Source organism: Brenneria izbisi (genome assembly GCF_025840185.1).
GTDB classification, from domain to species: Bacteria; Pseudomonadota; Gammaproteobacteria; order Enterobacterales; family Enterobacteriaceae; genus Brenneria; species Brenneria izbisi.
Window position 1 is genome coordinate 1 of record NZ_JAMPJU010000011.1, and the last position, 57,671, is coordinate 57,671.

The 57,671-nt window shown below is 51.3% G+C and carries 49 protein-coding genes and 1 other annotated feature; of the genes, 21 read left to right on the plus strand and 28 right to left on the minus strand.

The features are described 5' to 3' along the window. Positions 1 to 524: 524 nt before the first annotated feature. From kdsB to NC856_RS13600, 10 genes are all read right to left on the minus strand, one after another. The gene (gene kdsB / locus NC856_RS13555; RefSeq protein ID WP_264090960.1) at positions 525 to 1,277 is read right to left on the minus strand and encodes a 3-deoxy-manno-octulosonate cytidylyltransferase; all 753 of its coding nucleotides are present in this window, start codon (positions 1,275 to 1,277) and stop codon (positions 525 to 527) included. Beyond that, positions 1,274 to 1,456, minus strand: coding sequence for a Trm112 family protein (locus NC856_RS13560; protein WP_113867013.1), 183 nt, complete (start codon positions 1,454 to 1,456; stop codon positions 1,274 to 1,276). The genes kdsB and NC856_RS13560 overlap by 4 nt, the downstream gene beginning before the upstream one ends. A gap of 94 nt (positions 1,457 to 1,550) precedes the next feature. Further along, positions 1,551 to 2,555, minus strand: a complete 1,005-nt coding sequence (gene lpxK / locus NC856_RS13565) for a tetraacyldisaccharide 4'-kinase (RefSeq protein ID WP_264090961.1) — start codon at positions 2,553 to 2,555, stop codon at positions 1,551 to 1,553. Then, on the minus strand, positions 2,552 to 4,300 hold the full coding sequence (gene msbA / locus NC856_RS13570) for a lipid A ABC transporter ATP-binding protein/permease MsbA (RefSeq protein WP_264091073.1): 1,749 nt from the start codon (positions 4,298 to 4,300) through the stop codon (positions 2,552 to 2,554). Before msbA ends, lpxK begins: the two co-directional genes overlap by 4 nt. Positions 4,301 to 4,337: 37 nt before the next feature. Beyond that, positions 4,338 to 6,617, minus strand: coding sequence for a ComEC family protein (locus NC856_RS13575; protein WP_264090962.1), 2,280 nt, complete (start codon positions 6,615 to 6,617; stop codon positions 4,338 to 4,340). A gap of 357 nt (positions 6,618 to 6,974) precedes the next feature. Further along, positions 6,975 to 7,292: a PTS system regulator TmaR gene (gene tmaR / locus NC856_RS13580; protein ID WP_264090963.1), complete on the minus strand. Its 318-nt coding sequence runs from the start codon at positions 7,290 to 7,292 to the stop codon at positions 6,975 to 6,977. Between the two features lie 126 nt (positions 7,293 to 7,418). Further along, positions 7,419 to 8,177, minus strand: coding sequence for an iron ABC transporter ATP-binding protein (locus NC856_RS13585; protein WP_264090964.1), 759 nt, complete (start codon positions 8,175 to 8,177; stop codon positions 7,419 to 7,421). Next, on the minus strand, positions 8,174 to 9,100 hold the full coding sequence (locus NC856_RS13590; RefSeq protein WP_264091074.1) for an iron chelate uptake ABC transporter family permease subunit: 927 nt from the start codon (positions 9,098 to 9,100) through the stop codon (positions 8,174 to 8,176). The genes NC856_RS13585 and NC856_RS13590 overlap by 4 nt, the downstream gene beginning before the upstream one ends. 70 nt (positions 9,101 to 9,170) lie before the next feature. Continuing rightward, entirely contained in the window at positions 9,171 to 10,130 is a 960-nt protein-coding gene (locus NC856_RS13595; RefSeq protein ID WP_264090965.1) for an ABC transporter permease, read from the minus strand. Positions 10,131 to 10,150: 20 nt separating this feature from the next. After that, entirely contained in the window at positions 10,151 to 11,092 is a 942-nt protein-coding gene (locus tag NC856_RS13600) for a siderophore ABC transporter substrate-binding protein (protein ID WP_264090966.1), read from the minus strand. 240 nt (positions 11,093 to 11,332) lie between these two features. Here NC856_RS13600 and sbcB point away from each other — a divergent pair, with 240 nt between their 5' ends. Beyond that, positions 11,333 to 12,760 carry an exodeoxyribonuclease I gene (sbcB, locus tag NC856_RS13605; RefSeq protein WP_264090967.1) on the plus strand — a complete coding sequence of 476 codons (1,428 nt, stop codon included), beginning with the start codon at positions 11,333 to 11,335 and terminating at the stop codon, positions 12,758 to 12,760. 100 nt (positions 12,761 to 12,860) lie between these two features. Here sbcB and NC856_RS13610 read toward each other — a convergent pair whose 3' ends face one another. Together NC856_RS13610 and NC856_RS13615 are read right to left on the minus strand one after the other, a co-directional pair. Next, a complete protein-coding gene (locus tag NC856_RS13610) occupies positions 12,861 to 13,616 on the minus strand; it encodes a flagellar brake protein (protein ID WP_264091076.1) in 756 nt (251 codons plus the stop codon). Positions 13,617 to 13,760: 144 nt separating this feature from the next. Then, positions 13,761 to 14,588, minus strand: coding sequence for an SDR family oxidoreductase (locus tag NC856_RS13615; RefSeq protein WP_264091077.1), 828 nt, complete (start codon positions 14,586 to 14,588; stop codon positions 13,761 to 13,763). Positions 14,589 to 14,748: 160 nt separating this feature from the next. Here NC856_RS13615 and hisL point away from each other — a divergent pair, with 160 nt between their 5' ends. From hisL to hisIE, 9 genes are all read left to right on the plus strand, one after another. Beyond that, complete coding sequence (gene hisL, locus NC856_RS13620; protein WP_106389040.1) at positions 14,749 to 14,796, plus strand: his operon leader peptide; 48 nt, start codon at positions 14,749 to 14,751, stop codon at positions 14,794 to 14,796. Then, positions 14,772 to 14,892, plus strand: a sequence feature (His leader region). (Overlaps the previous gene by 25 nt.) Positions 14,893 to 14,947: 55 nt before the next feature. Further along, the gene (hisG, locus tag NC856_RS13625; RefSeq protein ID WP_264090968.1) at positions 14,948 to 15,847 is read left to right on the plus strand and encodes an ATP phosphoribosyltransferase; all 900 of its coding nucleotides are present in this window, start codon (positions 14,948 to 14,950) and stop codon (positions 15,845 to 15,847) included. Between the two features lie 5 nt (positions 15,848 to 15,852). Continuing rightward, positions 15,853 to 17,190 carry a histidinol dehydrogenase gene (hisD, locus tag NC856_RS13630; protein WP_404802333.1) on the plus strand — a complete coding sequence of 446 codons (1,338 nt, stop codon included), beginning with the start codon at positions 15,853 to 15,855 and terminating at the stop codon, positions 17,188 to 17,190. After that, the gene (hisC, locus tag NC856_RS13635) at positions 17,187 to 18,257 is read left to right on the plus strand and encodes a histidinol-phosphate transaminase (protein ID WP_264090970.1); all 1,071 of its coding nucleotides are present in this window, start codon (positions 17,187 to 17,189) and stop codon (positions 18,255 to 18,257) included. The genes hisD and hisC overlap by 4 nt, the downstream gene beginning before the upstream one ends. 15 nt (positions 18,258 to 18,272) lie before the next feature. Beyond that, positions 18,273 to 19,340 (plus strand): bifunctional histidinol-phosphatase/imidazoleglycerol-phosphate dehydratase HisB, encoded by a 1,068-nt coding sequence (hisB, locus tag NC856_RS13640; protein WP_264090971.1) that lies wholly within the window; start codon positions 18,273 to 18,275, stop codon positions 19,338 to 19,340. Continuing rightward, entirely contained in the window at positions 19,340 to 19,930 is a 591-nt protein-coding gene (hisH, locus tag NC856_RS13645; protein ID WP_264090972.1) for an imidazole glycerol phosphate synthase subunit HisH, read from the plus strand. The genes hisB and hisH overlap by 1 nt, the downstream gene beginning before the upstream one ends. Positions 19,931 to 19,936: 6 nt before the next feature. Continuing rightward, on the plus strand, positions 19,937 to 20,674 hold the full coding sequence (hisA, locus tag NC856_RS13650) for a 1-(5-phosphoribosyl)-5-[(5-phosphoribosylamino)methylideneamino]imidazole-4-carboxamide isomerase (RefSeq protein WP_264090973.1): 738 nt from the start codon (positions 19,937 to 19,939) through the stop codon (positions 20,672 to 20,674). Then, complete coding sequence (gene hisF, locus NC856_RS13655; RefSeq protein ID WP_264090974.1) at positions 20,656 to 21,432, plus strand: imidazole glycerol phosphate synthase subunit HisF; 777 nt, start codon at positions 20,656 to 20,658, stop codon at positions 21,430 to 21,432. Before hisA ends, hisF begins: the two co-directional genes overlap by 19 nt. Positions 21,433 to 21,443: 11 nt before the next feature. Further along, positions 21,444 to 22,061, plus strand: a complete 618-nt coding sequence (gene hisIE, locus NC856_RS13660; protein ID WP_264090975.1) for a bifunctional phosphoribosyl-AMP cyclohydrolase/phosphoribosyl-ATP diphosphatase HisIE — start codon at positions 21,444 to 21,446, stop codon at positions 22,059 to 22,061. 65 nt (positions 22,062 to 22,126) lie between these two features. On the opposite strand, the gene ihfB is transcribed toward hisIE, so the two are convergent. The 5 genes from ihfB to serC form a co-directional block, all read right to left on the minus strand. Continuing rightward, positions 22,127 to 22,444: an integration host factor subunit beta gene (gene ihfB / locus NC856_RS13665; protein WP_264090976.1), complete on the minus strand. Its 318-nt coding sequence runs from the start codon at positions 22,442 to 22,444 to the stop codon at positions 22,127 to 22,129. A 55-nt stretch (positions 22,445 to 22,499) separates the two neighbouring features. Then, positions 22,500 to 24,176, minus strand: coding sequence for a 30S ribosomal protein S1 (gene rpsA / locus NC856_RS13670; RefSeq protein ID WP_264090977.1), 1,677 nt, complete (start codon positions 24,174 to 24,176; stop codon positions 22,500 to 22,502). Positions 24,177 to 24,295: 119 nt separating this feature from the next. After that, on the minus strand, positions 24,296 to 24,973 hold the full coding sequence (gene cmk / locus NC856_RS13675; RefSeq protein ID WP_264090978.1) for a (d)CMP kinase: 678 nt from the start codon (positions 24,971 to 24,973) through the stop codon (positions 24,296 to 24,298). A gap of 166 nt (positions 24,974 to 25,139) precedes the next feature. Beyond that, positions 25,140 to 26,429, minus strand: coding sequence for a 3-phosphoshikimate 1-carboxyvinyltransferase (gene aroA, locus NC856_RS13680; RefSeq protein WP_264090979.1), 1,290 nt, complete (start codon positions 26,427 to 26,429; stop codon positions 25,140 to 25,142). A gap of 97 nt (positions 26,430 to 26,526) precedes the next feature. Beyond that, a complete protein-coding gene (gene serC, locus NC856_RS13685; RefSeq protein WP_264090980.1) occupies positions 26,527 to 27,612 on the minus strand; it encodes a 3-phosphoserine/phosphohydroxythreonine transaminase in 1,086 nt (361 codons plus the stop codon). A gap of 291 nt (positions 27,613 to 27,903) precedes the next feature. Here serC and ycaO point away from each other — a divergent pair, with 291 nt between their 5' ends. From ycaO to pflA, 4 genes are all read left to right on the plus strand, one after another. Next, positions 27,904 to 29,667, plus strand: coding sequence for a 30S ribosomal protein S12 methylthiotransferase accessory factor YcaO (gene ycaO, locus NC856_RS13690; protein ID WP_264090981.1), 1,764 nt, complete (start codon positions 27,904 to 27,906; stop codon positions 29,665 to 29,667). Positions 29,668 to 30,128: 461 nt separating this feature from the next. Then, positions 30,129 to 30,986 carry a formate transporter FocA gene (gene focA, locus NC856_RS13695; RefSeq protein ID WP_264090982.1) on the plus strand — a complete coding sequence of 286 codons (858 nt, stop codon included), beginning with the start codon at positions 30,129 to 30,131 and terminating at the stop codon, positions 30,984 to 30,986. 57 nt (positions 30,987 to 31,043) lie between these two features. Then, on the plus strand, positions 31,044 to 33,326 hold the full coding sequence (pflB, locus tag NC856_RS13700; protein WP_264090983.1) for a formate C-acetyltransferase: 2,283 nt from the start codon (positions 31,044 to 31,046) through the stop codon (positions 33,324 to 33,326). Between the two features lie 263 nt (positions 33,327 to 33,589). Continuing rightward, a complete protein-coding gene (pflA, locus tag NC856_RS13705; protein WP_264090984.1) occupies positions 33,590 to 34,330 on the plus strand; it encodes a pyruvate formate lyase 1-activating protein in 741 nt (246 codons plus the stop codon). Positions 34,331 to 34,422: 92 nt separating this feature from the next. Here the strand turns inward: pflA and NC856_RS13710 are convergent, their stop codons facing one another. The 3 genes from NC856_RS13710 to NC856_RS13720 are packed head-to-tail and all read right to left on the minus strand — an operon-like array spanning position 34,423 to position 38,479. Then, a complete protein-coding gene (locus tag NC856_RS13710) occupies positions 34,423 to 35,991 on the minus strand; it encodes a hydantoinase/oxoprolinase family protein (protein ID WP_264090985.1) in 1,569 nt (522 codons plus the stop codon). A 28-nt stretch (positions 35,992 to 36,019) separates the two neighbouring features. After that, positions 36,020 to 37,129: a DUF917 domain-containing protein gene (locus NC856_RS13715; protein ID WP_264090986.1), complete on the minus strand. Its 1,110-nt coding sequence runs from the start codon at positions 37,127 to 37,129 to the stop codon at positions 36,020 to 36,022. 45 nt (positions 37,130 to 37,174) lie between these two features. Then, the gene (locus NC856_RS13720) at positions 37,175 to 38,479 is read right to left on the minus strand and encodes a cytosine permease (protein WP_264090987.1); all 1,305 of its coding nucleotides are present in this window, start codon (positions 38,477 to 38,479) and stop codon (positions 37,175 to 37,177) included. 272 nt (positions 38,480 to 38,751) lie between these two features. On the opposite strand from NC856_RS13720, the gene NC856_RS13725 reads away from it, so the two are divergent. Further along, positions 38,752 to 39,672 carry a LysR family transcriptional regulator gene (locus NC856_RS13725; RefSeq protein WP_264090988.1) on the plus strand — a complete coding sequence of 307 codons (921 nt, stop codon included), beginning with the start codon at positions 38,752 to 38,754 and terminating at the stop codon, positions 39,670 to 39,672. A 4-nt stretch (positions 39,673 to 39,676) separates the two neighbouring features. On the opposite strand, the gene NC856_RS13730 is transcribed toward NC856_RS13725, so the two are convergent. The 6 genes from NC856_RS13730 to lrp form a co-directional block, all read right to left on the minus strand. Then, entirely contained in the window at positions 39,677 to 40,828 is a 1,152-nt protein-coding gene (locus NC856_RS13730; protein WP_264090989.1) for an MFS transporter, read from the minus strand. A 318-nt stretch (positions 40,829 to 41,146) separates the two neighbouring features. Then, entirely contained in the window at positions 41,147 to 42,442 is a 1,296-nt protein-coding gene (serS, locus tag NC856_RS13735) for a serine--tRNA ligase (RefSeq protein WP_264090990.1), read from the minus strand. Positions 42,443 to 42,548: 106 nt separating this feature from the next. Beyond that, complete coding sequence (locus NC856_RS13740) at positions 42,549 to 43,892, minus strand: replication-associated recombination protein A (protein ID WP_264090991.1); 1,344 nt, start codon at positions 43,890 to 43,892, stop codon at positions 42,549 to 42,551. 7 nt (positions 43,893 to 43,899) lie between these two features. Continuing rightward, complete coding sequence (gene lolA, locus NC856_RS13745) at positions 43,900 to 44,511, minus strand: outer membrane lipoprotein chaperone LolA (protein ID WP_264090992.1); 612 nt, start codon at positions 44,509 to 44,511, stop codon at positions 43,900 to 43,902. A 174-nt stretch (positions 44,512 to 44,685) separates the two neighbouring features. Further along, a complete protein-coding gene (locus tag NC856_RS13750) occupies positions 44,686 to 47,886 on the minus strand; it encodes a DNA translocase FtsK 4TM domain-containing protein (protein ID WP_264090993.1) in 3,201 nt (1,066 codons plus the stop codon). A gap of 116 nt (positions 47,887 to 48,002) precedes the next feature. Continuing rightward, positions 48,003 to 48,497 (minus strand): leucine-responsive transcriptional regulator Lrp, encoded by a 495-nt coding sequence (gene lrp, locus NC856_RS13755; protein ID WP_113868243.1) that lies wholly within the window; start codon positions 48,495 to 48,497, stop codon positions 48,003 to 48,005. A gap of 175 nt (positions 48,498 to 48,672) precedes the next feature. Between lrp and NC856_RS13760 the strand changes: the two genes are divergently transcribed. From NC856_RS13760 to infA, 6 genes are all read left to right on the plus strand, one after another. Next, positions 48,673 to 48,939 (plus strand): hypothetical protein, encoded by a 267-nt coding sequence (locus tag NC856_RS13760; protein ID WP_264090994.1) that lies wholly within the window; start codon positions 48,673 to 48,675, stop codon positions 48,937 to 48,939. An 85-nt stretch (positions 48,940 to 49,024) separates the two neighbouring features. Next, positions 49,025 to 49,987, plus strand: coding sequence for a thioredoxin-disulfide reductase (gene trxB, locus NC856_RS13765; protein WP_264090995.1), 963 nt, complete (start codon positions 49,025 to 49,027; stop codon positions 49,985 to 49,987). Positions 49,988 to 50,227: 240 nt separating this feature from the next. Then, positions 50,228 to 51,994 (plus strand): heme ABC transporter permease/ATP-binding protein CydD, encoded by a 1,767-nt coding sequence (cydD, locus tag NC856_RS13770; protein WP_264090996.1) that lies wholly within the window; start codon positions 50,228 to 50,230, stop codon positions 51,992 to 51,994. A 1-nt stretch (position 51,995) separates the two neighbouring features. Beyond that, positions 51,996 to 53,762 carry a heme ABC transporter ATP-binding protein/permease CydC gene (gene cydC, locus NC856_RS13775; RefSeq protein ID WP_264090997.1) on the plus strand — a complete coding sequence of 589 codons (1,767 nt, stop codon included), beginning with the start codon at positions 51,996 to 51,998 and terminating at the stop codon, positions 53,760 to 53,762. A gap of 4 nt (positions 53,763 to 53,766) precedes the next feature. Continuing rightward, a complete protein-coding gene (gene aat, locus NC856_RS13780; protein WP_264090998.1) occupies positions 53,767 to 54,471 on the plus strand; it encodes a leucyl/phenylalanyl-tRNA--protein transferase in 705 nt (234 codons plus the stop codon). Positions 54,472 to 54,587: 116 nt separating this feature from the next. Next, the gene (gene infA, locus NC856_RS13785) at positions 54,588 to 54,806 is read left to right on the plus strand and encodes a translation initiation factor IF-1 (RefSeq protein WP_002211347.1); all 219 of its coding nucleotides are present in this window, start codon (positions 54,588 to 54,590) and stop codon (positions 54,804 to 54,806) included. Between the two features lie 221 nt (positions 54,807 to 55,027). On the opposite strand, the gene clpA is transcribed toward infA, so the two are convergent. Then, positions 55,028 to 57,304 carry an ATP-dependent Clp protease ATP-binding subunit ClpA gene (gene clpA / locus NC856_RS13790; protein WP_264090999.1) on the minus strand — a complete coding sequence of 759 codons (2,277 nt, stop codon included), beginning with the start codon at positions 57,302 to 57,304 and terminating at the stop codon, positions 55,028 to 55,030. Between the two features lie 29 nt (positions 57,305 to 57,333). Beyond that, entirely contained in the window at positions 57,334 to 57,654 is a 321-nt protein-coding gene (clpS, locus tag NC856_RS13795; RefSeq protein WP_264091000.1) for an ATP-dependent Clp protease adapter ClpS, read from the minus strand. Positions 57,655 to 57,671 lie beyond the last annotated feature (17 nt).

Consider the following 57,671-nt stretch of genomic DNA (forward strand, 5'->3'; position numbering starts at 1 on the left):
TATGAATGCTGCATCGCCGTTCCCCGGCAATCAACACGGACTGGCTAAAATGGAGCGGTAATATGCGAAGCTATTTAGACTCGCGCCAGCGCGTCTGTTGTCACACCGATTAAAAGCGAACACAGAAATAATTTTACCAGATAATGTTTAGTATTCATAAAATGACCATCCTTAGTAAAAACAATTACAATACACTGTCCATATCTAATAATTGGCAGAATACATACCAAACGTCATGCCCCTGGAAATTAAACGTTTACGATATGGATCCGCAATTTCAGATTATCACGCGTCTATTAAAAGAAAACATTTCACCCATTAATAATAAAAATTTATTGATATCCGATTATTTTCCATATGAACTTAATCAGCAGAAACACCGATTAAATGGGATAATAAATTATACAATCTGGTGAAAAATAAAAATTAGATAATTATATTCAGCGTGCAAATAAAATGGGGATCTTCAAATGATGATAATCCCCGTTTGTAATTAAATATTCATGTAATCGATATTTTCTGGCTCAACGATTCGCCATCACCAGCCGTACACGCGCTAAATCTTCTGGCGTATCCACCCCGACACTGGGGATTGCTTTTGCCACCGCGACGTGAATTTTTTCGCCGTACCATAGCACACGCAGTTGCTCCAACAGTTCAATTTGCTCTAACTGGCTGGGCGCCCAACTGACATAGCGTCGTACGAAACCCGCACGATACGCGTAAATACCAATATGTCGTAAAAAATGATCGCCGATGCTCTCTCTGGATTGAGCAAACCGCTCACGCTCCCAGGGTATGGTCGCGCGTGAGAAATACAACGCATATCCTTCGGCATCCGTAACCACTTTTACCGCATTAGGATTAAACGCTTCCTCACTGGTTTCTATCGGCACCGCCAGCGTCGCCATACCAGCGCGACAAGAAGCCAGATTTTCCGCAACCTGATGGATAATGACCGGCGGGATCATCGGTTCATCACCCTGCACGTTCACGATAATTTCGTCATCGGCAAAGCCATAGCGCTCGATGACCTCCGCCAGACGCTCTGTGCCAGAGTTATGCTCCGGGCGAGTCAAACAGACTTCTCCGCCCGCCTGCTGAACCGCGGCCTGAACATCAGGATGATCGGTGGCGACAATAACCCGCCGAGCGCCCGATTCCAGCGCTCGCGCCATCACATGGAGCACCATCGGTTTGCCATTAATATCCGCCAGCGGTTTACCCGGCAAGCGGCTTGATGCAAAGCGCGCCGGAATTATGACGGTGAAACTCATTGTGTTATCTCATCGGCACCCAGAGCACGCGCTTCACTCTCCAGCAAAACAGGGATGTCATCGCGAACCGGATAAGCCAGACCATCAACCTTGCATATCAGTTCCAGCTTCTCTTTATTGAAGTACAAGCGTCCGTTACAAACCGGACAGGCAACAATCTCAAGTAAACGGTGATCCATGCTTCCTCCATCATAGAAGCTAACAGGGTTATAACCAGACCGCCGGTACATTTACCCGGCAACCCGTCTCTACAATTACTACGGTCGTGGTGGTTTATCCCCGCCGACGCGGGGAACACTTATTCAATACCGTTCCCAGCAAGCGGAGCAATTGCGTTGCGTGCGGTTCTGACAACGTGGCGTCAACCGGGAGATACCACCAATTAGCACGGGCGAATGTCCTGCACTTGACGGCATCTTTCTCCGTCATTAACAACGGCTGTCGGTCATCAGCGGTCAACGCCTGAAGCTGCTCCGGCAGATAATTTTGATGATCGGCAAAGGCGATTTCACGCGCAATATTGACGCCGGACTGACGCAACGTGGCGAAAAAACGCGGCGGATGTCCAATTCCCGCCATCGCCACGGCATTTTGCAACTGTGCAACGTCGCATTTTTCGCCGGACAGCAGATTGGTTGCCATACCGATAGTCAACGTCATGCCGATTTCTCCCTCACGAGGAATACCGCCGTTCACGATAATCGCATCCACCGATGTTAAGCGACTTTCCCGCTCCCGCATAGGGCCTGCCGGGAGCCACCAGCCATTGCCGAAACGTCGAATGCCGTCCACCACCACTAACTCGATATCACGTTCCAATGCATAATGTTGTAGCCCGTCGTCAGTGATTACCATATCCAGAGGATAATGCGCCAATAACGCTTGCACCGCCAGACGACGTTCCGGCGCCACGGCGACCGGCGCCCCGGTACGTTGATAAATCAGTACCGGTTCATCACCGGCTTGCGAGGTCGTCACACCCTCATCAATCAGCAAGGGATAATGATCCGCTTTGCCGCCATAACCACGGGACACCACACCAACCCGATAGCCTTTTTTCTGTAGCTGCTCGACCAGCCAGATCACCACCGGGGTTTTCCCGCTACCGCCAGCGGTCAGATTGCCCACCACCACCACCGGTAGCGGCGCGCGCCAGCTTTTACGCCAGCCCCAGCGATAACTTTGGCGGATAAGGAATGTCACGCCTCCGTATAACAGTGAGAGAGGAAGCAATAGCCAATAAATCGGCGAGCGGCCCGACCAGATACGTTCAATCATTCGCCAAACTGCATTTTATGTAGCTGAGCATAAGCGCCATTATTGGCCAGTAACGCGACATGCTCGCCGCGTTCAATAATACGTCCATCCTCAACAACCAAAATTTCATCAGCATTTTCAATGGTGGAAAGACGGTGCGCGATAACCAGCGCGGTACGATCTCTTTGCAACTCGTCCAACGCCGCCTGAATAGCCCGCTCGGATTCCGTATCCAATGCGGATGTCGCTTCATCCAACACCAGAATCGGACAATCCCGCAGCAACGCGCGCGCAATCGCGATACGCTGGCGCTGACCACCGGAAAGCAGCACGCCGTTCTCGCCAATCATGGTATCCAGTCCATGCTCCATCTTGCCGATGAAGTCCATCGCATGGGCCATGGTCGCCGCCCGCTCGATTTCCTCACGGCTGTAGCGATCATTACAGGCATAGGCAATATTATTGGCGATAGTGTCATTAAATAAATGCACATTCTGCGAAACCAATGCCACCTGATTACGCAGCGACGGCAACGTATATTCACGTAGATCGTGGCCATCCAGCAGAATTTCGCCTGACTGGATGTCATAAAAACGCGTGATCAGATTGGCGATCGTCGATTTACCGGAACCGGATCGCCCAACCAGCGCCACCGTTTTTCCCGGTGGAATATGCAGGCTGATATTATCCAACGCCAGGTTCTCTCTTCCCGGATAGGAAAAACTGACATTGCGGAATTCGAGATCGCCTTTCGCCCGGTCAATCTCCAGTTTGCCGTTATCTTTTTCCTGCTCCATATCCAGAATGGCAAACAATGTCTGACATGCCGCCATCCCGCGCTGAAACTGCGCATTAACGTTGGTCAGTGACTTCAACGGGCGCATCAGCGCAATCATGGAAGAAAACACGACGGTGATCGTCCCTGCCGTCAGCGTTTCCATAACGCTGGGGAAACTGGCGGCATACAAAACGAAGGCCAGCGCCAGCGACGCGATCAATTGAATAATCGGGTCAGAGATCGAGGAAGCCGAAACCAGCTTCATTCCCTGTTGCCGCATACGGTTGCTGACCTTATCAAATCGTTTGGCTTCTACGGCCTGACCGCCAAAAATCAGCACTTCTTTATGACCTTTCAACATCTGTTCGGCGCTGGTGGTCACATTTCCCATCGTATCCTGCATGCTTTTACTGATATTACGAAAGCGTTTGGAGACGACGCGAATGGCAATCGATACTATCGGCGCAATAACAATCAGAATAATGGAAAGCTGCCAACTGTAATAAAACATCAGAATGAACAGGCCGAGGATAGAAGCCCCTTCCCTGACGACCGTAATCAGCGCGTTGGAAGAGGACGCCGCCACCTGTTCCGAATCATAGGTGATACGGGATAAAAGCGTTCCTGTCGATTGCTGGTCGAAAAAAGAAACGGGCATGCCCATCATGTGGGAAAACAGGCGACGACGCATGTTCATCACCACCTGACCGGAAACCCAGGCCACGCAGTAACTGGAAACAAAACCGGAAACGCCGCGCATCAACATCAGGCCAATTACCGCTAACGGCATCCACACCAGTATTGAGCGATCGGCTTTACCAAAGCCTTCATCCAGCAAGGGCTTGAGCAGAGACAGCATCAACGTATCGCCAGCCGCATTAATAATCAGCGCGATCGCGGCCACAATTAGCCCCGCTTTAAAAGGAGAGATCATCGGCCATAGGCGACGAAATGTCTGCCAGGTGGAGAGATCTTTATCATTCAGCATGCAATAAACCTGAGCCAGAAAGAAATAGCCGCCTATTTTACTCATTATAACGCTTTACGCCAAACCACTGATGATACCAACGGGGCGATATTTGTTGCCTGAAGCGCAATATCCGCCATGAATCGCTGTAAAAACGCGCACTCAGTTGTCCCGATGCGGCGGTATCCAGCCATTCATAACCCTGTTGCCGATATCGCTCGACAATTTTTATCGATGGCAGTCGCCACGGGTTGTAGCGTGCGGTGGAAGCCGCGATGTATCGTGCATTAACCGCCCGAATAAAGGGGGGCGAGGAAGAGGTCTTGCTGCCATGATGAGGAATTTGTAACAAATCCGCCGCTAACGCGCCTCTTTGCCATTTAATCAATTGCTTTTCCGCTTCAGACTCAATATCGCCGGTCAGCAAAACCCGATATTTGCCATCATCAATGCGTATCACGCATGAATCATTATTTTCCGTTCCGGCCACCCGCGTGGCCGGCCATAACACCGTGAAGGTTAATCCCTGCCACTTCCATACGTCCCCTTGCAAACAGGACGAACGCCCCGGCTGATTAAAGGAACGGTAAACCGTGGCGGAGGGATAGGCCTGACGCACTTTATCCAGCCCCCCCGCGTGATCCATATGGCTATGACTCAGAATAATTCTTTCCAGGCTCAGTCCACGCCAGCGCAAATAAGGCAATATTTCTCTCGTTGCCATATCCCCTCCTGGCCACCGGCCTCCGGTATCATACAACACTGCTTTTCCATTACGCTCGATGACAATGGCCAGCCCATGCCCCACATCCAGCATATCGACGCGCCAGTTAGGTGGATCATTTTTCATGCGGGACATCACAAGCAGCACGATCAACGCGCCCAACGTGCCGGGATAACTTTTCCACCATGCAAAACGCCAGATAACCACCATCATCCAACCCGCCAGGCTGCCAATCAGCAAGGAGCCATCAAGATTTACCCAGCCGCTCTGCAAATAAGAAAGCGGTATGAACACCGCGTTCAATGACCCGTCTCCCAGCCGCCACAGCCAGTCACTCAAGGCAGGGAACAACATCAACGGTAGGGCTAGTAAAATAAGCGGCGTGGTAATAAACGAAACCACCGGCACCGCCCATAGATTGGCAGGCAGAGACATCAGGCTAAATCCATGAAACAAGGCCAGTTGCAACGGCATCAGCAGCAGGATAATGCCGGTTTGCAGATGTATCCAGCGTAACCAGAACCAGCGCAATCGCGTCTGGCAGCGGAGAGGCAGCGGCGCCCATTGAAACCAGAAAATAAGCGCGGCCACAGCCAGACAGGAGAGCCAGAAACTGTCGGACAACACGCTGAGGGGATCGCATAGCAAAATCATTGCCACACACCATAACCAGACTTGCCAAGGCGAACAGAGTACCCCGCTGATTTTCAACGCCATCCAGATGGAAAGCGCCATTGCCGCTCTGACCGCAGGCGGATTGCCGCCCGCCAGCCAGACATAGCCCCAGGCGATCAGCACGCTGGTCAGCAGTGGCAACCGATAACCGATCCAGTGGACAGGGAAACCATATTGTATCGCCCGCGCCACCGCCCAACCGAATCCAGCGGCCAACGCAATATGCAGGCCGGAAATCGCCATCAGATGCATGGTTCCGGTTTGCTGTAACCGAGTCTTGATTTCGGGATCGACGGTTTTCATTTCACCGAAAGCCAACGCCAGCAAAATAGCACGCCACGGCAATGTCGCCGTTTGCCGCTCCGCCTGCGAGATCACACGCTGGCGCATGTCGCATTCAGCCCCCATGATCCGCGCTGAGAGAATTTTCCCCGCCAACGGCTGGCGTTTCGCTATCGCCCAGCGTTGGCGATCGAACCCGCCTTCATTCAGTCGGCTATGGACAGGACGCAACTGCGCAGTGACCGCCCACCGTTGACCGCCGCACCAGTTGCGCATATCGTTCGCCAGCGTGACCTGTGCATAAAGCGGAGGAAACACCCAGTGTTGATTCACCTTCTCCAACCTGACAATCACCCGATTTTCATCAAACCCGGCAAAGCTGACGCTGCTAATGGTGACCACGGCATCTACGGTTCCTTGCGCCAGTTGCTCGACTTGCTTTAGCAATGTCTGGGCCGTTAGGCCCGCCCAACAGAAACTGAAAAGCGCTACGGCTATGACGGCGGACCAGCACGCCTTGTTTTTTAACCAGGCGATGCAAGACAGACTTAATCCCGCCCATAATAGCCCGCTTACCGGTAATGCCGGCAGGATCAGCAACGGTAAAACGCCGAGAATAACGGCCATACTCAGGATACTCACCGATACGCACTTCATTTGCCCCCCACATCCCGGTTTGGGTTCCGACGGTTCTGCGATGCAGATAATTTTCAAAACTTCTGACTTCAAAACTTCTGATTTCAAAACATCCCATTTCAAAATCTGGCGCGGCAAAAACAGTGTGTTACAACCTTCACGCTGCGCCTAGTTCATCAGCGGATTATTGGAATCCACTACGCAACCATTGTTGGTCGTTACAGTCAGTTGCAGGCAGCGTGCAAAACGTTATGCACTTTTATGCGGCAATCAGGAGGGATGACGATGGTGGGTTTTGTGATACCCGCAAAAAGGGACCGCTTACGCGATCCCTTTGGCTAAAGTAGTCCTGCCGGCAGACAGAACAAAGAGGAAAGATTATTTTACTTCGCCCATGGCTTTCAGTTTCTTGGACAAGTCACGGCGTTCTTTCGACAAATCCGCATTTTTGATGATGTAATCATCAACACGATCTTCATAATCACTACGCATATTGGCGATTATGCCTTGTACGTCCTCAATGGTCATACCCGGTTTCAGATACTCACTCAGGTTATCAAGCAGTAAAACGCGCTTCTGGTTGTCACGGATTTTCTTTTCGTTATCAGCAATTTCACGTTGCAGTTTATTTTTGCGACGGAACATACGCACAAATTCCAGCACATCCTGGAAACACGGCTTAGTATCCTTATCCATTTCTTTACCCTTACTTAAGTCATACACAGATTCTTTATGCGTCCACCATACAGGTTAACCCCGTAATCTTTCAAGTTACAGGAGGATTGCTGTCGATGATCGGCGATTTGTTCCGCAACCGATTAATCATCGATAATACACAGCAATGCGCTGATTATGAACCTGCTCAATCACCACTTCAGTATCAAAAATATCCGCCAGGATCTCGGACATCATGATTTCTTCCGGTTTGCCGCTGTAGATAATCTGGCCTTGTCGCATGGCGATGATGTAATCAGAGTAAGCGGAAGCAAAATTGATATCATGAATAACCAGAACAATGGTTTTACCCAGTTCATCCGCAGCACGACGAATTTGTTTCATCATTGCCACTGCATGCTTCATATCCAGATTGTTCAGCGGTTCGTCCAACAGGACATATTCAGTATCCTGACACAACACCATTGCGACATAAGCCCGCTGACGCTGACCGCCGGAAAGCTCATCCAAAAAACGGTCTTTCAATTCGGTCAGGTTAAGAAACGCCAACGCCGCGGCGATGCGTTTATGGTCATCCGCATTCAGACGCCCTTTGGTATAAGGATAGCGCCCAAACCCGACCAGTTCCTCAACCGTTAACCGACTGGCAAACTGGTTTTCCTGTCGCAACACGGACAGACAGGTCGCCAGTTTATCGCTCGGCGTGGTCGATACATCCATGCCATTGATGCTGACCCGCCCCTGATCGGCTTCCAACAAGCGGCTGACGATAGATAACAAGGTTGATTTCCCTGCACCATTCGGGCCAATAATCGACGTGACGCCACCTCGCGGAATGGTCGCGGTGACGTTTTTCAATACCGCCGCATTGTTGTATGTTTTGGTTACATTATCGATTTCAATCACACGGAAACCTTTTTCAGTAACAATAAGATAAACAGAGATCCCCCGATAAACTCAATGACGACGGACAACGCGCCGGCCATATTGAGCAGATGTTCCAGAACCAGTTGTCCCCCCACCAGCGCAATCACGCCCAACAGAAAAGCGCCCGGCAGCAAAAGGCGATGCTGGCTGGATCCCACCACCAGATACGCCAGATTAGCGACCATAAAACCGAGGAAGGTCAGCGGCCCCACCAACGCGGTTGATATCGCCACCAGGATGGACACCAGCAGCAGGATGATCGTTATGCTGCGTTTATAGTCCATCCCCAGATTGACGGCCGTATTACGCCCCAGGGCCAATACATCAAAACGAAAACGCATACGCCAAATAACCAGAGCGACCAGCACGGCGATCATTGCGGACAACGCAATCAATTCAGGCGCCGCACGGGTAAAGGTGGCGAACATCCGTCCCTGCACAACGGCGAACTCGCTGGGAGTCAGTAAGCGTTGCATCAGATTCGACATACTGCGAAACAGCGTACCGCAGATGATCCCGACCAGCAGCACCAGATGCAGATTGTTACGACTACCGGTAAATAACCAGCGATATAGGATCGCGGCAAACAGAATCAGCAGCACAGCTTCGAAAACAAACTTGCCCGTTATTCCCAGCCCAGGAATGCCTCCGCTGCCGAATATAAAAACCAAAGCCGTTTGAATGAGGATAAACAGCGCTTCAAATCCCATGATCGAGGGAGTCAATACGCGGTTGTTAGTGACGGTTTGAAACAGGACTGTCGAGGCGCTGGCGGCAAATGCGACCAGCAACATGGTGGACAGTATCAATCCGCGGTGCGTCATAATGTATCGTAGGTTGCTGCCGAGGTTGATGGTCATAAATATCACGATCAACGCCAGTGAAATCCCGGCCAGCCACATCAGCCGCTGGCGGGGAGACAGACCGGCTCGCGCCGCGCCGACAACCGTCGGCAACGAGGTATTAGGTTCATTAACCGACATGGCGTTTTTGACTTAACAATAAAAGAAGGAAGACAGCAGCGCCGATAACGCCAAGGATCACGCTCACAGGAATTTCAAATGGATAACGAATTACCCGACTGATGATGTCACAGAACAACACCAGACCACCACCTAGCAGACACACCCAGGGAATGGTTTTACGCACATTGTCGCCGAACAACATGCTAATCAGATTAGGCACGATAAGGCCGAGGAAAGGCAGATTGCCGACCACCACCACCACCACGCCACTGATAACCGCGATAATGGATAATCCCATCAACATCACCTGCCGGTAGTTGAGCCCGACGTTGACAGAAAATTCTCGTCCCATGCCCGCCACGGTAAAACGATCGGCAACCCAGCAGGCAAGCAGCGTCAGCAGGCCGACCAACCAGAGCAGTTCATAACGTCCTTGCAGCACACCGGAGAAATCCCCGGCCTCCCAACTGCCCAATGCCTGCAACAGATCAAAATGCATGGCGCCAAAGGTCGTGATCGCGCTAATCACCGCCCCCAGCATAATGCCCACCAACGGCACAACCAGTGCCGATTTAAGCACTACCCGTCGCAGCAACATCATGAACAGCAAGGTGCCGGCCAGGGCAAACAGGCTGGCGACGGTCATTTTAAGCAAGATAGACGCACCCGGCGCCAGCACCATGACAGCCAGCAATCCCAGTCCGGCGGACTGCGTTGTTCCCGCCAGGGAGGGCTCAACAAAGCGGTTCTGGGTCAGTAATTGCATAATCAGACCGGCCACGCTCATGGCGCTACCGGCCAGAAGCAAGGCCAGAGTACGTGGCACACGGCTGATAAAGAAAATATCGCGCATTGCCGGGTCGGACCAGAGCGCCTGGAAGTTCATCCGCCCCACGCCGATGAACAGGCTGATGATAACCATACCGACCAGCAAACAGATGCCAAGCGAAAAATAGAGAGATTTCATTATCCTGCCGCGACCTGCCGTTATTTTTTATCCAGTGCGTCGTTCACATCACGTATCAGCGCCTGATAACTTTGCAAACCACCGGCAATATAAAGTGAAGAGGAATCAAGGTAGATAACGCGGTTGTTCTGCCAGGCGGCCGTTTTATGGATCAGCGGATTATCCAGTACCTGTAATGCCGACTCGCTGCCGGTACGACCAATCGCGCTGTCGCGATCCAGTACGAATAACCACTCAGGATTGACGCTCAGCAGGAACTCCGACGTCACCACATTGCCGTGACGTCCGGCCTCAGGAAACTCGGTTGCGGGTTTAAATCCCAACTCATCGAAAACAAAGCCGAAACGGGATTTCGGGCCATAGGCGGACATTTTTCCGCCTGTCACCATCAGCACCAGCGCACTGCCTGCGTTAGCGGCTTTTTCACGAGTCTGGCCGATATTCTGCTTGAAGTCCGCCAATTGTTTTTTGGCTTCCTCTTCTTTGCCAAAAATGGTTCCCAATTGTTCGATACGCTGGGAAAAGCTGGTCATAAACTGACTTTCATCAACATCCATGGAAATGGTCGGCGCGATAGCGCTCAATTTATCGTAAGCATCGCGGGTACGTCCGCCAGCGATAATCAGATCAGGCTTGGCGCTGCTGATTGCCTCGTAATTCGGTTCGAATAACGTACCGACGTCAAAGTAATCATCACTGCTATATTTGGCAAGAAATGGAGGTAAACGCGTACCGCTCTTCGGTACGCCAGCAATATTCACGTTCAGCGCATCCAACGTATCCAGAACAGCCGGATCGAAAACAATAACTTTCTCAGGCTGTTGCGGCACCTGCGTCGTTCCCTGAGCATGCTCAATAGCGATCGTTTGCGTCCCTTCACCGGGTGCGGAAGTCTGATCGCACCCAGCCAGCGCCAATATCGACGCTAATAATGTTGTTTTCACCGCAATCGCTACGTTCACGCGCTCACTCCTCTGCTGTTGCTGCGTTTTGCCTGAGACGGTCTCAAGCAATAAAGAATTTCATTATCATTCGCATTAAGAGGGAAAAGTGTAACCGAATGTGAGTGCGTATGACTAGCAATTAAAAAAGAGGGAAAGTGTGCTACATCAGGAAAGTGCGCTTGAGCGCGTTATTCAGTGTTATCCTTAGTGCCTGTTATCCGTTTCCGCCTGAGAGCGATCATTTAATCACACGTAAATATGGCCGATAAAACGCAACCCACATTTTTCATTCATGACTATGAGACGTTCGGCAAACATCCGGCGCGCGATCGTCCCGCGCAATTTGCCGGCGTCCGTACTGATATGGATTTCAATATCATCGATGAACCCCTGGTTATTTATTGCAAACCGACCGATGACTACCTGCCAGACCCCGAAGCGGTGATGATTACCGGGATAACGCCCCAGTTGGCCATTTCCAAAGGCATGAATGAAGCCGAGTTTGCGCGCCATATTCACGATGCTTTCAGTGTGCCTGGCACCTGTATCATGGGATACAACAATATCCGGTTTGATGATGAAGTCAGCCGCAATATATTTTATCGCAATTTCTATGATCCCTATGCCTACAGTTGGCAAAACGGCAATTCTCGCTGGGATTTATTGGATGCGTTGCGCGCCTGCTATGCGCTGCGTCCAGAAGGCATTGTCTGGCCTAAAAATGATGAAGGGTTGCCCAGCTTCAAACTGGAGCATCTGACCGCCGCCAACGGCGTCGCGCATGAACATGCCCACGACGCGATGTCCGATGTCTACGCCACTATCGCCATGGCAAAACGGCTAAAACAAGCGCAACCCAAACTGTTTGATTATCTGTTCCAGTTACGCAATAAGAACAAAGTCAGCCAGCTTATCGATATACCGCAAATGAAGCCGCTGGTGCATGTTTCCGGTATGTTCGGCGCGGTAAGAGGCAACACCAGTTGGGTGGCGCCGCTCGCCTGGCACCCGGACAACCGTAACGCGGTGATTATGTGCGATCTGGCTGGTGATATGACGCCGCTGCTTACGCTGGATGCCGATGCATTGCGTGAACGCCTGTATACGCCTCGCGATCGGTTAACGCCCGACCAAAGCCCGGTGCCGCTCAAACTGGTGCATATCAATAAATGCCCGGTGCTAGCACCGGCCAGCGCCCTGCGACCAGACGATGCGGCGCGGCTGGGCATTGATCGCCAGCGCAGTCTGGACAACCTGGCGTTGCTGCGTCAGAACTCGCAGGTCAGAGAAAAAGCCGTCGAACTGTTTGCTCAATCCTCGCCGTTCCCTGCGGTCAGCGACGTTGACCTCAGGTTATACGATGGGTTTTTCGGCGATGCCGATCGTATGTCCATGAAGATTATTCTGGAAACGGCGCCGCAGAATCTCCCGGCATTGGATCTCAAGTTTGTCGATGATCGTCTGGAACCGCTATTGTTTCGCTATCGGGCGCGCAATTTTCCCCAAACGCTGGATGATGGTGAACAACAGCGCTGGTTACAGCATCGGCGATCCGTGTTTACTGCTGAATGTTTACAGGAATACATTGCGCAACTGGAGGCGCTTTATCAACGTTATGAAGGTGATAATACCAAAACAGCCTTGATCAAGACCCTCTTTACCTATGCGCAGACATTGACCAGCTAACTCCCCGCCATAAAAAAGCGGAGAATGATGCTCCGCTTTTTTATTTCTGCACAATGATTTTGCTGTTGAGAGTCTATGCCGTAAAGGTCGCGGCTAAAAATCACATTTCCTGAAACTTTCTTTTTTTCTCATTCTGCAATCTTTCGAGCTCAAAAATGACCTGCTGCAAATCACGCTCTTGTGCGGCGGACAAGGCAGGAAATTTAAAGCTGAGACGCTGAGTCAGTTTGATTTCGCCTTTGTTATCGACAACTTTCACCGCCGACTGGCTGATAAACTGTAAATCAACACAGAAGAAACCATATTCGTCGAGATCCATTTCAACCTGCTCGATAATATCGCCCGGCGTCAACAACTCCGATGTATCCCGGTCGGTATATAAACTTAGTCCACCCAGAGACAGATCTTTGATCGTGAATTGAAAATTGCTTTCATCCGGCAATTCCCCGCGACATGTCAACGGCGGCCACAATGGGGTATTGATGCGAAAATAGGTTCTGCGTTGAATCAGATAAAGTTGCTCAGGAATGGATGCCGTAAACGCCGGTAATCCCTGAAAATCGATAGTGCGACCAATTTCCGCCTGAAACTCGACCTTGGCACCGGCGGGTTCGGCGACAAACGACAACAAACCGGCATACAATGCCCGACTGTTCTCATGCTCTACCCCGCCCAGGTCAAAAACGAAAATATCGCTATCGACCATGACATCAAGAATTTTACTGATGAACTGACCATGATCATGATGAACCATTACGGTCGTTTCATTCTTCTTCAACTCACGCAGCGTTGCACAGATAGCCAGTTTATTGCGTTTAACAAACTGCTCTTTTAGGTTTTCATCCACCGTTCTCATCCCCACCATCAATGGTTTTATTGCCGCATATTTTATGAAGCACATGATACAAATCGGTTTAAACGCTATCGACACATCTTGCTTGCAACTTTAGAAGAATTAAGCGGAAATGCATTAAAGGGTCGAATAGTCAGTGCTGTCTGATTAATTCAGCGGCATCGTCATCGGATCGGGATATTGATATTCAAACCCAAGTTCATGACAAATACGCTGTCCGTCCACCAGGCGTCCCGGCGTATCATCGCTTTCCGTTACAAACTGCGGCGGCGCCAGATTAAGTTTGCGAGCCTGATCGGGATAATAATCCTGTCTGGCGGGGTGTTCCGGCGCACAAAGGTTATACAGATGTCCGCCGTGCGGCCGTTTCAGCAGCAGTTGAATAGCCGACATCACATCTTCCTGATGCACCAGATTCACACCATGAGCGCCATCGCGTAATGCCGTTTTCCCCGCCAGAAAACGCCCCGGATGCCGCTCACCACCAACCAATCCCGCCAAACGCAGAATATCAACGGTAGTATCCGGCAGATGCTGCAACCATTGCTCAAGCGATACCAACACTTTCCCCGCGCTGGTGACCGGGTTTAATGGTGAGTTTTCTTTCACCATTCCCTCGCTGCCGCCATAAACGGATGTTGAACTGGTGAAAATAATACGCGGAACATGGAAAACGCGCGCGGTATTGACCAGTTGCTGCACCGCCTGCGCATAACCTTCTCCGCTTTGCGCCGTGCGGCTGACGGGCAGCGTGATAATGAGCACGTCCGCCTGCAATAAGGCGTTGAGTTCATCGGTATTGCATTGCAATTCGGGGGTAAGTTTGAGCAGATAACATTCGATACCGCTCATCCGAGCCGCTTCCACGCCATCAATCGTCGTTTTACTACCGACAACCTGATAGCCCTGCCCATTCAGCGCCAACGCCAGCGGCATTCCCAACCACCCCAATCCGATAATCGCCACTTTTTTCATTGTCCGCTCCACCTCGACCTTCATCTCGCCATCCTGCGCGGTAACAACCTCAATCCCACGCTTCACGCCGCATTCAATAAAAAAGAGTTGCGCGCAGGCCGGTACATGGTTTAGGTTATTCGGCAGGTAGTTTTACTTCAGTATAACCAAGAGACATTTTATGACACGCGTTCTGTTTAATCACCATCATCACCATCATCCTGACTAGTCTTTCAGGCGGTTGGTGCTGGAAGACATTCAGATCTTCCAGTGGCGCAGAACGCAAAGAAAGCCCTCGGAAGATCACTTCCGAGGGCTTTTTTATTACTGGCCCATATATTTGAAAATAGTACTTAATTTGACAGGTTAATGAGGTTTCCATGCTGGATAAAACACGTTTACGGATAGCAATGCAAAAGTCAGGTCGTTTAAGTGATGATTCACGCGAACTGTTGGCTCGTTGTGGTATTAAAATCAATTTACATCAACAACGTCTTATCGCTTTTGCTGAAAATATGCCGATCGATATTCTGCGCGTCCGCGATGATGATATTCCCGGTCTGGTTATGGATGGTGTAGTCGATTTGGGAATTATCGGCGAAAACGTCCTGGAAGAAGAACTACTCAACCGCCGCGCTCAGGGCGAAGATCCGCGCTACTTTACTCTGCGACGTCTGGATTTCGGCGCTTGCCGTTTGTCTCTGGCGATGGCGCTGGACGAAGAGTACACCGGACCGCAATGTCTGCAAAACAAACGCATCGCCACGTCGTACCCTCACCTGCTCAAACAATATCTCGATCGTCAATCCGTCAATTTCAAATCCTGCCTGTTGAATGGTTCGGTTGAAGTGGCGCCACGCGCCGGATTAGCGGATGCCATTTGCGATCTGGTTTCCACGGGCGCCACACTGGAAGCCAATGGCCTGCGCGAAGTCGAGGTTATCTATCGTTCCAAAGCCTGCCTGATCCAGCGTGATGGCGAAATGCCCGCCGATAAACAGGAATTGATCGATAAATTGCTGACGCGGATGCAGGGCGTTATTCAGGCGCGTGAATCAAAATATATTATGTTGCACGCGCCCAGCGAACGTCTGGAAGAAGTCATTGCATTATTGCCGGGCGCCGAACGCCCAACCTTGCTGCCGCTGGCTGGCGATCAAAGCCGCGTCGCCATGCATATGGTCAGCAGCGAAACCCTGTTCTGGGAAACCATGGAAAAACTCAAATCGCTTGGCGCCAGTTCCATTCTGGTATTGCCAATTGAAAAAATGATGGAGTGATGTCGATGCCTAACAACACGACCAATGTCAGCACCACCGGCAACTTCAATACGATCATTGACTGGCAGCGCTGCTCGGCTGAAGAACAACGTCAACTGCTGACGCGTCCGGCTATCTCCGCGTCAGACCGCATTACCGCTATCGTTAACGACATTCTCGCCAAGGTGAAAAGCCAGGGCGACCGCGCACTACGCGACTATAGCGCGCAATTCGATAAGGTTCAGATTGACGCCATTCGCGTCTCCGCGGCGGAGATCGACGCCGCGTCAGCACGCCTGAACGAAGAGGTGAAACAGGCGATGGCGGTGGCCGTGCGCAATATCGAAACCTTTCATAATGCGCAAAAACTGCCAGTGGTCGATATTGAAACGCAGCCCGGCGTGCGTTGCCAGCAACTTACTCGTCCGATAGCGACCGTGGGGTTATATATTCCGGGGGGCTCCGCGCCTCTGCCATCAACGGTGCTCATGCTGGGGACGCCGGCGCGTATCGCCGGTTGCCAACGCGTGGTTCTGTGTTCGCCGCCGCCGATCGCCGATGAGATCCTGTATGCCGCGCGATTATGCGGAATTCAGGAAGTGTTCCAGCTTGGCGGCGCGCAAGCGATTGCAGCCATGGCTTTCGGCACCGAAAGCGTACCCAAAGTGGACAAAATATTTGGTCCGGGGAACGCGTATGTCACGGAAGCCAAACGTCAGGTAAGCCAACAACTTGATGGCGCGGCGATTGATATGCCGGCTGGTCCGTCTGAAGTGCTGGTGATCGCCGATAGCGGCGCGACGCCAGCGTTTGTGGCGTCCGATTTGCTCTCTCAGGCGGAACATGGGCCAGACTCACAGGTTATTTTGCTGACACCGGATACAGCCATGGCCAAAGCCGTGACCGAAGCAGTTGAACAGCAGCTTACCTCGCTTTCCCGCGCCGACATCGCTCGTCAGGCGTTGACCGGCAGCCGGGTGATTGTGACTCGTGATCTGGCGCAATGTATTGATATCAGCAACCAATATGGCCCGGAACACCTGATCATCCAGACGCGTGATGCGGAATCGCTGGTTGAGCGCATTACCAGCGCCGGTTCGGTGTTTCTCGGCGACTGGTCGCCGGAATCCGCGGGCGACTATGCCTCAGGCACCAACCATGTATTGCCCACCTATGGTTACACCTCGACCTATTCCAGCCTGGGGCTGGCGGATTTCCAGAAGCGCATGACCGTGCAACAACTTACCCCGCAGGGTCTGCTGCAACTGGCGCCGACCATTGAGACACTGGCGCAGGCTGAACAACTTACCGCCCACAAAAACGCCGTTACTCTCCGTGTCGCCACCCTAAAGGAGCAAGCATGAGCATTGAAGAATTGGCGCGCGCCAATGTCCGCGCCCTGACGCCTTACCAGTCGGCGCGACGTCTGGGCGGTAATGGCGATGTCTGGCTGAATGCCAACGAATACCCGCAGGCCCCGGAATTTCAACTGACCTTGCAGACGTTGAACCGCTACCCTGAATGTCAGCCGGCAAGCGTGATAAAGCGTTATGCGGAATATGCTGGCGTACAACCAGAGCAGGTGTTGGTCAGCCGCGGCGCCGACGAAGGCATCGAACTGTTGATCCGCGCGTTCTGCGAACCCGGCAAAGATGCCATTATGTTCTGCCCCCCGACTTACGGCATGTACGCCGTCAGTGCGGAAACCTTTGGCGTTGAGCGCCGCACCATCGAGAGCAAACCTGACTGGCAGTTGGATCTGGACGCCATTGCCGCGCAACTGGACGGCGTAAAAGTCATCTATGTGTGCAGTCCGAACAACCCGACCGGCAATCTGGTTCCGCAGGACGATCTGCGTCGACTTCTCTCGCTGGCGCAAGGCAAGGCGCTGGTGGTCATCGATGAGGCTTACATCGAGTTCAGCCCGCAAGCTACCACCGCTGGCTGGCTGGAAGACTATCCGCATCTGGTTATTTTGCGAACTCTATCGAAGGCCTTTTCTCTCGCGGGCCTGCGCTGCGGTTTTACGCTGGCTAACGCCGAGGTCATTCAATTACTGCTGAAGGTTATCGCCCCTTATCCGCTCTCCACACCGGTCGCCGATATCGCCGCACAAGCATTAAGCCAGGAGGGGATCGCCAAAATGAAAGCGCGGGTGGCGGAAATCAAGGAAAACCGGGCGTGGCTTAGCCAGGCGCTGACAGGCATTGCTTGTGTGGAAAATGTCTATCCCAGCGAGAGCAATTATCTGCTGGTTCGTTTTTCCGCCTCGTCCTTTATCTTCAAAACGCTGTGGGATCAAGGGATTATCCTGCGAGATCAAAATAGGCAACCCGGACTTTCCGGTTGCTTGCGTATCACTATCGGCAACCGTTATGAATGTGAGCGAGTGATCAGCGCGTTACAATCATTACCGGGCGTCAACGCTTAATCTTAAGGAGCCAATGTGGGCCAGAAATATCTCTTTATCGACCGTGACGGAACCTTGATTGCAGAACCGCCTGAGGATTTTCAGGTTGACCGACTGGATAAATTGGCGTTGGAGCCGGATGTCATTCCATCGCTGCTGGCGTTGCAGAAAGCAGGCTATAAGCTGGTGATGATCACCAATCAGGATGGACTAGGAACCGCGAGTTTCCCGCAGGAAACGTTCGATCCGCCGCACAATCTCATGATGCAGATCCTGGCGTCTCAAGGGATTCGCTTCGGCGAGATCCTGATTTGCCCCCACCTGCCAGCGGACAATTGCGCCTGCCGTAAACCCAAAACCGCGTTGGTGACGGCCTATCTGCAAGATGGCGTGCTGGATCGGGCGCATAGCTATGTCATTGGGGATCGCGAAACCGACCTGCAACTGGCGCAAAACATGGGCATCAGCGGATTACGTTATCAACGTGAAACGCTTAACTGGGCGGAAATCGCCCGCCAACTGACCAAACGTAATCGTCATGCGCATGTCAATCGCGTGACGCGTGAAACCGCTATTGACGTTAATGTCTGGCTGGATCAGGAAGGCAATAGCAAAATCAATACCGGTGTCGGCTTCTTCGACCACATGCTGGATCAAATCGCCACCCACGGCGGTTTCCGTATGCAAATCGAAGTCAAAGGCGATCTGTATATTGATGATCACCACACAGTGGAAGATACCGGACTGGCGCTGGGTGAAGCGCTGAACAAGGCGCTGGGCGACAAACGCGGGATTGGCCGTTTTGGTTTCGTACTGCCGATGGATGAATGCCTGGCGCGCTGTGCGCTGGATATCTCCGGGCGTCCGCATCTGGAATATAAAGCCGAGTTCAGCTACCAGCGCGTGGGAGATTTGAGCACGGAAATGGTGGAACACTTCTTCCGCTCGCTGTCTTACGCCATGGCCTGTACCCTGCACCTGAAAACCAAAGGCCGTAACGATCATCACCGGGTGGAAAGTCTGTTCAAAGTGTTTGGCCGTGCGCTGCGCCAGGCCATTCGGGTCGAAGGCGATACGTTGCCGAGTTCTAAAGGGGTGCTGTAATGAAGGTCGTCATTCTGGATACCGGTTGTGCCAACCTCTCTTCCGTAACCTATGCCGTACAACGACTTGGCTACGATCCGGTGGTCAGCCTCAAAGCCGAGATCGTGCTACAGGCGGATAAACTGTTTCTCCCTGGCGTCGGCACCGCGCAGGCGGCGATGGATCAGTTGCGGGAACGTAATCTGATCGATCTTATCAAAACCTGTACTCAACCGGTGCTCGGTATTTGTCTGGGAATGCAATTGCTCGGTTCGTCCAGCGATGAAAGCGGTGGGATTGAGACGCTGGGCATTGTTGACGAACCGGTAAAACGTATGCTCGATCATGGGCTGCCGCTGCCCCATACGGGCTGGAATCAGGTGACGCCGCAGGCGGGCCACCGTTTATTCCGCGATATTGATGACGGCGCCTATTTCTATTTCGTGCATGGCTACGCCATGCCGGTGTGCGCCAATACTATCGCGCAGACCAACTACGGCGAAACATTCACCGCCGCCGTGGAAAAGGATAATTTCTTTGGCGTCCAGTTCCACCCTGAGCGTTCCGGTGCCGCTGGCGCGCAGTTGCTGAAAAACTTTCTGGAGATGTAGATCGTCATGATTATTCCCGCATTGGATCTGATTGACGGACAGGTTGTCCGTTTACATCAGGGCGATTATGGTCAGCAGCGTCAGTATGGCAGCGATCCGTTGCCGCGCTTGCAGGATTATCAGCAGCAAGGCGCGCAGGTTTTACATCTGGTTGATTTAACCGGCGCCAAAGATCCCGCCACGCGCCAGATCCCGCTGCTCAAAAAACTGTTGTCAGGCGTTAGTGTCCCGGTGCAAGTGGGCGGCGGTATTCGCACTGAACAAGACGTTGAAGCACTGCTGGAAGCCGGCGCCCGCCGGGTGGTGATTGGCTCCACCGCCGTTAAAGAACCGGCTCGCGTACAGCAGTGGTTCACTCGCTATGGCGCTGAAGCATTGGTTCTCGCCTTAGATGTGCGTATTGATGCCAACGGCGTTAAACAGGTGGCAATCAGCGGATGGCAGGAAAATTCAAATGCGACGCTTGAGCAAATCGTTGAACAGTATCTGCCTTTCGGATTGAAGCATGTGCTGTGTACCGATATTTCACGCGACGGCACCCTGAGCGGTTCGAATGTCGATCTCTATCGTGAAATCAGCCAGCGCTACCCGCAAGTGGCTTTCCAGGCTTCAGGCGGCATCGGCAACCTGACGGATATCGCCAATCTGCGCGATAGCGGCGTACAAGGGGTGATTGTCGGGCGAGCGCTGTTGGAAGGTAAATTTAACGTAGCGGAGGCTATTACATGCTGGCAAAACGGATAATTCCTTGTCTGGACGTGCGTGACGGCCAGGTTGTCAAAGGCGTACAATTTCGCCACCACGAAATCATCGGCGATATTGTGCCACTGGCGCAGCGCTATGCTCAGGAAGGCGCGGATGAACTGGTGTTTTACGATATCACCGCTTCCTCTGATGGTCGTGTTGTCGATAAAAGCTGGGTTTCCCGCGTGGCGGAAGTGATCGATATTCCTTTCTGTGTCGCAGGCGGCATTAAAAGCGTTGAAGAGGCGGGACAAATTCTTTCTTTCGGCGCAGATAAAATCTCCATCAATTCACCCGCACTGGCTGATCCTGCGTTAATTACCCGACTGGCCGATCGTTACGGCGTACAATGTATCGTGGTTGGGATTGATACCTGGCACGACACGGCAACGGGCCGTTATCACGTCAATCAATACACCGGCGACGAAACGCGCACTAAAGTCACGACCTGGGAAACGCTGGACTGGGTTGAAGAAGTACAAAAACGCGGCGCGGGCGAGATTGTCCTGAATATGATGAATCAGGACGGCGTGCGCAATGGCTACGATTTGCGCCAACTGAATTTAGTCCGCGACATTTGTCATGTTCCGCTCATCGCTTCTGGCGGCGCGGGTACGATGGAACATTTTCTGGACGCGTTCCAGACCGCGCATGTTGATGGCGCGCTGGCCGCCTCCGTGTTTCACAAGCAGATCATTAATATTGCTGAACTGAAACAATATCTTAAGCAACAAGGCGTGGAGATACGGGTGTGTTAAGTGCAGAACCTATGTTAAATGAGCAACAAAGAAGCCAACTCGATTGGGGAAAAACGGATGGCATGTTGCCTGTCGTTGTACAGCATGCAGTTTCCGGTGAAGTCTTGATGCTGGGCTACATGAATCAGGACGCGCTGAAAGCGACTGAAGAAAGCGGCAAAGTGACATTTTTTTCACGCACCAAACAACGGCTATGGACCAAAGGCGAATCTTCCGGCAATTTTCTGAACGTGGTTTCCATCACGCCCGATTGCGATAACGATACCTTGCTGGTTCTGGCGAATCCCATCGGGCCGACCTGTCATCTGGGCAGCAGTAGCTGTTTTTCACCTGCCGCCAGCGACTGGACATTCCTCTATCACTTAGAGCAGTTACTTGCCGAGCGCAAGCATGCGGACCCAACCAGTTCTTACACCGCCCATTTATATGCCAGCGGCACCAAACGCATTGCGCAGAAAGTAGGCGAGGAAGGTCTGGAAACCGCGCTGGCCGCGGCCGTGCATGATCGCGACGAGTTAACCAATGAAGCCGCCGACCTGATGTACCATCTGTTGGTGTTGTTGCAGGATCAAAACCTGGACCTGGCAACCATCATCAACTGTCTGAAAGCGCGTCATAGCAATAAGTAATCCTGCCGCACACAAACAACAAAGGCACCCGAAGGTGCCTTTTTACGTAACGCGGCGATGCGGTATTAACCGTATATATTGGCGCGATCGCGCAGTTCCTTGCCAGGCTTGAAGTGAGGGACGTATTTACCTTCCAACTCAACTTTTTCACCCGTCTTGGGATTACGACCAACACGCGGAGCACGGTAGTGAAGTGAAAAACTGCCGAACCCACGGATCTCAATCCGATCACCTTCAGCCAATGTCGTGGCCATCTGTTCGAGCATCTCTTTAACTGCATCCTCAACCACTTTGGCTGGGATATGAGATTGCTGTCCAGCAAGTCTTTCAATAAGTTCAGACTTGGTCATAGTTCCTCCAAGTACATGGTTATAAATAACCATAATAACTTACTACCGTTCCAAGAATGAGCAACCGAAGTTGCTCATTCCACCGTTATTACTCGCCTTTTGCTGCTTTGAACGCTTCTGCCATCGCGTTAGAGAAATTGCCTTCTTCCTGCTTGGTATTGTTCACCGTCGCAATGGCATCTTTCTCGTCGGCTTCGTCTTTAGCACGAACAGACAGGCTGACAACACGGTTTTTACGATCCACACCGGTGTATTTCGCTTCAACGCTATCGCCAACGTTCAGCACCAGCGTCGCGTCTTCAACGCGGTCGCGTGAAGCTTCAGAAGCACGCAGATAACCTTCAACGCCATCCGCTAATTCAACTGTAGCACCTTTGGCGTCAACCGCAGTAACTTTACCAGTAACAATAGCACCTTTCTTGTTGACAGACAGGTAGTTATTGAACGGGTCTTCAGCCAGTTGTTTCACGCCCAGAGAGATACGTTCGCGTTCCGCATCAACCTGCAACACGACAGCGGCGATTTCGTCGCCTTTCTTGTATTCGCGAACAGCTTCTTCGCCAGCCACGTTCCAGGAGATGTCGGACAGGTGAACCAGACCGTCGATACCGCCATCCAGACCGATGAAGATACCGAAATCAGTAATGGACTTGATCTTGCCTTCAACGCGGTCGCCTTTGTTGTGGGTTTCAGCGAATTGCTGCCACGGGTTGGCTTTGCATTGTTTCAGACCCAGGGAGATACGACGACGTTCTTCATCGATATCCAGAACCATCACTTCCACTACATCGCCAACGTTAACAACTTTGGACGGGTGGATGTTTTTGTTGGTCCAATCCATTTCGGATACGTGCACCAGACCTTCAACGCCTTCTTCGATTTCAACGAAGCAGCCGTAGTCAGTCAGGTTGGTTACGCGACCAGTCAGACGCGTGCTTTCCGGGTAACGCTTAGCGATAGCGACCCATGGATCTTCGCCCAGTTGTTTCAGGCCCAGGGACACACGAGTACGCTCGCGGTCGAATTTCAGCACTTTAACCGTGATTTCATCGCCCACATTGACGATTTCGCTCGGATGTTTAACACGTTTCCAAGCCATATCAGTGATATGCAGCAGGCCGTCAACGCCGCCCAGATCAACGAATGCGCCGTAGTCAGTGAGGTTCTTGACGATACCTTTAACTTCCATGCCTTCTTGCAGGTTTTCCAGCAGTTGATCGCGTTCAGCGCTGTTTTCAGATTCAATAACCGCACGGCGGGAAACCACAACGTTGTTGCGTTTCTGATCCAGCTTGATCACTTTGAACTCAAGCTCTTTGCCTTCCAGATGCAGCGTGTCACGAACCGGACGAACGTCTACCAGAGAGCCTGGCAGGAATGCACGAATACCGTTGAGCTCAACCGTGAAACCGCCTTTGACTTTACCGTTGATAACACCGGTAACCGTCGCAGCTTCTTCGTAAGCTTTTTCCAGCATCAGCCATGCTTCATGACGTTTAGCTTTCTCACGAGACAGCAGCGTTTCACCGAAGCCGTCTTCAACAGCGTCCAGCGCGACGTCTACTTCATCGCCAACCTGAATTTCCAGTTCGCCTTGCGCGTTTTTAAATTGCTCTACCGGAATGGCGGATTCAGATTTCAGACCGGCGTCAACCAGTACGACATCTTTATCAATAGCAACCACAACACCGCGAACGATGGAACCAGGACGGGTTTCGATTTCTTTCAGGGATTCTTCAAAGAGTTGAGCAAAAGATTCAGTCATGTTGATAATCTTAGGAGTCTTCAATTTAACGTCCATCTGGCATCCTGCTCGATGGGGTTGTTTAACATGCCCCGCTGTGCATCCTTACAGCAAGGTAAAAATTCGGGTAGTCGTGATCGTTACGCTAAAATTTCACGGGCATAAGCCAGCGCGCGCGCAATCACTTCATCAATCGTCATTTCCGTCGAATCCAGCACCAATGCATCAGCGGCTGGCACCAAAGGCGCGACGGCCCGATTACGGTCACGATCATCCCGTTCCCTTATCTCGGATAAAAGACGTTCAAAGTTAACACTAAAGCCCTTCTCCTGCAACTGTAGCATGCGACGTTGCGCACGCTCCTGCGCGCTGGCATCCAGGAAAATCTTCACCGGCGCGTCAGGGAACACCACGGTTCCCATATCACGGCCATCCGCAATCAGTCCCGGCGCTTCACGAAAAGCCCGCTGCCGCCGCAACAATGCTTCACGAACCCGGGGGAAGGCCGCGGCTTGAGAAGCCGTATTGCCGACGGTTTCAGTGCGGATTTCATTGCTGACATCCTCACCTTCCAAAATCACTTTCAACTGCCCGCTTTCCGCCATAAAACGCACATCCAGGTGAGATGCCAGCGGCACCAGCGCCTCTTCCGATTGAATGTCTACGTGATGGTGCAACGCCGCCAAAGCCAGTACGCGGTAAATTGCGCCCGAATCCAGCAAATTCCACTGTAACGCTTCTGCCAGCGCTTTGCACAACGTGCCTTTGCCTGCGCCACTCGGTCCGTCAACCGTAATCACCGGTGCAGTCACCGCCATTTTTCTCTCCTTAACACTGGGAAATCCCGTTAATGCCGTTTAAGGCATTACGGTGCTTCATTATACGCATCAATAGCGAGAAAGGTTACATTGACGGGGAAAAATAAGACCACGCCTAATCAGTACCGATCAGGCGTAGGGGAAATTCGGCAACACAAGGAAGACGTTACGACAGTTCGCTCAAACGAGCCAGTTGTTCGAAATAGTCCGGGAATGTCTTGGCGGTACATTTCGGGTCCAGAATGGTGACTGGCGTGTCGGACAACGCGACCAGAGAAAAGCACATTGCCATCCGATGATCGTTATACGTCTCGATCTCCGCACGCTTCAACGCAGCGGGTGGCGTGATGCGGATATAATCATCACCCTCTTCCACCTCGGCGCCGAGTTTGCGCAATTCAGTCGCCATGGCCGCCAGGCGATCCGTCTCTTTTACCCGCCAGTTGTAAATATTGCGCAGCGTGGTGGCGCCGCCCTGAGCAAATAACGCGGTTGTCGCGATGGTCATGGCGGCATCCGGGATATGATTCATATCCATATCAATGGCATGAAGTTCACCACGCTGACACTCTATGTAGTCGTCGCCCCAACGGATGTGCGCGCCCATTTTTTCCAGCACATCGGCAAAGCGAATATCACCCTGCACACTGTTGCGACCCACGCCGGTGACCCGCACCGTTCCGCCTTTTATGGCGGCGGCGGCCAGGAAATAAGACGCGGAGGAGGCATCGCCTTCCACCAGATATTCTCCCGGCGCACGGTATTGCTGACGACCGATGACAAAGAACCGCTGGTAGTTCTCATTACGCACATCCACGCCGAACGTTTTCATCATATGCAACGTGATATCAATATACGGTCGGGAAACCAGTTCGCCCCGGATCGTGATCTGAGTATCTTGCGCCGCCAGCGGCGCGGCCATCAGCAGCGCGGTAAGAAATTGGCTGGAAACACTGCCGTCAACGCTGATTTCGCCGCCCTGAAAACCACCGCGCAGACGCAAGGGCGGATAGTTTTCCTGCTCCAGATAATCGATTTTCGCGCCGCCCAGACGTAACGCATCAACCAGATGCCCAATCGGACGTTCTTTCATCCGTGGCTCCCCGGTGAGCACGATGTCGCCGTCACTCAGGCACAATGCCGCCGCCAACGGACGCATTGCGGTGCCGGCGTTTCCCAGAAACAGTTCGATCGGCTGGGCTGCTTTTAATGCGCCGCCCAGTCCCGTAATTTCACACTCAGTACGATCGGCGGAAAGCTGATAATTCACCCCCAATGCTTGCAATGCATTCAGCATGTGGCGCACATCATCGCTATCCAGCAGATTGGTTAATCGGGTTGTCCCTTCAGATAAGGCGGCCAGTAAAAGCGCGCGATTCGATACGCTTTTTGAACCGGGCAGATTAAGCGTGCCGTTAACCAGTTTAATGGGCTGTAGAGTCAGGGATTCCTGCATGCGCAACATATTCTCCAATCGTGAACACAAAACCCCGGTTTAGCCGGGGTTTTTAATCTATCTATAAAAACCTATCTATAAAGACATCATCAGGTCATTAGCCGTGACGACGCTCAAAGTCAGCCATGAAATCGGTCAGCGCCTTGACGCCGTCAATTGGCATTGCGTTGTAAATGGACGCCCGCATACCGCCAACGACACGGTGTCCCTTCAGCGCGTGCAGACCCGCGGTCTGCGCTTCTTCAAGAAACACCTTATCCAGCGCGGCATCAGCCAGCAGGAACGGTACGTTCATCCGAGAGCGACTGGCGCTCGCGACATCATTACGGTAGAAATCGCTGCCATCAATCACACCATAAAGCAGATTGGCTTTATCGCGATTGCGTTTTTCCATTTCAACCAGACCACCTTGCTCTTTCAGCCATTTGAAGACCATGCCGGAGAGATACCAGGCGAACGTCGGCGGCGTGTTATACATGGAGTCATTATCAGCCAGAATCTGATAATTGAGGATGGAAGGCAATTCCCGACGCGCGTTGCCCAGCAAATCATCACGTACAATAACCAGCGTGACCCCTGCCGGACCGATATTTTTCTGCGCGCCGGCATAGATAACGCCATAACGACTGACATCGATGGGACGCGACAGAATGCTGGATGAGAAGTCCGCCACGACAATTTTGTCGCCGAAATCCGGCTCTTCTTCAATCGCCACGCCATCAATGGTTTCATTCGGGCAATAATGTACGAACGCGGCTTCATCAGATAACCGCCATTCACGCATTGGCTTCACGGCGCGCAAGTCATCGATCCGTGTTTTCACATCAATAACGTTAGGAGTACAGTATTTTTCCGCTTCGCTGACCACACTGTGCGCCCAGTAGCCGCCGTCAATGTAATCGGCGTGCGTCTTATCCCCCAGCAGGTTGAGCGGCACGGCGGCGAACTGCGCTCTGGCGCCGCCGTGACAAAACAGCACTTTGTAGTTGGAGGGGATTTTCAGCAGATCGCGCAGATCTTGTTCGGACTCAGCCGCTACCTGCATAAACTCTTTACTACGGTGGCTGATTTCCATTACCGATGTACCCAGACCATGCCAGTTACATAACTCCTGTTCGGCGCGGCGTAATACTTCAACCGGCAGCATAGCTGGACCGGCGCTAAAATTAAAAATCTGAGTCATTTCCCCTCACCACATCTGAAAAATTGTGACCGTATTATCACCCGTGTCATAAACACGTTGATTATGAATTCAACGCGGCTTAACGCCTTGTTATACCCTGCATCGGTTTTATCACTCGTCACTCCTGGCTGCAACGCTTATTACTCTTTCTATCCTGTAAAACACGCAGGTAAACAAAGCGTCACCAGCCCATCAAATGTCCGCTGTTATCAAAGTGTATAGAATAAATAGAGTCCGAGTTAAAAAGCCCGTATTATGCCCTCCTGTTATTACATACCCTAAGTGAAAAACATGATCCAAACATTTATCCCAGGCAAAGACGCCGCCCTGGAAGATTCCATCGCTCGTTTTCAACGACAACTCCAAGACCTGGGGTTCAACATCGAAGAAGCCTCCTGGCTGAATCCGGTGCCAAATGTCTGGTCCGTGCATATTCGCGATCGTGAATGTCCGCTGTGTTTTACCAATGGTAAAGGCGCCAGCAAGAAAGCTGCGCTGGCCTCGGCGTTGGGGGAATACTTCGAACGCCTATCGACCAACTATTTTTTTGCCGATTTCTATCTTGGCAAAACCATTGCGAATAGTGAATTCGTTCATTATCCGAATGAAAAATGGTTTGCCATCCCAGCGGATGATTCGCTGCCGGAAGGTATTCTGGATACGCGCCTGCGCGAATTCTACGATCCAGAACAAACGCTCGGCGCCAGCGACCTGATCGACCTGCAATCCGGTAACGAAGCGCGCGGTATCTGCGCCCTGCCGTTCACGCGCCAGTCCGATCAGCAAACCGTGTATATTCCGATGAACATTATCGGCAATCTTTATGTTTCCAATGGCATGTCGGCGGGCAATACTGCCAGTGAAGCCCGTGTTCAGGGGTTATCAGAGGTTTTCGAGCGCAGTGTTAAAAACCGTATCATTGCCGAATCCATCAGCCTGCCAGCAATTCCGCAAGCGATATTGAACCGTTATCCGGGCGTCGTCGAAGCCATTGCCACGCTGGAAAAAGAGGGCTTTCCGATTTTCGCCTACGACGCATCGCTGGGTGGAAAATATCCGGTAATTTGCGTGGTATTATTTAACCCGGCTAACGGCACCTGTTTCGCTTCTTTCGGCGCGCATCCTGATTTTGGCGTGGCGCTTGAACGTACCGTGACCGAACTGTTGCAAGGGCGCGGACTGAAAGATCTGGATGTTTTCACGCCGCCGACTTTCGATGATGAAGAAGTGGCGGAACACGCGAATCTTGAAACCCATTTTATTGACTCAAGCGGTCTGATCTCCTGGGATATGTTCAAAAAACAGGCCGATTATCCCTTCGTCGACTGGCGTTTCAGCGGCACCACGGAAGAAGAGTTCGCTACCCTGATGGCGATTTTCCAGCAGGAAAATAAAGAAGTTTACATCGCCGACTATGAGCATCTGTCCGTTTACGCTTGCCGTATCCTGGTGCCAGGCATGTCAGATATTTATCCTGCGGAAGACTTGCTGTTGGCAAACAACAACATGGGCGCGCATCTGCGCGAAACGCTGCTTGCTCTACCAGACAGCCAATGGGAAAAAGAAACCTATCTGGCGTTGATCCAACAACTGGATGACGAAAGCCTGGATGATTTCACTCGCGTGCGTGAATTGTTGGGTATCGCCACTGGCAAGGATAACGGCTGGTTCACGCTTCGAGTCGGCGAGTTAAAAGCGATGCTGGCGCTGGCTGGCGGCGATCTGGAACAGGCATTGATTTGGACCGAATGGACGCAGGACTTCAACGATTCGGTCTTTACGCCGCAACGCAGCAATTATTATCGTTGTCTGCAAACCCTGTTGCTATTGACGATGGAGCCGGAGCGCGATCCATCCGAATACCAGGACGCCTTTGTCAAAATGTACGGACGCGAAACCGTTGATGCCGCCAGCGCAGCCATTAACGGCGAGCAATGCTTTTACGGCCTTTTCGCGGTGGATGATAATTTCACCACGTTGCCTGCCCATCAGTCGCTGCTGGCGGCTTACGAAAAGCTACAGCGAGCAAAACGTCAGTACTGGCAGGATAAATAGCAGCCGTCTTGCGGGTTGATATTAACGATGCGGCATGTGAAAACAGCATGCCCTACACATGTGCAGCCCCACTTGTTTCATTGAAATCATTTAATACCCCTTGTTTGTTAAGGGGTATTTGATTAATGAGAAGTATTTATCCGCCGACCATCTAACAAAGAACGAAATGTTATTAACTGGTGAATATTTAATTAAATTACATTGCGAAGGGAGGGATTAAAATTACACAAAACATTATTTTCATTAACGCCAAATCATCTAGTGGCCCTTAATGCTTTCAAATCTTTACGTAAAGATTAAAATATTTTTTTATTTTCAAAATCAATGAGTTATATAATAAAAATGATATTTTCGACTGCCTGGAGCCCCGGCTAGTTTCGCGCAATATGATCCATATCAAATTTTGACGTATACTGCTTTGATATTATTTCGGTGCTGATAATTTTTAAGAGAGAGTTAGTGTGAAAGCTGACAACCCCTTTACGCTATTACTGCCGGCTGCAATGGCGAAAGTCGCCGAAGATGCCGGTGTCTATAAAGCAACAAAACACCCGTGGACCACTTTTTATTTGGCAATTACTGCGGGCGTGTTTATTTCAATTGCCTTTGTCTTTTATATTACATCGACTACCGGTACTTCAACGATACCTTTCGGCATCGCCAAATTGATTGGTGGGGTTTGCTTCTCTCTGGGGTTAATGCTGGTTGTTGTTTGCGGCGCGGACTTATTCACGTCCACCGTACTAATCGTTATTGCCAAGGCGAGTGGACGAATCACCTGGAAGCAACTAGCCTTTAACTGGGTCAATGTCTATATCGGCAACCTGATTGGCGCATTGTTTTTTGTCGCCCTTATCTGGTTCTCAGGCCAGCATATGGTCGCTAACGGCGCCTGGGGACTCAATGTTCTGCAAACATCTGAACACAAACTTGAGCACACGTTTGTCGAAGCGCTTTCCCTCGGCATTTTGGCAAATCTGATGGTTTGCCTGGCCGTGTGGATGAGCTATTCCGGTCGTACTCTCACTGACAAAATGTTTGCGATGATTTTACCGGTCGCGATGTTTGTCGCCAGCGGTTTTGAGCATAGCATCGCGAATATGTTCATGATCCCGATGGGGATCGTCATCAAGAATTTCGCGGCGCCGGAATTCTGGCAGGCCATCGGCATGGTGCCATCTCAGTTTGAACACTTAACCGTCAGCAACTTCATTATCGATAATCTGATTCCCGTAACGATTGGGAACATCATTGGCGGTGGTTTGCTGGTAGGCTTAACATACTGGGTAATTTATTTGCGCGGGGGAGATAAGCACTGAGGTGCTATCGACCGCAACACCGGGTTCTAAGAAATCCATATCAAAGGTAGGTGTAAAATGACCGATCTAAATGAAAAACTGGCCAATGCGTGGGAAGGATTCAGTAAAGGCGAATGGCAGGACAGCGTAAACGTTCGTGACTTTATCCAGAAAAACTACACACCGTATGAAGGTGACGAGTCTTTCCTGGCTGGCGCAACCAAAGCGACCACAGCGCTGTGGGACAGCGTCATGGAAGGCATCAAACAGGAAAACCGTACTCACGCGCCTGTTGATTTTGATACTCACGTTGCCGCCACCATCGTTTCTCACGATGCGGGCTATATCAACCAGGATCTGGAAAAAATCGTTGGCCTGCAAACGGAAGCTCCGCTGAAACGCGCGCTGATTCCATTTGGCGGCATCAAAATGGTTGAAGGCTCCTGCAAGGTTTATGGTCGTGAACTGGATCCCCAACTGAAAAAAATCTTCACCGAATACCGTAAAACACACAATCAGGGCGTATTTGACGTATATACGCCTGATATCCTGCGCTGCCGTAAGTCCGGCGTTCTGACGGGTCTGCCTGATGCTTATGGCCGTGGTCGCATCATCGGCGACTACCGCCGCGTAGCGCTGTACGGTATCGACTATCTGATGAAAGACAAATTTGCCCAATTCACTTCTCTGCAATCCAAACTGGAAAACGGTGAAGATCTGGAAGCAACTATCCGTCTGCGTGAAGAAATCGCCGATCAGCATCATGCGCTGTCTCAAATCAAAGAAATGGCCGCCAAATATGGTTGTGACATTTCCGGCCCGGCAAAAACGGCGCAAGAAGCCGTACAGTGGACTTACTTCGGCTACCTGGCCGCGGTGAAATCGCAGAACGGCGCGGCAATGTCCTTTGGTCGCGTATCCACTTTCCTGGATATCTATTTCGAACGCGATCTGCAAGCGGGCAAAATCACTGAGGAAGACGCTCAGGAACTGATTGACCATCTGGTCATGAAACTGCGTATGGTGCGTTTCCTGCGTACCCCTGAGTACGATGAGTTATTCTCAGGCGATCCGATCTGGGCAACCGAATCTCTGGCTGGTATGGGCGTTGATGGCCGTACTCTGGTGACCAAAAGCAGCTTCCGTTTCCTGAACACCCTGTACACCATGGGGCCGTCTCCTGAACCGAACATGACCATCCTATGGTCTGAAAAACTGCCACTGAACTTTAAAAAATACGCGGCCAAAGTCTCCATCGATACCTCTTCTCTGCAATACGAGAATGATGATTTGATGCGCCCTGACTTCAACAACGATGACTACGCCATTGCCTGTTGCGTAAGCCCGATGGTGGTGGGTAAGCAAATGCAGTTCTTCGGCGCCCGTGCAAACCTGGCGAAAACCATGCTGTATGCCATCAACGGCGGCATGGACGAAAAAATGAAAATGCAGGTGGGCCCGAAATCCGAACCGATTAAAAGTGAAGTGCTGGATTTCGACGAGGTGATGGCGCGCATGGATCACTTCATGGATTGGCTGGCTAAACAGTATGTCACCGCGCTGAACATCATCCACTATATGCATGATAAGTACAGTTACGAAGCATCACTGATGGCGCTGCATGATCGGGACGTCTTCCGTACCATGGCATGTGGTATCGCTGGTCTGTCTGTTGCCGCTGACTCCCTGTCCGCCATCAAGTATGCCAAAGTTAAACCTATCCGCGACGAAGATGGTCTGGCGATTGACTTTGATATTGAAGGCGAATACCCGCAGTTCGGCAACAATGATGCTCGCGTCGATGAACTGGCTTGCGATCTGGTTGAACGTTTCATGAAGAAAATTCAGAAACTGAATACTTACCGTGACGCGACGCCAACTCAGTCTGTTCTGACTATCACGTCAAACGTGGTATACGGCAAGAAAACCGGTAACACGCCTGATGGACGTCGTTCCGGCGCGCCGTTCGGACCGGGCGCCAACCCGATGCATGGCCGTGATCAGAAAGGTGCGGTTGCCTCACTGACCTCGGTTGCCAAACTGCCGTTCGCCTACGCGAAAGATGGTATTTCCTATACCTTCTCTATCGTGCCAAATGCCCTGGGTAAAGATGATGACGTGCGTAAAGCCAACCTCGCCGGCCTGATGGATGGTTACTTCCACCACGAAGCCAGCATTGAAGGCGGTCAGCATCTGAACGTTAACGTGATGAACCGTGAAATGCTGCTTGATGCCATGGAAAACCCGGAAAAATATCCGCAGTTGACTATCCGTGTATCCGGTTATGCTGTGCGTTTCAACTCTTTGACCAAAGAGCAACAGCAAGACGTAATCACTCGTACTTTCACTCAGTCAATGTAATTTCCCTGACTGTCTGAAAGGGCGTAAAATAAAGGCTCCACGACTGTGGGGCCTTTTTCTCACATAGTAAACCTGTTTTGCCAGCCCGCTATACGACGCCCTATCGCAGCATCGGTGGATGGCTGGCAAAACAGATTCGACTCAGCATCTTAGCAACGGCTATATCACCGTCATATATTGACTGAAAGAATGTCAGTCCGGTGTCTGATGACTGAGCTTATAAAGACCGCTATTGATCGGTCAAACTTGGAGAAAACCTCGCAATGTCAACAATCGGTCGCATTCACTCCTTTGAATCCTGCGGAACGGTTGATGGTCCCGGCATCCGCTTCATCGTGTTCTTTCAAGGTTGTCTGATGCGCTGCCTGTACTGCCACAATCGGGATACCTGGGATACACACGGCGGTAAAGAAATTACTGTCGAAGAATTAATGAAAGAGGTTGTGACCTATCGCCATTTTATGAATGCCTCTGGCGGCGGTGTGACAGCTTCAGGCGGAGAAGCGATTCTCCAGGCGGAATTCGTGCGTGACTGGTTTCGCGCCTGTCGGGAAGAAGGTATTAATACCTGCCTGGATACCAATGGTTTTGTGCGTCGGTATGAGCCGGTCATTGATGAGTTGTTGGACGTTAGCGATCTTGTCATGCTCGATTTAAAACAGATGAATGATGATATCCACCAAAATCTGGTCGGCGTGTCAAACCATCGCACGCTGGATTTCGCCCGCTATCTGGCAAAGCGTAATCAACGCACCTGGATCCGCTATGTCGTGGTTCCGGGGTGGTCTGATGATGATCAATCCGCTCACCAGCTTGGGGAGTTCACCAAAGATATGTCCAATATCGAAAAAATTGAATTGCTGCCTTATCACGAACTCGGCAAACATAAATGGATAGCCATGGGCGAAGAGTACAAGCTGGACGGCGTGAAACCACCCAAGGCTGACACCATGGATCGCGTCAAGACTATTCTGGAAAGCTACGGTCATAACGTCATGTATTGATGTCAGTGGCTGCCGTCAACCGCTGGTGTCTCAAAAACACTCGTCAGCGATTATATGGCCCATCAGCCTTATCAGGGATGATGGGCCATACGTTATGCCAAACGACCCGCCGCTTTTATCTTCACCTGCACCGCGTTTCCCGGTAGATAAGCCAGCGGGATCTCCTGATAATCAATGATCTCCACGCTACCCGGTATCGCCCCACTCTGCTCCGCCAGCGCGATGGTTTGCTGATGCAGTGTATGCCTGATTCTGTCTCGATCACTGTCAGGCATGCGAACCACTTTATCGATCTGCGTACCGACCAGCCCCAGCGCCACCCCGATCGCATTGGCCGCATCAAAATAGCGTGGCCGGACAACCTGGCTAATGCCACATAACGAATCAGGCAGCAGAATGCTCCCTCCGCCCACCAATATCGCAGGCACCGGCGCACCCGATGACTTCATGCGGTCGATGGCGTTCTCAACCTCTGCAATCATTTTTTCATACGCTTTTCGGCATAGTTCCTTATCAAATTCGGGAAGCGGTTCGCTCAACTCGGTTGACCACCGGCTGACATCCAATTGCAGCATCACATCGCTCAACGTCAATGTCTGACCGCCGAAACTGATACTTTCCTCCAGCAAACGATAACCAATACTGTCTGGACCAAGACGAATATCCCCGTCCTGGCTATGTCGCACACAGGTGCCGCCGCCAATGCCGATCGAGGCAATATCAGGCATACGGAAATTAGTCCGCACATCGCCGACTTCAACCGCCATCGCCGACTCACGCGGAAAACCATTTACCAGAACGCCGATATCCGTTGTCGTACCGCCGACATCAATGACCAGCGCATTATCCAGCCCGGATAAATGGCAAGCGCCGCGGATTGAATTGGTCGGCCCGCAGGCTAGTGTCAGAATGGGATACTGTTTTACTGTCTCTTCCGTCATCAATGTGCCGTCATTTTGTCCAAAAAACGGCGTCGCCAGGATCCCATGACGGGAAAGCGCACGCGTAAAGCCCTGAACAAATCGATGAGCCGTACTCTGTAATGAAGCATTAAGGATCGTTGCATTTTCTCTTTCCAACAGGCCGATGTTGCCTATCCGGTGAGATAATGATAACGAAACATCAGGCAATGCTGCGCTAACCCAGCTTGCAACAAGTTGTTCTTGCGCACTGTTAACGGGAGAAAATACGCCACAGATGGCAATACTCGCCACTTGCCCACGCATTTTGTCACAAGCATCCATGACTTCATCAAACAGGACACAATGAATTTCTCTGCCGTCAAATTCGTAGCCGCCATGAAGCTGATAGAAATGCGCGCCCAACGTTTGACGCCATTCATCACTCCAGCCAAACAATGGCGGAATGCTATCGCTGCTGGGCAGACTTAATCTCAACAGACCGATGCTATCCAGTCCTTTACGCTCGACAATCGCATTCGTGCACTGCGTTGTGCCCAGCATCGCATAGCGAACCTGTTCTGGCAGGATATCTGACTGCATCAGGATCTGTTCGATAACTCGCTCGATACTACTGTAGATATCATTACTGGTGGGAAATTTTGCCGTTGCAATACACTGAAGATTCGCATCCAGAATAGCCGCATCTGTATTCGTGCCACCCACATCAATACCGAGGCGATAATCATTTTTTCGTAACATTCTTTCTTTCCACAAAGGGATAAGGGCCTCAGCGATTTGCCAGCTGTTCAATTGGAACAAAATGTACCGGATAGCCAAAATAGCCAGGCCCAGCAACCTCCAGCCCTCTGGGAGTCCGCCATTTCTCATTACACGGATAGGCGATGACATCGACTCGCTGACCATAACGCAATTGTTCAGTGATAATTGGCCGCCCGGTTTCACTGTCCAGCACCGAGATCAGATCCGGCACTACCGCCAGCAGATTATCCTGTGTCGGCGCATCGTGTTCAGAGGCGCGGTAAGCCAGCAAGAGTTCATTCTGGAACAGCACGGTAAACGACTCGCCTTTGAAACGGCCCATCCCTGCCAGCAACACTTTTCCACGTGCAAAGCCGCCGGTAGTGCGGCGCTCAACATCCACAATTTTACCAGAAGCAATAACATAGGCATTGAGTACCGACAATAAAGCCTGAATAGGATTACTGCCTGACCGATGCGCCAAACGAAGCGTCTGACCAATCTTTTGGGCCAGTGAAAGCGTGCCTTTAATGGCGCTTTGTTTTAGTTGATAGCCGCGTAATGGATAGTCGCACATGGCGCAGGCGGCGCCCATCTGCTCCGTGATTGCTCTGGCCAGGCGTTCCGACCAAAGACCGTCAATCGGATTCAGGACCACCGAATTGCCTTTTTCATCGGCCAGCGTATTAGGGCCAGATGTAAGACCATCCAAAAAGAAGGTCACCATCTGCGCTTCAGGAAACGCGCGGCCCATGGCATCACAATCCACCACCGGCAACCCTTTTTGTGCCGCAACAACAAAAGGAATTAATGAGTTAATACCGCCAACTTCAATAGAAAATGTACCGACTGCCGATTGTCCTAAAATTTGCTCCATTGTTTCAAAGGCCAGAACAATTTGCTGCGGTGAAATGACTTTCTCAACAGAAACCGTGGGTGCTCCAATAGTACTGCATGGAATAAAGAGATCATCATCTTTGATCTCATCCAGTTTTAAAATAGGAACAGAAGCTCCCTGCCGCAAAGCATGTTTTGCTATCAAAGAACCAATATAAGGGTCGCCACCACCACCAGTTCCAAGAATAGCTGCGCCTAGCGCAATATCATCGATCTTTTCATCGTCAATATAACAGAACATTATTCATCCAATTGCGATAACGATATTCCCAGCATTCGAGACTTATCAGTTACTCTGCTGTGGGAGGAGCTTATGCAAAAATATATAAACCACCATACTGACTAATACCCCATCTAAAGCAGAGATGGTAGTGATGGTAAATGCGCCAATAAAATCAGGTGATGACAAAATACTTACAATACATCCACATAGCCAGGATATGGATGGAGAGATGTTTAACATTTGAGCTTGAGATATATCCTGCCTTAAGCAACTGGAATCATGGTAGTAGTAGTCTACAAGGTAGACACCTGCAATAGGTGAAATGAGCACACCAAGAAGTGACAAGAAGTAAGTAAAGTTATTGATCATTCCATTATATGCCAAGAAAAGACCTAAGAGCGCCATAAAAATCACTATGGCAGGACGTGATATCCATCGAATAACCACAGACAGGCCCAAGGATGAGGAAATAAGATTACAACTATTAGTTGTCCATTGTGCAAAAATCAAAACTAAAATAGCGGAGATGCCAAGACCAATATTAAAAAATATCTCAACGAGATCATCACTGCCCACGAGTCGAGTTAGTACTAACGCAACTAATATTGTAGAACTATTGCCGAAACAGAATCCCAGCCCGGCGCCTAATATGGCATCTTTACGAGTCTTGGCATAACGAGCAATATCAGGAGACATAACGGCTGCAACGATCCAGATAGAAACCACATAAGAAATGGCGGTACCCATGCTGATTGGGGATTTAATTACCATTGCCGGAATGTCAGCATGATTTATCGAAGCCAGCACAATGCCTGTTATTATCAATATCAGCATTAGTGGTACGCTAAATACACTTAGTTTACCCAATGATCTGACACCCCAAATCGCCGTGAACGTCATCAAAATCATGCCAAATAGCAATATGGGTAAACGACCTGGTTCGAGATGATAATTCATCAGTGCTTTTTGCAGCATCACACCAAAGAAATCGAGTTGAAAAGCAAACCAACCGAGTAGAGAAATAGCAGAAAAAATCCCTATCAATTTTCCACCTAGACGACCAAATACAGAAATGCTCAGTAATGATGTGGACAGACCGCAACCATAGCCGACATTAGCACATAATGCTGCCAAAACACCGAGCAAAGCCGATCCAATCAGCGTCGCACTCACGGCTTGAGCAAATGGCAACCCTCCGCTTAAAAACGCGCCCAGGAACAACCCGGAGATATCAATACCGATTGCCAACCAGATTAAAGCGATGACATACCAGCGCTTACGCGCTTCGGCAGGCACCGTTTCATATTCATAATCATATATCTGCCGTGATTTCTGAACTTTCTCAGATACAGCATTTCCTTGAGACATATCCACCCCATAAACCAATGACACAATAGTTATTGTATGTTTATGGTATTTTATAGAGGTTGCAGTATGCCGTATAGAACAATGGCACTGCTAAATAATTAGCAGTGCTATTGTTTATGAGAGAGACCCTGATGTGACGCATAAAACCGCGTTTTCGCGGGAACCACATACCCATGTGGTTTAGGGACAATATAAATAAGAATTATATTGATTAATACAGATATATTTTGATGTTAACATTCAAGGATGTGATGTGTGCTAAGGGAATATTTATGCGCTTAGATAAACTGGAGATTCGCTGGCTTAAGCTATTCTGTAAAATAGTTGAAAAACAAGGGATTACAAACGCGCAGGCGGTAACTGGATTAAGCCAACCGGTGCTGAGTCACTACTTATCCCGCCTTGAAGACACACTGGGACTGGTTTTGTGCGAACGAGGACGTGGTGGTTTTTCATTGACCACTGAAGGTGAAATCGTCTATCAGGAAGCAAAGTCCGTTATTTCAACTTTGGATGATTTTGCCAATCGATTAGCAAGGATTAAGCACTATCTTGTTGGAACAGTCAAATTAGGTTGTCTGGACAATATAGCAACACACCCTAACAATGTTGTATCTCAAGCCATCGCGAAGCTTTACAACCAAAGCCCAGAAGTGAATGTCGAACTTGAGATTATTGAATATATTCCTTTAATGGAAAGACTCAAAAATGGAAATCTAGATATCGTCTTAAGCGCCTTACCTGATGATATTCCAACAGAAATCTTCTATCAGCCCGTGTTCGTGGAGCATAGTTACTTCTACTCTACAGCAGAAAATGCTGAAACTATTGAGCAAGAATGGAAAAATGGTGAATTAAATCCACGTAGATTATTGATAGGCGGACATGCCTTCAATGAAATAAGTAAGCAGTTGGGGCCAGTATCAAAACAAGGATATCACCAGACGGCCTGGCATCTTGAAGGAAGTTTATTACTCCTGCTCGCAGGCACCCATATCGGCTTCCTCCCCGATCACTATGCGTCCCCCTGGGTTGAAAAAGGCAAACTCGCGGCTATCGCCCCAAATCATTTGAAACTGACCAGCATTTTCTATTTGATAAAAAATGCCAAACAGCGGCTAAGTCCGGTAGCAGAGGCGTTGTGGAATAATATGGTTGAAGCTGGCCAGAGTTCTCTGGCCAGTTTGAAATAAAAATTCAGGCAGTAGCCAGTGGCGTCGGATGCTGGTCGGCTTTTTTCAACAACATAACCAGATAGCACAACGCTACCACAGCAATCAGCACAAACAGCAATCGATCGGAATACGTTTGCATCAGTACTGCCGCAAGACTTGGGCCACACAAGCTGCCAAGCGTATAACTCAGCAGTAACGCCTGATTCATTGCCACCAGTTCATCCGGGTTTACCTTTTCACATGCCCACGACATAGCGACCGGATAAAGCGTAAAACCCGCACAACCAAGCATGAACAGCGCCGGCGCCATAGCATAGTGGCTGATACTCAACATCGCCAGGCAACCAATGATCACCACAAAAACCAATACCCGCAAGACCAACAAACGTCCATACCGATCGGCCATTCTCCCGACCGGCCACTGTCCTGCAATACCGGCGCTAATCAGCAATGCCATCCAATAACCAACCTGCGCATCACTCATACCCTGATGTGAAAGATAAAGCGGCATTAAACCGTACAGCGATCCCAAAATAACCCCGGAAATCACGCAACCGTGTACGCCCAGCCGGGCGCTCCGATATTTAAGCATTTGCCACACATTGACGCGACGTCCCTGGGTGGACGGCCCCGGAACGCGGGTAAACAGCAAAGGCAATATCGCCAGAATAATTAACGCGGCAACCCAAGGCAAAACGCTCAGAAGTTGCGTTGGCAAAGCGCCAAGCAGCAATTGCCCAACCACACTGCCAAGGTAATAAGCCATCATGTATGCGGCCAATAGCTGTCCGCGTTGAGCCGTTGTACCACTGCATAGCAACGCGCTTTCAACCACCACCCATATCAACGCACAACCAACCCCGGCCAGAAAACGCCAGAATAGCCAACTCAAGAAATCGACAGAAAGCCCCAATCCGACAGTGGCCATGCCAAATAACAAGGCAGCGAAATAATAACTGCGGTTAAATCCGTAGCCTCTGATTAACTTACCCGCCAATAATGTCCCGACCAGATTACCGCTGAAATAAGACGAACCAACCAACCCTACCTGCCAGATTGGAAGTTGCTGATAATTAAGCCAAAGTGGGACCAGTGTATTTAATACGGCAATACAAACCGTCAGCAGCAAAAGGCCACAGAGCAGAAAGCGCACTGGGCGAGAGTAAGCAGACATAATGAAGTGGATAACCAGACGACCAAGAGAAGAGTGAGCGCATCATGCCATTGCGTATTAGAAAGTCAATCCAGGCAAAAGGGAAGAAACGGACTGTATAGCCGCATTGATTTAAATAATTTATCAAAAAAAGGCTGAGTTGAATATTCGCGCAGACAGACTAATTATATCATTTTGATTTTAAATGCGTTCACATAGCAAAACCGCGCATAAATACGCTGATAAAAGCAAAAAATAATTTTCACGATGAAAAAAAATCGCCGAGCCACAGATGAAAAAAAAGCGCCATGATGACGCTTTTTCACAAAAACATGATTATCAGCCGATGAATTCCAAGCCGCCCATATAAGAGCGTAATACTTCAGGAATTTCAATCCGGCCATCAGCCTGCTGGTAGTTCTCCAGCACAGCAACCAGAGTACGACCAACCGCCAACCCTGAACCGTTCAAGGTATGTACCAGTCGCGTCTTCTTATCGCTTTTGCTGCGGCAACGCGCCTGCATACGACGAGCCTGGAAATCCCACATATTTGAACACGAAGAGATCTCGCGATACGTATTTTGCGCAGGCAACCACACTTCCAGGTCATAGGTCTTGCTGGAACCAAACCCCATATCCCCGGTACACAGCAATACCTTACGATAGGGTAACTTCAGCAACTGTAATACGGTTTCCGCTTGCGCCGTCAGTTCTTCCAGCGCCGGCATAGAATCCTCAGGACGAACGATTTGCACCAGTTCCACTTTGTCAAACTGATGCATACGGATCAGACCACGCGTGTCGCGGCCATAAGAACCGGCTTCAGAACGGAAGCATGGCGTATGCGCCGTCATTTTCAGCGGCAATGACTCCTCATCCAGAATCTCATCACGCACCAGATTGGTCAGCGGCACCTCTGCCGTCGGAATCAACGCGTAGTTACTGGTATCCGCTTCTTCACTTAATGGTTTGGTATGAAACAGATCTTCGCCGAATTTTGGCAACTGACCCGTGCCATATAGCGTGGCATGGTTGACCAGATAAGGCACATACGTTTCTTGATAACCATGCTGTTGGGTGTGCAAATCCAGCATAAATTGGGAGAGTGCGCGATGCAGACGGGCTATCTGCCCTTTCATCACCACAAAACGCGCGCCGGTTAATTTTACACCAGCGGCAAAGTCAACCCCGGCTGCCATCTCTCCCAGTTCAACATGATCACGCACCGGAAAATCAAATTTGCGAGGTTCACCCCAACGGCTGATTTCCTGGTTATCGTTCTCATCTTTGCCCAGCGGTACTGAGTCATCAGGCAGATTAGGGATGGTTAACGCCAAATCGCGGATTTCATTCTGTAGTTGGTCGAGTTCTGTTTTCGCGGCGTCCAGTTTCTCACCCAACTCGTTAACTTCGCGACGCAATGGCTCGATATCTTCGCCTCGCGCTTTCGCCGCGCCAATCGCTTTCGATCGGGAATTACGCTGGGCCTGCAAATTTTCAGTTTCTACCTGGAGAACTTTACGGCGTTCTTCCTGCTTACGCAGGGTGTCCACATCCAGTTTAAAGCCTCTGCGAGCCAGTAGCTTTTCGGCGACTGCGTCTAGCTCATTACGCAGTAAATTGGGATCGAGCATGCTAATCCTGTGCTTATGATTATCAAATGAAATGGTAGTGAATCCGGTTAATTATTGCTCACCGGATTGCAGAAAATGTCCCGTTAACCTTACCGCAACGCTTAGTTCAGCGGTAGCGTTTTGTCGGGCTATTTTGATCCTGAGTAGCAAGCCAGGCGAGCTTTTCACCAATTTTTCCTTCAAGTCCACGCGCTGATGGGATGTAATAACGCGTTTGCGCCATTTCCGGCGGGAAATAGTTCTCTCCGGCGGCATAAGCGTTGGGTTCGTCGTGCGCATAGCGATACTCCGCCCCCAACCCCATTTCTTTCATCAGACGCGTAGGCGCATTGCGCAAATGTTCGGGAACATCATAGTCCGGCTTTTCACCGGCATCACGCATGGCGGCCTTGAACGCAGTGTAGACCGCATTACTTTTCGGCGCACACGCCAGATAAACAATAGCCTGTGCAATAGCCCGTTCGCCTTCCGCCGGCCCCACGCGTGTAAAGCAATCCCACGCGGCGATAGCCACCTGCATTCCCCGCGGGTCGGCATTGCCAACATCCTCGGAAGCAATAGCCAGCAGACGGCGGGCTACATACAACGGATCGCCGCCTGCCGTGATAATGCGCGCATACCAGTACAACGCCGCATCCGGCGCCGATCCTCTGACCGATTTATGTAAAGCGGAAATCAGGTCGTAATAGCGGTCGCCTTTGTTATCAAACCGAGCGCTGCGTTCGCCAGAGACTTCTTTAAGCAGCGACGGCGTTAATACCCGACTGCCTTGTGCATCCACTTCCGCCATGTCAGCCATCATTTCCAGGCTGTTCAGCGCTCTTCGGGCATCACCATTGACCAGTTCCGCCAACATACGACGAGTGTCATCCGGCAGAACAATATTCTGCCCACCGTATCCTCGCTCACGGTCTGTCATCGCCTGCTGCAACACGAGTTCAATATCTTCCGCCGTCAGCGCTTTGAGCAAATACACGCGGGCACGTGATAACAAGGCTGAATTAAGTTCGAAAGATGGGTTTTCAGTCGTCGCGCCAATGAAAGTGATGGTGCCGTCTTCAATATGCGGGAGAAAAGCGTCTTGCTGACTTTTATTAAACCGATGAACTTCGTCGACAAACAGGATCGTCCGACGCCCGGCATGACGGTTCTGCCGCGCCCGCTCGATCGCTTCACGTATCTCTTTGATACCGGAGGTTACCGCCGAGATGCGTTCAACATCGGCCTGTCCGTAACGACCGATTAATTCCGCCAGTGTGGTTTTACCCGTACCAGGCGGTCCCCACAGGATCATGGAGTGGAGTTGGCCCGCTTCAATTGCGCGAGGCAACGGTTTATCCGCACCAAGCAAATGCTGTTGGCCAATGTACTGCGCCAACGTCGCTGGCCGCATACGTGCGGCCAGCGGTTGAAACGCATTTTGAGAAAAATCCAGTGACAGATTGCTCACTCAGACCTCACTGACGCTGATCATCCAGCATCACGCCTTGCGGTGGAGTAAAAGTAAATTTCGCAGAATCAACCGTACTATTTTGCTGGTTTTTCAATACATAAGTACTGCGCTGTCCATCTTGTTCCGTTGCGGTGAATGTCTTGATCGTTCCACTCGGCGTCACGCTGATAGCAAACTGTTTCAGGTTGCCGCTGGCTGATTTCGGCGTCAATTCAAAATCATCACCGTTCTGCCTCACCTCGTATTTGCTCCAATCACTGGCATCATTACGCGTAATCAACATAAACGGCGTATTGCCTGTCGCATCTTTTAGCCAGGTTGCCGTAACCTGTTCAACAAAGGGATTATAGAACCACAGCGTTTTGCCATCTGAAACCAGCACGCTTTCATCCGGCGAAGTTGTTTTCCAGTTAAACAGATTAGGGCGTTTCAACCACAGCTCGCCCTCGCCTTCCTGAACAGCGGCGCCATCCGCGCTGGTTACTGTCTGGCTGAAACTGGCGTGGAAGCTATTTACTTTACTGAGCCGGCTTTGCAAATCACTGGCCGCATCAGCATATACGGCTGTTGATGCCATACCCGATATCAGGCAACAGGCGATTAACCATTTCTTCATCATACAAAATCCTTTGAATTTTCCGATATCACGCGTTATCGCGGTAAAACCATCAGACTTGCTGCGTCTTCAACACATTAGCTGAAGCGACTCGGGCTGTGATAGGCGAATTGTCTGCTAATTGCGGCTTTTACGCTTCTTTGCATTAAGGGCTGCAACCGCAGCCCTTATGCTTTACTCCATCGGCGGAGGCGCTAATACTTCACGGTTGCCATTGTGACCCGGCGAACTGACAATCCCTTGCGATTCCATCTGTTCGACGATACGTGCGGCGCGGTTATAACCTATGCGAAACTGGCGCTGCACGCCGGAAATAGACGCTCTGCGTTTCTCCACCACGAACGCGACAGCCTGATCAAACAGCGGATCCAGTTCTTCATCCCCATCCAGGCCCAGGCTGCCGCCTTCACCTTCATCACCGCCGCTGACGATATTATCAATATATTGGGGCCGTCCGCGGGCTTTCCAATCCTGAACCACCGCATGTACTTCCTGATCGCGGACAAAAGCGCCGTGAACGCGAACTGGAATCGATGAGTTGGGCGCCATATAAAGCATATCGCCCATGCCCAGTAAGGATTCGGCGCCGCCCTGATCGAGAATGGTGCGCGAGTCAATCTTGCTTGATACGGTAAAGGCGATACGCGTTGGGATATTCGCTTTGATAAGGCCGGTAATCACATCAACCGAAGGCCGCTGCGTCGCCAGCACCAGATGAATACCCGCTGCGCGTGCCTTCTGTGCTAACCGGGCGATCAGTTCTTCAACCTTTTTGCCTACCGCCATCATCAGATCGGCGAACTCATCGACCATCACCACGATATACGGCAGTTTTTCCAGTACCGGCGGCGTCATATCCATGCTATCGCCCGGTTTCCAGAAAGGATCGGGGATCGGTCGTCCCATGGCATCCGCTTCCCTGACCCGCTCGTTATAGCCTGACAGATTACGCACGCCCAACGCCGACATCAGTTTGTAACGTCGTTCCATCTCGCCCACACACCAGCGCAATGCATTGGCGGCGTCTTTCATGTCCGTCACCACTTCCGTCAGCAAATGAGGAATTCCTTCGTAAACAGAGAGTTCCAGCATTTTCGGGTCGATCATGATAAAGCGTACATCTTCCGGCGTCGCTTTGTACAGCATACTGATGATCATCGCGTTGACGCCCACAGATTTACCGGAACCCGTTGTACCGGCCACCAGCAAATGCGGCATTTTCGCGAGATCGGCCACTACCGGCTCCCCGGCAATGTCTTTACCCAGCACGATGGTCAGCGGCGACGGGTTATCACGAAAGCGCGCGCAATCCAGCACTTCTCGCAGATAAACCGTTTGACGATGCTGGTTCGGTAATTCCAGGCCGACAAAGGTTTTTCCCGGAATCACTTCGACAATACGCACCGCCACCACCGACAGGGAGCGAGCCAAATCGCGGGATAAATTGGAGATCCGTGCCGCTTTAACGCCTGGCGCCAGATCCAGTTCGTAGCGAGTAATCACCGGTCCGGGATAGTGATCGACGACATCGGCTTTTACCCGAAAATCCGCCAGCCGTGCTTCAATCAGACGGGCAGTTTGTACCAACGCAAAATTATCCACCGGCGCTTCGCTGGCGGGTGGTGGCGTCAACAAATCCAGAGTTGGCAGAGGCGTAGTCGGCTTTTGCAATGGCTGCTCGTTACGCATCAGGAAAGGATGAATCAGGCTATCCATAATAGACTGACGGGCTGACGCCGGTTCTTCCTGCGCCGCCGGATAGGTCTCGCCATTGTCTCCCGCGATAACGTCACGCTCAACTTGCGCTGGCGGCGCATCATGATGCGGTTGAACAGACTGCGTGAACGGCGGCTCATCCGCCACAGACGCGTCTGCCTGACCATAGCGGCTATGCTGCTGAGCGGCGAAATCTTTAGCTAATTGAGCCTGCAACAAGACATCATCATCGTCTTGCGGCTGAGGATAATCCTCGCCATAGCGCTGACGTTGCTGTTCGAAATATTGCCGCTGCAACGCCGCTTCCTGCATCGCGATATCATCCTGATCATTCGCATATCCGCTGCCGGCCTGAGCATTATCTTGCTGGGTATTCTCTTGCCGGGCATTCTGCGATTGCGCCAACCTCGCCTGCTCTTCCGCCAATCGCTGCGACGGCAATTTGATTCCGTAGGACGCCAGTTCACGACGAGTCGGGATACGAACCGGATTCGGACGCGGCAGTTCCGGGCCGTCGCCTTGTTTTACCTGCGGATTCTCATCCTCCGGGGCGCTGAAAGCCGGCGTAAAAGTCGTATTTGCCTGGTATGCGCCGTCGCCTGCCGCCATAACCGCTTGCGATTGCGCCAAAGCGGGCCGTTGCTCATCGGGCGGGATAGCCAGCGGCTGAGTGACTGGCGGATTATTTTTATCCCCGTAAGGCGCATATGCATCCGCACGATCATGATGATCTTCCGCCGCCGAAGGCAATTCAAACGAATATAACGGCGGGTTCATTGACGGTGCGACGTCGATCTTCTGCTGCGTCGCGAGTTGTTGCTCTGTTGCCGGCGCAACCGACGATTGCGATGCGGCAACCGGTTCAGCCGCAGGATTCATATCCGTGGCGGCATTTTCAGACTCACGCTTTTCCGCCGATGCCACAGTCAGGGCTTTCGTAACCGACGGGGCGGAAAAAAGCACATCATCATCATCGGTATGGGTTGGGGAAGTTGCCGTTAGTTGCCCGGCAGACGCTGATTCGAGCATCTCATCATCACGACGCGAACGGTTAGACAGAAAGGTCAAACAGCCCAAAACGCCAGCTCCGATTTTTTCCGCTATCGTCAACCACGACCAGCCGGTAAACAGCGTCAACCCTGCCGCCCAGACGCACAAAAGGATCAAGGTCGCGCCCATGCTGTTAAATCGGGGGATCATGGAACTGCCCAGCAAGCTTCCCAATACCCCGCCGGAAGCAAAATAGTAGAGATCATCCACATTCAACGCGGCCAAACCGCAAGACGTGAGAATCAGCGCCAGCGCGCCAATCAAACGCAGAGAAAAAGTGAAGTAATCAACGGCATTCTGATTGTCGCGATGGCGGAACGCCACCCAGCACAGCGATAACATAACGGGGGGAATGGCATAAGCCAGCACGCCGAAAATGAAAAACAGCGTATCGGCCAGCCAAGCGCCCGCGACGCCGCCAAAGTTATGAATCGGCTCATGCCACGCGGTTTGTGACCAACTGGGATCGGAAGGACTGAAGCTGAGTAATGCGACACCAAGATAAACAGCAAAAAGCGCCACTACGATCAAAATCGCTTCAAGCAAACGTCGGGTACCACTGAGTTTTTTCAGGGTGATATCTTTATCTTCTGTATATTCCTGGCTCAAGCGTTTCTCCAGGGGCCTGTAAAGGTTTATGACAAAGCGCCGAGAAAAACCCGGCGCTGAAACTGTATAAATTCACAGGAGTGTAGCTGAATTTATCGGGGTTTGCACCCATGCATTTATCGTGTCTTAATGACCAAACGATTGCTTTGCTTAACTTCTTCCATCACCACATAGGTTCGAGTATCGTTCACACCCGGCAGGCGCAGCAACGTCTCTCCCAGCAGTTTACGGTAAGCGGACATATCCGGCACCCGCGTTTTCAACAGATAGTCAAAATCGCCGGAAACCAGATGACACTCCTGAATTTCCTCCAGCTTTTGCACCGCCGTATTGAACTGCTCAAAAACATCCGGCGCGCCACGATTCAGCGTGATTTCAACAAAAACCAACAGCGAGGCATCCAGATAATGCGGATTCAGCAACGCTGTGTACCCATTAATAAAACCCTGCCTTTCCAGACGGCGCACACGCTCCAGACAAGGTGTTGGAGATAGCCCAACCCGCTTGGAAAGTTCGACATTGGAAATACGTCCATCTTTTTGTAATTCGTTCAGGATGTTGCGATCAATACGATCGAGATCTTTTCCTGGTCGCTTTTTAATGTCTACCATTATTATTGTCTCTCTCCACTTTTCCCTGCACCTGCTGCACTCCGACAGACGTCAATGCTTCAGAGCCGCCCTTAAGAAGATCCGCGATCTATTCTGTATATCAAAAGCCATTATCTATTTGTGCTAATCCCGTCGCCGTTCTGCCCGTTTGGTCAACCCGGACCAGACAAAAACGATGTTTCCATGGCGTAAAAACCAACCGAAACGCACTGAACAAAAAGCCGAGCTTTTAACTATTCATATACAAAAAATTTCCTCTTACCCAGATGTTTTCGCAAAAGCCCAGCCGATTGTCAAAGTAAAACAACTAAAATCAGAAGAAAGTACCAGTGAAGATAAGATAATGCGCCCTCAGATCCGTCTTCCAGTCATTTTACTTATGAATATGGCTGATCTATCAGCAGATTATCTCTCTGATAGCCATCAGCAATTAAACAAATAGCTAACAACCTTTCCTCATACTTTTTTTACTCTGGTAATTTCCTTACAATCATCGCCATTGTCCGTCATCGTAAAATGAGGAACGCATGAGTACCGTTAAACACCACAAGCTATTGATCCTGGGTTCAGGCCCGGCCGGATATACCGCCGCGGTTTATGCCGCTCGCGCCAACCTCAAGCCGGTATTGATCACTGGGATGGAGAAAGGCGGCCAGTTGACGACCACCACTGAAGTGGAAAACTGGCCGGGTGACGCAGACGATTTAACCGGTCCTCTGCTGATGGAGCGTATGCACGCCCACGCTGAAAAATTCCATACCGAGATTGTGTTCGATCATATCCAGCGCGTTGACCTGCAAACCCGCCCGTTCCGTTTGTTCGGCGATAGCGATGAATACAGCTGTGATGCCTTGATTATCGCCACGGGCGCATCCGCACGCTACCTGGGACTTCCTTCAGAAGAGGCGTTCAAAGGTAAAGGTGTTTCAGCCTGCGCGACTTGTGATGGTTTCTTCTATCGCGGTCAGAAAGTGGCGGTGGTTGGCGGCGGGAATACGGCGGTTGAGGAAGCGCTCTATTTATCCAACATTGCGGCTGAAGTGCATTTGATCCACCGCCGCGATAGCTTTCGATCAGAAAAAATCCTGATTGATCGGCTGATGGATAAGGTGACAAACGGCAATATCGTTCTTCATACCAACCGCACGCTGGAAGAGGTTCTCGGCGACAACATGGGGGTGACCGGCGTCCGTCTACGCGATACCAATAGTGATGCGACCGAGGAACTGGAACTGGCCGGCGTCTTTATCGCTATCGGCCATAGCCCCAACACCGCGGTATTCGGCGATCAGCTTGAACTGGAAAACGGCTATATAAAGGTACAGTCCGGCATTCATGGCAACGCGACCCAAACCAGCATTCCCGGCGTCTTCGCCGCCGGTGACGTGATGGATCATATCTATCGTCAGGCGATTACCTCTGCGGGAACCGGCTGCATGGCCGCCCTGGACGCAGAACGTTATCTGGATGGTTTAACGCCCGCAAAATAGTGCGCATCCGCGGCATCCGGGGAGGATTTTTCTTTCCCGGATGTATTTTTCTTTTTCCTTTGTCATCACGCAAAAATTGATCATTTCACCTATTTTACGCTTCCTTTTGATTTGCAGCCCGCGATTGGCGAGGTAACATGACCGCACTCTGAGTGTCAGTGGCTGAACTTGTTAAATAACGGTTATATAAGCGTTATTTTCCATTAACACTCTCCCCGCAACATGATGACCTGGTGCCTGATGAAAAAAACCAGACAACAAGAACTGACCCATTGGCTTCGGCAACAAAGCAAACTGGCGCAGCGTTGGTTACGCTTTTCACTTTTACTCGGTTTTCTCAGTGGCGTATTAATCGTCGTGCAAGCCTGGTTACTGGCTAGCTTGCTCCAGGCGTTGATTATCGACCACACGCCCCGCGAGTCACTGCTTTCTTCTTTTTTACTGCTCGGCGCCACCTTTGTACTCCGGGCGCTTAACAACCTGTTGCGTGAGCGCGTCGGTTTTATGTGCGGTCAAGCCGTACGCCAGCAAATCCGCAAGCTGGTGTTGGACAGATTACAACAGTTGGGGCCTGCCTGGGTGCGGGGTAAACCCGCCGGAAGCTGGGCGACCATGATTCTGGAACAGGTTGAAGATATGCAGGATTACTATTCCCGCTATCTTCCGCAAATGTATCTGGCCGCCTTGATACCGGTGCTTATTCTGATCGCCATTTTTCCCATCAACTGGGCTGCCGGTTTAATTCTTCTACTCACTGCCCCGCTGATCCCGCTGTTCATGGCGCTGGTCGGTATGGGCGCGGCGGACGCCAACCGGCGTAACTTCCAGGCGCTGGCCCGGTTGAGCGGTCATTTCCTTGACCGTCTGCGCGGATTGGAAACACTGCGATTGTTTAATCGTGGCCGAGCGGAAATCGATCACATCAGCAATGCCTCGGAAGAATTTCGCCGCCGGACAATGGAAGTGTTGCGTATGGCTTTTCTCTCTTCAGGCGTTCTGGAGTTTTTCGCCTCTATTTCTATTGCAGTGGTCGCCGTTTATTTTGGCTTCTCCTATCTGGGTGAACTGAATTTCGGTCACTACGGCGCGGGCGTTACGCTCTTTGCCGGTTTTCTGGTGTTGATTCTGGCGCCGGAGTTTTTCCAGCCGTTACGCGATTTGGGGACGTTCTACCACGCGAAGGCGCAGGCGGTGGGCGCCGCCGAATCGTTGGTGACCTTTCTGACGTCGGAAGGAGAAACCGTCGGATTCGGCGAGCAGACATTCCCTGATCAGGGGCCGATTGAGATTCGCGCCAGCGATCTGGTGGTGTTGGCGCCAACCGGCGCGCCATTGACTCAACCGCTGACCTTTACGATAGAAGCCGGCAAACGCATTGCGCTGGTGGGCATAAGCGGGGCGGGGAAAAGCTCGCTTCTGAACGTATTGCTGGGCTTCCTACCCTATCGCGGCTCGCTCTCCGTTAACGGCATCGAACTGAATACATTGTCCCCGGATGCATGGCGTAGACAATTAAGCTGGGTCGGACAAAATCCCCACCTGCCGGAGCAGACGCTGCGTGAGAATATCCTGCTGGGCAAGCCGCAAGCAACCGATGAAGAGTTACAGCAGGCCATTGAACGTGCCTATGTGCATGAGTTCATTCCACAACTGCCGCAAGGATTGGAAACGATTATCGGCGATAACGCCGCCCGCCTTTCGGTTGGTCAGGCACAGCGCGTCGCGGTGGCCCGCGCGCTGATAAAACCCTGCGCCCTCTTATTGCTTGATGAACCGAGCGCCAGTCTGGATGCTCACAGCGAACAGCGGGTGATGAGCGCCTTAAGTGATGCGTCTGACCACCAGACCACTCTGCTGGTGACCCATCAGTTAAATGACACCATTCATTACGATGCTATCTGGGTAATGGATAATGGCCGCCTGATTCAGCAGGGCGATTATCCGTCACTGAGTAACCAATCAGGCCCTTTTGCCGATCTGATGGCGCAACGACAGGGAGATCTGTGATATGTCCCGTAAAACCGAATATCGAACCACCAGACAGATTTTAAAACCCTTTCTGGCCCTCTATGGTCGCCACTTCTGGCGGTTAACTCTGGGCATTCTATTAGCGATTGTCACCCTGCTGGCAAGCATCGGGTTACTTGCCCTGTCCGGCTGGTTTCTGGCGGGAGCGGCGCTGGCAGGCGTCGCTGGGCTTTATACGTTCAACTATATGTTGCCGGCGGCAGGCGTGCGCGGGGCGGCGATTACCCGAACAGCGGGACGTTACGCCGAAAGACTTGTCAGCCACGATGCCACATTTCGCGTATTGCAACGTCTGCGCGTCTTTACCTTCTCCCGCATCCTGCCGTTGTCGCCAGGTGGGATCGCTCGTTTCCGTCAGGCTGAATTGCTGAATCGACTGGTGGCCGATGTCGATACGCTTGATCATTTATATCTGCGCGTCATTTCCCCGCTGGTGAGTGCGCTGCTGGTCATTCTCCTCGTGTCCTACGGACTCAGTTGGCTGGACGCTTCGCTGGCGCTGACATTATGCGCCATTACGCTGGTCCTGTTGCTGACGCTGCCGGTGGTGTTTTACCAGGCAGGAAAAACCATCGGACAGGATTTAACCGGGCTGCGCGCGCAATACCGTATTCAATTGACGACCTGGCTGCAAGGACAGGCCGAGTTGACGGTATTCGGCGCATTGTCCACCTTCCGCCAGCAATTGGCGCGATTGGAAAGCCAGTGGTTACGCCGTCAACAGCAACAGACCCATTTAACGGGATTGTCGCAGGCGCTCATGATCCTGTGTAGCGGATTAACCGTCACGCTTATCCTCTGGCTGGCGGCTGGCGGCGTAGGCGGCGATCCCCAACCAGGCGCCTTGATCGCGCTGTTTGTTTTTGCTTCGCTGGCCGTTTTCGAGGCGCTGGCTCCGGTTGCTGGCGCTTTTCAGCATATGGGGCAGGTTATCGCCTCCGCCGCCCGCGTCGATCAAATCATCCGGCAAACGCCGCTGGTGACATTCCCGGCGCAGGGGCCGTCTGCTGGCGCCGAGGCGTCGCTGGCGTTACATCAGGTCGGCTTTACCTATCCTGAACAGTCGACGCCGATGTTGGAAGGCATCACACTGAATATACGCGCGGGCGAGCACATCGCTCTGCTTGGCCGCACCGGGTGCGGTAAATCCACGCTGTTGCAACTCATTACCCGTGCGTGGGACTGTCAAGAAGGCGAAATCAGGTTAAACGGCCAACCGCTTTCCGCCTGGGCGGAAGATGAATTGCGCGCCATGATGAGCGTCGTCCCTCAACGGGTACATATTTTCAGCGCTACGCTGCGCAACAACCTGCTACTCGCCGCGCCAGGCGCGAGTGACGAGCGGCTTGTCGCCGTGTTACAACAAGTCGGTCTGGATAAATTGCTGGAAAACGAGGGGCTGAATAGCTGGTTTGGCGAAGGCGGACGCCAGCTTTCCGGCGGAGAACAGCGCCGTATCGGGCTGGCGCGAGCGTTATTGCACGCCGCGCCGTTGGTGCTGCTGGATGAACCGACTGAAGGTTTGGATGCCGAAACCGAACGACGTATTTTACGGCTACTGCGTCAGCAGTGCGCGGGAAAAACATTGATTGTGATTACTCATCGTCTGCATGAACTTGAATCGATGGATCGCATTTGTGTGATGGATGGCGGAAAAATCATCGAGGACGGTCATCATCATTCTCTGATGACGCAGCAAGGGCGCTACTGGCAATTTCGTCAGCGCATTGATACTCATCAGGTTTAATATTATGCGTCTGTATCAGCTTTCTTCTGACTCATTATATTTTCCCGACCCGGCTGACGCGCTGGAGGAACCCAACGGACTATTGGCATATGGCGGGGATCTCACGCCTGCCCGGTTGAAAATGGCTTATCGGCAAGGTATTTTTCCCTGGTACTCTCCCGGCGACCCTATTTTATGGTGGTCGCCCAATCCTCGCGCCGTTTTATTTCCTGCTGGCTTGCATATCAGCCGCAGCATGAAGAAATTCCTGAGAAAACATGACTTTACGGTCACGATAAATCATGCGTTCGACGAGGTTATCACGGCCTGCGCTAGCGAACATGCCGGTGGAACCTGGATTACCCCGGAAATTATCGCGGCTTATGGCGCACTGCATAAGTCAGGACAAGCACATTCCGTCGAAGTGTGGCAGAATAGCGCGCTGATTGGTGGACTATACGGTCTCGCGCAGGGCAGTTTGTTTTGCGGGGAATCGATGTTCAGCCGTGCAGATAATGCCTCTAAGTATGCGTTACTGACATTTCAGCAACATTTTATCCATCACGGCGGCGTACTGATTGATTGCCAGGTACTGAATTCACATACCGCCTCACTGGGCGTGTGTGAAATAGCCCGTGAACGTTTTTTGCAATTTCTTTTTCAGCTACAGGCTATCCCGGTAGATGACCGTTGTTGGTTGCCGCAAACGCTGGCTGAACCGACACAATAACGTTGATACGTCGTTCGTAAATACGACTTAGCTTATGAACGCTTCTTTACATAATGTAGGTTTTTCGGCATTATCTTGCCGGTTAAAAACAAAGGTAGTTAGACCTAGAGGATTCGATGGCCAAAGAAGACAATATTGAAATGCAAGGCACCGTGCTTGATACGCTGCCCAATACCATGTTCCGCGTTGAATTGGAAAACGGGCACGTGGTTACCGCTCATATCTCCGGTAAAATGCGTAAAAACTATATCCGCATCCTGACGGGTGACAAAGTTACTGTAGAACTGACCCCCTACGACCTGAGCAAAGGCCGCATTGTCTTCCGCAGCCGTTAACCGGTTCGCCCATCGCTGATAGTAGCGATCTCCGAGGATGTTTTACCTCTCCGCCCTTTCCGTTTTCGGCAGGGGCTTTTGTGTTTGCACACCCATTCGCGATTAAAATATTCGCCATCAGTCATTAAAAAAGGTGATGCCGGAGCATCACCTTTTTAGTTACTCTAATCAGTTAGTTACTCACAACCGCGTTTACCGTGCGATCCGCTCCCGCTTCATGCTTAGTGAACGGCGCCTTCCGCTTTACGCTTCTGCGCACTGAGGAAACCGTAAGTCAGTTGCTGAGTCGCTTTATCCAGTTCAACAGTCACAGAGCCGCCATCGACCAACGCGCCGAACAGCAGTTCATTCGCCAACGGTTTCTTGAGATTTTCTTGCATGACGCGGGCCATCGGGCGGGCGCCCATAGCTTTGTCGTAGCCTTTCTCCGCCAGCCAATTACGCGCGTCATCACTGACTTCCAGCGAAACGCCTTTCGCATCCAGTTGCGCTTGCAGTTCGACAATGAATTTATCCACCACCTGCTGAATCACTTCAGGGGACAGATGGTTGAACCAGATAATCCCATCAAGACGGTTACGGAATTCCGGCGTAAATACTTTCTTAATCTCTTCCATCGCATCGCTGCTGTTATCCTGATGAATAATCCCGATGGATTTACGCTGCGTTTCCCGCACACCGGCATTCGTGGTCATGACCACGATAACATTGCGGAAATCGGCCTTGCGTCCGTTATTATCCGTCAATGTACCGTTATCCATAACCTGCAAGAGCAGATTGAATACGTCTGGATGCGCTTTTTCGATCTCATCAAGCAGCAGCACGGCATGCGGATGTTTGATCACCGCATCCGTCAGCAACCCACCCTGATCGTAACCCACGTATCCCGGCGGCGCGCCAATCAGACGGCTGACAGTATGGCGCTCCATATATTCAGACATATCAAAACGCAGCAGTTCGATATCCAGCGCTTTGGCCAACTGCAAGGTCACTTCCGTTTTACCCACGCCTGTCGGACCGGCAAACAGGAAAGAGCCGACCGGTTTACGCTCATGACCTAATCCTGCACGACTCATCTTGATGGATTCAGACAGCGCCTCAATCGCTTTATCCTGACCGAACACCAACATTTTCAGACGATCGCTCAGGTTTTTCAGCACATCGCGATCGCTGGCCGATACGGTTTTTTCTGGAATGCGGGCAATGCGCGCGACCACCGATTCGATATCCGCCACATTGACCGTTTTCTTACGCTTGCTGATCGGCAGCAAACGGCTGCGCGCCCCCGCTTCATCGATGACATCAATCGCCTTGTCCGGCAAATGACGATCATTGATGTATTTCACCGCCAGTTCAACCGCCGCGCGCACCGCTTTCGCCGTATAACGCACATCATGGTGAGCTTCATATTTCGGTTTCAGGCCGTTAATAATCTGTACGGTTTCTTCCACGCTGGGTTCAGTGATATCGATTTTCTGGAAACGACGCGCCAGCGCCCGATCCTTTTCAAAGATATTGCTGAATTCCTGATAGGTGGTTGAACCGATGACACGGATCTTGCCGCTGGAGAGCAGCGGCTTTATCAGATTAGCGGCATCCACCTGACCGCCGGACGCCGCGCCTGCGCCGATGATGGTATGGATTTCATCAATGAACAGAATGCTGTTTTTATCCTGCTCAAGCTGTTTCAGCAGCGCTTTGAAACGTTTTTCAAAATCACCGCGATATTTCGTCCCGGCCAGCAGGGAGCCGATGTCAAGCGAGTACAAGGTGGCGTCCGCCATAACGTCAGGGACATCGCCCTGCACAATCCGCCATGCCAGACCTTCCGCAATCGCTGTCTTGCCGACGCCGGATTCCCCCACCAGCAACGGATTGTTCTTACGACGACGGCACAGCACCTGAATGGTTCTCTCCAGTTCCCGCTCCCGGCCAATAAGGGGATCGATGCCGCCAACGCGGGCAAGCTGATTCAGATTGGTGGTGAAGTTTTCCATACGGTCTTCCCCTGCGGTCTGTTCTTCATTGACAGGGTTATCCGGGATTGGCGACTGCCCGGATTCTTCTTTGCGCGTGCCGTGTGAAATAAAGTTCACCACGTCGAGACGGCTGACATCATGTTTGCGCAGCAGATAGGCCGCTTGGGACTCCTGCTCGCTGAAAATGGCGACCAGCACGTTCGCCCCGGACACTTCGCTGCGCCCTGATGACTGAACGTGAAACACCGCACGCTGTAACACGCGTTGAAAACTGAGCGTTGGTTGGGTTTCACGCTCTTCATCATTCTGCGGTAATGTCGGCGTGGTTTGTTCGATAAAAGCCTCAAGCTCCTGGCGCAACGCAGCCAAATCTACCGTGCAGGCTTCCAATGCTTCACGTGCGGCCGGATTACTGAGCAGAGCCAACAGCAAATGCTCCACGGTCATAAACTCGTGTCGGTGCTCACGCGCTCTGGCGAAAGCCATGTTGAGACTGAGTTCCAGTTCTTGATTGAGCATAGGCACCTCCCCCAATAAATTGCCTGACTTCAGGCTTTTTCCAGCGTACAGAGCAACGGGTGCTCATTTTCTCTGGCATAACGATTGACTTGTACAACTTTGGTCTCAGCCACTTCAGCGCTGAATACGCCGCAAATCGCCCTTCCCTGATAATGAACAGTCAGCATCAGTTGCGTCGCACGTTCAATATCATAAGAAAAGAACTTTTGCAGAACGTCAATAACAAATTCCATCGGTGTATAATCATCATTGTTTAACAACACTTTATACATCGATGGAGGCTGTAGTTTTTCTTTGGATCGATCGGCAGTCTGCTGCTCCGACTGTGACCACGTACTGTTGTTTCCCATTCTCAGTCCAACGTCAT

Coding starts and splice junctions, on each gene's coding strand:
- ihfB (WP_264090976.1), bottom strand. CDS start 22,444: ATGGTTATTTATAACCATGTACTTGGAGGAACTATGACCAAGTCTGAA.
- hisC (WP_264090970.1), top strand. CDS start 17,187: ATGAGCATTGAAGAATTGGCGCGCGCCAATGTCCGCGCCCTGACGCCT.
- NC856_RS13595 (WP_264090965.1), bottom strand. CDS start 10,130: ATGAAATCTCTCTATTTTTCGCTTGGCATCTGTTTGCTGGTCGGTATG.
- lpxK (WP_264090961.1), bottom strand. CDS start 2,555: ATGATTGAACGTATCTGGTCGGGCCGCTCGCCGATTTATTGGCTATTG.
- serS (WP_264090990.1), bottom strand. CDS start 42,442: ATGCTCGATCCCAATTTACTGCGTAATGAGCTAGACGCAGTCGCCGAA.
- ycaO (WP_264090981.1), top strand. CDS start 27,904: ATGATCCAAACATTTATCCCAGGCAAAGACGCCGCCCTGGAAGATTCC.
- aroA (WP_264090979.1), bottom strand. CDS start 26,429: ATGCAGGAATCCCTGACTCTACAGCCCATTAAACTGGTTAACGGCACG.
- hisA (WP_264090973.1), top strand. CDS start 19,937: ATGATTATTCCCGCATTGGATCTGATTGACGGACAGGTTGTCCGTTTA.
- rpsA (WP_264090977.1), bottom strand. CDS start 24,176: ATGACTGAATCTTTTGCTCAACTCTTTGAAGAATCCCTGAAAGAAATC.
- hisH (WP_264090972.1), top strand. CDS start 19,340: ATGAAGGTCGTCATTCTGGATACCGGTTGTGCCAACCTCTCTTCCGTA.
- cydC (WP_264090997.1), top strand. CDS start 51,996: ATGTCCCGTAAAACCGAATATCGAACCACCAGACAGATTTTAAAACCC.
- hisD (WP_404802333.1), top strand. CDS start 15,853: ATGCCTAACAACACGACCAATGTCAGCACCACCGGCAACTTCAATACG.
- hisG (WP_264090968.1), top strand. CDS start 14,948: ATGCTGGATAAAACACGTTTACGGATAGCAATGCAAAAGTCAGGTCGT.
- clpA (WP_264090999.1), bottom strand. CDS start 57,304: ATGCTCAATCAAGAACTGGAACTCAGTCTCAACATGGCTTTCGCCAGA.
- NC856_RS13615 (WP_264091077.1), bottom strand. CDS start 14,588: ATGAAAAAAGTGGCGATTATCGGATTGGGGTGGTTGGGAATGCCGCTG.
- pflB (WP_264090983.1), top strand. CDS start 31,044: ATGACCGATCTAAATGAAAAACTGGCCAATGCGTGGGAAGGATTCAGT.
- NC856_RS13590 (WP_264091074.1), bottom strand. CDS start 9,100: ATGTGGCTGGCCGGGATTTCACTGGCGTTGATCGTGATATTTATGACC.
- NC856_RS13575 (WP_264090962.1), bottom strand. CDS start 6,617: ATGAAGTGCGTATCGGTGAGTATCCTGAGTATGGCCGTTATTCTCGGC.
- NC856_RS13720 (WP_264090987.1), bottom strand. CDS start 38,479: ATGTCTCAAGGAAATGCTGTATCTGAGAAAGTTCAGAAATCACGGCAG.
- clpS (WP_264091000.1), bottom strand. CDS start 57,654: ATGGGAAACAACAGTACGTGGTCACAGTCGGAGCAGCAGACTGCCGAT.
- NC856_RS13730 (WP_264090989.1), bottom strand. CDS start 40,828: ATGTCTGCTTACTCTCGCCCAGTGCGCTTTCTGCTCTGTGGCCTTTTG.
- NC856_RS13560 (WP_113867013.1), bottom strand. CDS start 1,456: ATGGATCACCGTTTACTTGAGATTGTTGCCTGTCCGGTTTGTAACGGA.
- NC856_RS13760 (WP_264090994.1), top strand. CDS start 48,673: ATGTTTCCATGGCGTAAAAACCAACCGAAACGCACTGAACAAAAAGCC.
- serC (WP_264090980.1), bottom strand. CDS start 27,612: ATGACTCAGATTTTTAATTTTAGCGCCGGTCCAGCTATGCTGCCGGTT.
- NC856_RS13715 (WP_264090986.1), bottom strand. CDS start 37,129: ATGTTCTGTTATATTGACGATGAAAAGATCGATGATATTGCGCTAGGC.
- kdsB (WP_264090960.1), bottom strand. CDS start 1,277: ATGAGTTTCACCGTCATAATTCCGGCGCGCTTTGCATCAAGCCGCTTG.
- msbA (WP_264091073.1), bottom strand. CDS start 4,300: ATGCTGAATGATAAAGATCTCTCCACCTGGCAGACATTTCGTCGCCTA.
- hisIE (WP_264090975.1), top strand. CDS start 21,444: ATGTTAAATGAGCAACAAAGAAGCCAACTCGATTGGGGAAAAACGGAT.
- sbcB (WP_264090967.1), top strand. CDS start 11,333: ATGGCCGATAAAACGCAACCCACATTTTTCATTCATGACTATGAGACG.
- lrp (WP_113868243.1), bottom strand. CDS start 48,497: ATGGTAGACATTAAAAAGCGACCAGGAAAAGATCTCGATCGTATTGAT.
- NC856_RS13725 (WP_264090988.1), top strand. CDS start 38,752: ATGCGCTTAGATAAACTGGAGATTCGCTGGCTTAAGCTATTCTGTAAA.
- aat (WP_264090998.1), top strand. CDS start 53,767: ATGCGTCTGTATCAGCTTTCTTCTGACTCATTATATTTTCCCGACCCG.
- pflA (WP_264090984.1), top strand. CDS start 33,590: ATGTCAACAATCGGTCGCATTCACTCCTTTGAATCCTGCGGAACGGTT.
- trxB (WP_264090995.1), top strand. CDS start 49,025: ATGAGTACCGTTAAACACCACAAGCTATTGATCCTGGGTTCAGGCCCG.
- hisF (WP_264090974.1), top strand. CDS start 20,656: ATGCTGGCAAAACGGATAATTCCTTGTCTGGACGTGCGTGACGGCCAG.
- NC856_RS13710 (WP_264090985.1), bottom strand. CDS start 35,991: ATGTTACGAAAAAATGATTATCGCCTCGGTATTGATGTGGGTGGCACG.
- lolA (WP_264090992.1), bottom strand. CDS start 44,511: ATGAAGAAATGGTTAATCGCCTGTTGCCTGATATCGGGTATGGCATCA.
- NC856_RS13610 (WP_264091076.1), bottom strand. CDS start 13,616: ATGAGAACGGTGGATGAAAACCTAAAAGAGCAGTTTGTTAAACGCAAT.
- tmaR (WP_264090963.1), bottom strand. CDS start 7,292: ATGGATAAGGATACTAAGCCGTGTTTCCAGGATGTGCTGGAATTTGTG.
- cydD (WP_264090996.1), top strand. CDS start 50,228: ATGAAAAAAACCAGACAACAAGAACTGACCCATTGGCTTCGGCAACAA.
- infA (WP_002211347.1), top strand. CDS start 54,588: ATGGCCAAAGAAGACAATATTGAAATGCAAGGCACCGTGCTTGATACG.
- cmk (WP_264090978.1), bottom strand. CDS start 24,973: ATGGCGGTGACTGCACCGGTGATTACGGTTGACGGACCGAGTGGCGCA.